The 57671-nt window shown below is 68.0% G+C and carries 50 protein-coding genes (2 of these 50 cut by a window edge); 28 read left to right on the forward strand and 22 right to left on the reverse strand.

The genetic code is table 11. The features are described from left to right. The 9 genes from ACQPYH_RS20875 to ACQPYH_RS20915 form a co-directional block, all read left to right on the forward strand. Positions 1-639 carry the 3' end of a glutamate--cysteine ligase gene (locus ACQPYH_RS20875; protein ID WP_432893794.1) on the forward strand. Its footprint begins 840 nt before the window's first position, so 639 of the gene's 1479 nt are visible here — the last part of the coding sequence; the start codon falls outside the window, past its left edge; it ends in the stop codon at positions 637-639. 345 nt (positions 640-984) lie between these two features. After that, positions 985-1398, forward strand: coding sequence for a universal stress protein (locus ACQPYH_RS20880; protein WP_131357832.1), 414 nt, complete (start codon positions 985-987; stop codon positions 1396-1398). A 1-nt stretch (position 1399) separates the two neighbouring features. Next, positions 1400-2020, forward strand: coding sequence for an HhH-GPD-type base excision DNA repair protein (locus ACQPYH_RS20885; RefSeq protein ID WP_130448107.1), 621 nt, complete (start codon positions 1400-1402; stop codon positions 2018-2020). Positions 2021-2305: 285 nt separating this feature from the next. Further along, complete coding sequence (locus ACQPYH_RS20890) at positions 2306-3622, forward strand: RNA polymerase sigma factor (protein WP_432893796.1); 1317 nt, start codon at positions 2306-2308, stop codon at positions 3620-3622. After that, complete coding sequence (locus tag ACQPYH_RS20895) at positions 3622-3900, forward strand: DUF6412 domain-containing protein (RefSeq protein ID WP_432893798.1); 279 nt, start codon at positions 3622-3624, stop codon at positions 3898-3900. The genes ACQPYH_RS20890 and ACQPYH_RS20895 overlap by 1 nt, the downstream gene beginning before the upstream one ends. A gap of 45 nt (positions 3901-3945) precedes the next feature. After that, positions 3946-4623 carry a YidC/Oxa1 family membrane protein insertase gene (locus ACQPYH_RS20900; RefSeq protein WP_432893800.1) on the forward strand — a complete coding sequence of 226 codons (678 nt, stop codon included), beginning with the start codon at positions 3946-3948 and terminating at the stop codon, positions 4621-4623. A gap of 73 nt (positions 4624-4696) precedes the next feature. Further along, positions 4697-5833 carry an ROK family transcriptional regulator gene (locus ACQPYH_RS20905; RefSeq protein ID WP_432893802.1) on the forward strand — a complete coding sequence of 379 codons (1137 nt, stop codon included), beginning with the start codon at positions 4697-4699 and terminating at the stop codon, positions 5831-5833. A 19-nt stretch (positions 5834-5852) separates the two neighbouring features. Further along, positions 5853-6695, forward strand: coding sequence for a sugar phosphate isomerase/epimerase family protein (locus ACQPYH_RS20910; protein WP_432893804.1), 843 nt, complete (start codon positions 5853-5855; stop codon positions 6693-6695). A gap of 1 nt (position 6696) precedes the next feature. Beyond that, positions 6697-7752, forward strand: coding sequence for a Gfo/Idh/MocA family protein (locus ACQPYH_RS20915; RefSeq protein ID WP_432893806.1), 1056 nt, complete (start codon positions 6697-6699; stop codon positions 7750-7752). A gap of 79 nt (positions 7753-7831) precedes the next feature. On the opposite strand, the gene ACQPYH_RS20920 is transcribed toward ACQPYH_RS20915, so the two are convergent. After that, positions 7832-8641, reverse strand: coding sequence for a hypothetical protein (locus tag ACQPYH_RS20920; protein WP_432893808.1), 810 nt, complete (start codon positions 8639-8641; stop codon positions 7832-7834). Positions 8642-8717: 76 nt separating this feature from the next. Between ACQPYH_RS20920 and ACQPYH_RS20925 the strand changes: the two genes are divergently transcribed. After that, positions 8718-9344 carry a class I SAM-dependent methyltransferase gene (locus tag ACQPYH_RS20925; protein ID WP_432893810.1) on the forward strand — a complete coding sequence of 209 codons (627 nt, stop codon included), beginning with the start codon at positions 8718-8720 and terminating at the stop codon, positions 9342-9344. A gap of 42 nt (positions 9345-9386) precedes the next feature. Next, on the forward strand, positions 9387-10295 hold the full coding sequence (ppk2, locus tag ACQPYH_RS20930) for a polyphosphate kinase 2 (RefSeq protein WP_432893812.1): 909 nt from the start codon (positions 9387-9389) through the stop codon (positions 10293-10295). Positions 10296-10302: 7 nt separating this feature from the next. On the opposite strand, the gene ACQPYH_RS20935 is transcribed toward ppk2, so the two are convergent. Next, on the reverse strand, positions 10303-11091 hold the full coding sequence (locus ACQPYH_RS20935) for a methyltransferase domain-containing protein (protein WP_432893814.1): 789 nt from the start codon (positions 11089-11091) through the stop codon (positions 10303-10305). Between the two features lie 65 nt (positions 11092-11156). Between ACQPYH_RS20935 and ACQPYH_RS20940 the strand changes: the two genes are divergently transcribed. Then, entirely contained in the window at positions 11157-12545 is a 1389-nt protein-coding gene (locus ACQPYH_RS20940) for an FAD-dependent monooxygenase (RefSeq protein ID WP_432894447.1), read from the forward strand. Here ACQPYH_RS20940 and ACQPYH_RS20945 read toward each other — a convergent pair. The 4 genes from ACQPYH_RS20945 to ACQPYH_RS20960 form a co-directional block, all read right to left on the reverse strand. Beyond that, positions 12535-14031: a sensor histidine kinase gene (locus ACQPYH_RS20945; protein WP_432893816.1), complete on the reverse strand. Its 1497-nt coding sequence runs from the start codon at positions 14029-14031 to the stop codon at positions 12535-12537. The genes ACQPYH_RS20940 and ACQPYH_RS20945 overlap by 11 nt on opposite strands. Then, entirely contained in the window at positions 14031-14732 is a 702-nt protein-coding gene (locus ACQPYH_RS20950) for a response regulator transcription factor (protein ID WP_355481297.1), read from the reverse strand. Before ACQPYH_RS20950 ends, ACQPYH_RS20945 begins: the two co-directional genes overlap by 1 nt. A gap of 75 nt (positions 14733-14807) precedes the next feature. Beyond that, positions 14808-15332 (reverse strand): DUF5666 domain-containing protein, encoded by a 525-nt coding sequence (locus ACQPYH_RS20955; RefSeq protein WP_432893818.1) that lies wholly within the window; start codon positions 15330-15332, stop codon positions 14808-14810. A gap of 112 nt (positions 15333-15444) precedes the next feature. Then, entirely contained in the window at positions 15445-15918 is a 474-nt protein-coding gene (locus ACQPYH_RS20960) for a DUF456 domain-containing protein (RefSeq protein WP_432893820.1), read from the reverse strand. A 54-nt stretch (positions 15919-15972) separates the two neighbouring features. Between ACQPYH_RS20960 and ACQPYH_RS20965 the strand changes: the two genes are divergently transcribed. After that, positions 15973-17985, forward strand: coding sequence for an amylo-alpha-1,6-glucosidase (locus ACQPYH_RS20965; RefSeq protein ID WP_432893822.1), 2013 nt, complete (start codon positions 15973-15975; stop codon positions 17983-17985). Here ACQPYH_RS20965 and ACQPYH_RS20970 read toward each other — a convergent pair. Then, on the reverse strand, positions 17943-18566 hold the full coding sequence (locus ACQPYH_RS20970; RefSeq protein WP_432893824.1) for a LysE family translocator: 624 nt from the start codon (positions 18564-18566) through the stop codon (positions 17943-17945). The two genes, ACQPYH_RS20965 and ACQPYH_RS20970, sit on opposite strands and share 43 nt — an antisense overlap. 54 nt (positions 18567-18620) lie before the next feature. On the opposite strand from ACQPYH_RS20970, the gene ACQPYH_RS20975 reads away from it, so the two are divergent. Beyond that, complete coding sequence (locus ACQPYH_RS20975) at positions 18621-20096, forward strand: PLP-dependent aminotransferase family protein (RefSeq protein WP_432893826.1); 1476 nt, start codon at positions 18621-18623, stop codon at positions 20094-20096. Between the two features lie 93 nt (positions 20097-20189). Here ACQPYH_RS20975 and ACQPYH_RS20980 read toward each other — a convergent pair whose 3' ends face one another. Then, positions 20190-20420: a DUF7455 domain-containing protein gene (locus tag ACQPYH_RS20980; RefSeq protein WP_396406245.1), complete on the reverse strand. Its 231-nt coding sequence runs from the start codon at positions 20418-20420 to the stop codon at positions 20190-20192. Positions 20421-20824: 404 nt separating this feature from the next. On the opposite strand from ACQPYH_RS20980, the gene ACQPYH_RS20985 reads away from it, so the two are divergent. Both ACQPYH_RS20985 and ACQPYH_RS20990 read left to right on the forward strand, forming a co-directional pair. Next, on the forward strand, positions 20825-22909 hold the full coding sequence (locus ACQPYH_RS20985) for a DNA gyrase/topoisomerase IV subunit B (protein WP_432893829.1): 2085 nt from the start codon (positions 20825-20827) through the stop codon (positions 22907-22909). Between the two features lie 19 nt (positions 22910-22928). After that, complete coding sequence (locus ACQPYH_RS20990) at positions 22929-23558, forward strand: HAD family hydrolase (protein ID WP_432893831.1); 630 nt, start codon at positions 22929-22931, stop codon at positions 23556-23558. Here ACQPYH_RS20990 and ACQPYH_RS20995 read toward each other — a convergent pair. After that, positions 23551-25662: a Xaa-Pro dipeptidyl-peptidase gene (locus tag ACQPYH_RS20995; protein ID WP_432893833.1), complete on the reverse strand. Its 2112-nt coding sequence runs from the start codon at positions 25660-25662 to the stop codon at positions 23551-23553. The genes ACQPYH_RS20990 and ACQPYH_RS20995 overlap by 8 nt on opposite strands. Positions 25663-25707: 45 nt before the next feature. Further along, positions 25708-27681, reverse strand: a complete 1974-nt coding sequence (locus ACQPYH_RS21000) for an MGH1-like glycoside hydrolase domain-containing protein (RefSeq protein ID WP_432893835.1) — start codon at positions 27679-27681, stop codon at positions 25708-25710. A 288-nt stretch (positions 27682-27969) separates the two neighbouring features. Here ACQPYH_RS21000 and ACQPYH_RS21005 point away from each other — a divergent pair, with 288 nt between their 5' ends. From ACQPYH_RS21005 to ACQPYH_RS21030, 6 genes are all read left to right on the forward strand, one after another. Beyond that, positions 27970-29073: a LacI family DNA-binding transcriptional regulator gene (locus ACQPYH_RS21005; protein WP_432893837.1), complete on the forward strand. Its 1104-nt coding sequence runs from the start codon at positions 27970-27972 to the stop codon at positions 29071-29073. Between the two features lie 108 nt (positions 29074-29181). Then, positions 29182-32271, forward strand: a complete 3090-nt coding sequence (locus ACQPYH_RS21010; RefSeq protein ID WP_432893839.1) for an endo-1,4-beta-xylanase — start codon at positions 29182-29184, stop codon at positions 32269-32271. Positions 32272-32289: 18 nt separating this feature from the next. Then, a complete protein-coding gene (locus tag ACQPYH_RS21015; protein WP_432893841.1) occupies positions 32290-33762 on the forward strand; it encodes an extracellular solute-binding protein in 1473 nt (490 codons plus the stop codon). Positions 33763-33767: 5 nt separating this feature from the next. Then, positions 33768-34745 carry a carbohydrate ABC transporter permease gene (locus tag ACQPYH_RS21020; protein ID WP_432893843.1) on the forward strand — a complete coding sequence of 326 codons (978 nt, stop codon included), beginning with the start codon at positions 33768-33770 and terminating at the stop codon, positions 34743-34745. Between the two features lie 115 nt (positions 34746-34860). Beyond that, positions 34861-35691: a carbohydrate ABC transporter permease gene (locus tag ACQPYH_RS21025; RefSeq protein ID WP_130448133.1), complete on the forward strand. Its 831-nt coding sequence runs from the start codon at positions 34861-34863 to the stop codon at positions 35689-35691. A 10-nt stretch (positions 35692-35701) separates the two neighbouring features. Continuing rightward, positions 35702-36997 carry a Gfo/Idh/MocA family oxidoreductase gene (locus tag ACQPYH_RS21030; RefSeq protein WP_432893845.1) on the forward strand — a complete coding sequence of 432 codons (1296 nt, stop codon included), beginning with the start codon at positions 35702-35704 and terminating at the stop codon, positions 36995-36997. A gap of 49 nt (positions 36998-37046) precedes the next feature. Here the strand turns inward: ACQPYH_RS21030 and ACQPYH_RS21035 are convergent, their stop codons facing one another. Continuing rightward, positions 37047-38339 (reverse strand): hypothetical protein, encoded by a 1293-nt coding sequence (locus ACQPYH_RS21035; RefSeq protein WP_432893847.1) that lies wholly within the window; start codon positions 38337-38339, stop codon positions 37047-37049. A gap of 207 nt (positions 38340-38546) precedes the next feature. Here ACQPYH_RS21035 and ACQPYH_RS21040 point away from each other — a divergent pair, with 207 nt between their 5' ends. After that, positions 38547-39281, forward strand: coding sequence for a carbonic anhydrase (locus tag ACQPYH_RS21040; protein ID WP_432893849.1), 735 nt, complete (start codon positions 38547-38549; stop codon positions 39279-39281). Positions 39282-39306: 25 nt separating this feature from the next. On the opposite strand, the gene ACQPYH_RS21045 is transcribed toward ACQPYH_RS21040, so the two are convergent. The 7 genes from ACQPYH_RS21045 to ACQPYH_RS21075 form a co-directional block, all read right to left on the reverse strand. Next, on the reverse strand, positions 39307-39804 hold the full coding sequence (locus tag ACQPYH_RS21045; protein ID WP_432893851.1) for a beta-class carbonic anhydrase: 498 nt from the start codon (positions 39802-39804) through the stop codon (positions 39307-39309). After that, entirely contained in the window at positions 39801-40751 is a 951-nt protein-coding gene (locus ACQPYH_RS21050; RefSeq protein WP_432893853.1) for a sucrase ferredoxin, read from the reverse strand. Before ACQPYH_RS21050 ends, ACQPYH_RS21045 begins: the two co-directional genes overlap by 4 nt. Positions 40752-40797: 46 nt before the next feature. Further along, positions 40798-42465: an MFS transporter gene (locus ACQPYH_RS21055; RefSeq protein WP_432893855.1), complete on the reverse strand. Its 1668-nt coding sequence runs from the start codon at positions 42463-42465 to the stop codon at positions 40798-40800. Then, complete coding sequence (locus ACQPYH_RS21060) at positions 42462-43166, reverse strand: LppX_LprAFG lipoprotein (RefSeq protein ID WP_432893857.1); 705 nt, start codon at positions 43164-43166, stop codon at positions 42462-42464. Before ACQPYH_RS21060 ends, ACQPYH_RS21055 begins: the two co-directional genes overlap by 4 nt. A gap of 5 nt (positions 43167-43171) precedes the next feature. Then, the gene (locus ACQPYH_RS21065; RefSeq protein ID WP_432893859.1) at positions 43172-45619 is read right to left on the reverse strand and encodes a DNA gyrase/topoisomerase IV subunit A; all 2448 of its coding nucleotides are present in this window, start codon (positions 45617-45619) and stop codon (positions 43172-43174) included. A 133-nt stretch (positions 45620-45752) separates the two neighbouring features. Next, positions 45753-47687, reverse strand: coding sequence for an FtsX-like permease family protein (locus ACQPYH_RS21070; RefSeq protein WP_432893861.1), 1935 nt, complete (start codon positions 47685-47687; stop codon positions 45753-45755). Further along, positions 47687-48454 (reverse strand): ABC transporter ATP-binding protein, encoded by a 768-nt coding sequence (locus ACQPYH_RS21075; protein WP_432893863.1) that lies wholly within the window; start codon positions 48452-48454, stop codon positions 47687-47689. Before ACQPYH_RS21075 ends, ACQPYH_RS21070 begins: the two co-directional genes overlap by 1 nt. A gap of 109 nt (positions 48455-48563) precedes the next feature. Between ACQPYH_RS21075 and ACQPYH_RS21080 the strand changes: the two genes are divergently transcribed. The 3 genes from ACQPYH_RS21080 to ACQPYH_RS21090 are packed head-to-tail and all read left to right on the forward strand — an operon-like array spanning position 48564 to position 50883. Then, a complete protein-coding gene (locus ACQPYH_RS21080) occupies positions 48564-49835 on the forward strand; it encodes a sensor histidine kinase (protein ID WP_432893865.1) in 1272 nt (423 codons plus the stop codon). Continuing rightward, positions 49817-50470 carry a LuxR C-terminal-related transcriptional regulator gene (locus ACQPYH_RS21085; protein WP_432893867.1) on the forward strand — a complete coding sequence of 218 codons (654 nt, stop codon included), beginning with the start codon at positions 49817-49819 and terminating at the stop codon, positions 50468-50470. Before ACQPYH_RS21080 ends, ACQPYH_RS21085 begins: the two co-directional genes overlap by 19 nt. Positions 50471-50472: 2 nt before the next feature. Next, positions 50473-50883, forward strand: coding sequence for a CoA-binding protein (locus ACQPYH_RS21090; protein WP_432893869.1), 411 nt, complete (start codon positions 50473-50475; stop codon positions 50881-50883). On the opposite strand, the gene ACQPYH_RS21095 is transcribed toward ACQPYH_RS21090, so the two are convergent. Genes ACQPYH_RS21095 through ACQPYH_RS21105 form a run of 3 tightly spaced genes read right to left on the reverse strand, consistent with a single transcriptional unit; the run spans position 50876 to position 53911 of the window. Then, positions 50876-51124 carry a DUF2630 family protein gene (locus ACQPYH_RS21095; protein ID WP_432893871.1) on the reverse strand — a complete coding sequence of 83 codons (249 nt, stop codon included), beginning with the start codon at positions 51122-51124 and terminating at the stop codon, positions 50876-50878. The two genes, ACQPYH_RS21090 and ACQPYH_RS21095, sit on opposite strands and share 8 nt — an antisense overlap. A gap of 20 nt (positions 51125-51144) precedes the next feature. Further along, positions 51145-52842 (reverse strand): AMP-binding protein, encoded by a 1698-nt coding sequence (locus tag ACQPYH_RS21100; RefSeq protein ID WP_432893873.1) that lies wholly within the window; start codon positions 52840-52842, stop codon positions 51145-51147. Positions 52843-52864: 22 nt separating this feature from the next. Next, a complete protein-coding gene (locus ACQPYH_RS21105; protein WP_432893875.1) occupies positions 52865-53911 on the reverse strand; it encodes an SLC13 family permease in 1047 nt (348 codons plus the stop codon). Positions 53912-53953: 42 nt separating this feature from the next. Between ACQPYH_RS21105 and ACQPYH_RS21110 the strand changes: the two genes are divergently transcribed. After that, on the forward strand, positions 53954-56650 hold the full coding sequence (locus ACQPYH_RS21110; protein WP_432893877.1) for a GNAT family N-acetyltransferase: 2697 nt from the start codon (positions 53954-53956) through the stop codon (positions 56648-56650). A 9-nt stretch (positions 56651-56659) separates the two neighbouring features. Here the strand turns inward: ACQPYH_RS21110 and ACQPYH_RS21115 are convergent, their stop codons facing one another. Then, complete coding sequence (locus ACQPYH_RS21115; RefSeq protein WP_432893879.1) at positions 56660-57172, reverse strand: DUF2087 domain-containing protein; 513 nt, start codon at positions 57170-57172, stop codon at positions 56660-56662. 45 nt (positions 57173-57217) lie between these two features. Here ACQPYH_RS21115 and ACQPYH_RS21120 point away from each other — a divergent pair, with 45 nt between their 5' ends. Beyond that, a protein-coding gene (locus tag ACQPYH_RS21120; protein ID WP_432893881.1) for a P1 family peptidase crosses the window boundary here: on the forward strand, positions 57218-57671 show its 5' portion. Its footprint extends 599 nt past the window's final position; 454 of the gene's 1053 nt are visible here — the first part of the coding sequence; its start codon is at positions 57218-57220; its stop codon lies off the right edge, out of view.

A 57671-nucleotide genomic window follows, 5' to 3' on the forward strand; every position in this document is an offset into this window, starting at 1 on the left:
CCGGCCTTACTGCCGGTGACGTCCGACGAGGATCCGATCGAAGTTCTCGACCGCGGCGACACCCCGGCGCTTTCGGAGTTGCGGTTGCACAACGGGACGATCTATCGCTGGAACCGCCCGGTGTACGACGTTGTCCGGGAGAAGCCGCATCTGCGGGTCGAGAATCGTGTCCTGCCGGCCGGCCCGACGGTCGTCGACACGATCGCCAACGGCGCGTTCTACTTCGGTCTGGTCCGCGCGCTCGCCGACGACGAACGGCCGATCTGGTCGCAGATGTCGTTCAGCGCGGCCGAGGAGAACTTCCACAACGCCGCCCGCAACGGGATCGACGCGGAGGTGTTCTGGCCGGGCGTCGGTACGGCGCGCGCGACCGAGCTCGTGCTCAGACGCCTTCTGCCGTTGGCGGTTCGCGGTCTGGACGCCTGGGGTGTCGACGTGGCGGTCAGGGATCGATTGCTCGGCATCATCGAGCAGCGGTGCCTCAGCGGCCGCAACGGAGCGTCATGGCAGGCCGATGAGTTCCATCGCCTGTATACAAAGGGTTCGCACGGTCGCAAGGACGCGTTGCGCGGGATGCTCCGCCGGTACCGCGACCATATGCACGAGAACACGCCGGTACACGAATGGCCGGTGGACTGAACCGGTTCGGACGCGCGATCGACCCAGGACAACGTAGGACAGGGATTGACGGAACCCCGGTCCTTCTGACGGAACCCGTTCGATCTTGCCCAGGGCAACGGGGTGGGCCGGTTGATGGACGAGTTCGATAACGACCCGGACTACAGGGGTGGCGCGTTGGGTGACAGCCCTGCAAAGGTGTGGCCACCGGAAGGTTAGGCGGGCCCGCCGCGGGTAGTACTCGGGCACCGGCAGCCCTCCGTCACCGCCGCGACACAACAGGTGCAAATGCAGCGGATGCCGACTGCGGTCGGGAGCAGTATCGTTCGAGACGGGTCGACACACACCCGGAGGTGAGGCAGGGCGATGACGACCATCGTCGTGGGTTATGTGCCGAAGGCGGAAGGCCGTGCGGCTCTTCGGCGAGCAGCGGAGGAAGCGACGCTGCGCGACGCGAAGTTGGTGGTGGTGAACTCGCACCGGGGCGGACGCAGCTTCGACAGCGACGAGGCTGCGGCGAGTGATGCCGCTTTGACGGAAGTACGGGAGCAGCTCGATTCCACTGGCGTGCCCTACGAGGTGCGGCAGCTGGTGCGTGGCCTGGACCCGGCGGAGGACCTGGTGGCCGTCGCCGAGCAGGTGCATGCGGAGTTCATCGTGATCGGGCTGCGGCGCCGCTCGCCGGTCGGCAAGCTCATTCTCGGCAGCAACGCGCAGCGGGTGCTGCTCGATGCGCCGTGTCCGGTGCTCGCCGTCAAGGCTGACGAAGGGGAGGACTGAGGTGACTTCGACACGCAGCAGGAAATTGTGCCTCGCACAGCAGCCCGACGCCGACGAGATGTTGAGCAGAGATCCGTTCGCCTTGCTGGTCGGCATGTTGCTGGACCAGCAGATCCCGATGGAGCGCGCGTTCGCGGGCCCGGTCGCGATCTCGAAGCGGATGTTGGGACCGTTCGATCCCGCCACGGTCGCGCATTACGACCCCGACGCGTTCGTCGAGGTGGTGGCCGGTCCGCCGGCGGTGCACCGGTTCCCGACCGCGATGGCGGCGCGGATCCAGACCTTGGCCAAACATCTGGACGAGCAGTACGGCGGTAACGCTTCGTCCCTGTGGTCCGATGTGAAGTCAGGGGACGACCTGCTGGCCAGGCTGTCGGCCCTGCCGGGCTTCGGCGCGCAGAAGGCGAAGATCTTCGTCGCGTTGCTCGGGAAGCAACTCAAGGTCCGCCCGCGCGGCTGGCGTGAGGCGTCCGAGCCGTACGGCGAGGACGGCGCGTTCAAGTCCGTCGCGGATGTGATCGACGTGGCATCGCTGGTGCGGGTGCGACAGTTCAAGCAGGAGCAGCAGGTGGTGCGGCAGCGGGTGGTCGCACGTCCGCTGCGGCAGACACGCAACGGGTGAACACAGACGTATAACGGTTCTGCAGAAGGATGATCGACGACGTACCCTTCGAGTACTGAGCAGATCAGGCCCTTGCCGGCGCGGGAATGCCCGCCCGGCAGGGGCCTGAGTGCACCGTTCCGGGGGGTCGTGCGACGCGTGGCCTTGGTTCGCGGATTACAATGGACTGTTGCCGCCGCCTGACCAGCGAGCAGCCACACAGAGCAGTGCTCACAGACTCAGCAACACCCCGAGCTTCAACAGTCGTACCGCCGTACAAACCCTGCGTCAGACGAGAGGTAATTCGTGTCGTCCAGCTCGTCCGAGAATCTTCCCGCCGAGCCGGCCCGGGCCGTGGCCGCCACCGCCCGCAGCACGGCTCCGAGGACCAGCGCCCGAGTGACCGATCCCGCTGCCAAGAAGGTAGCCGCTAAGAAGGCGGCGGTGAAGACCGCCAGTACCAAGGAGGACGGTATCCCCGCGAAGAAGGTCGCCGCCAAGAAGGCTCCGGCGAAGAAGGCAGTGTCCGAGGCGGGTCTGGCGATCGACCCGAAGACAGGCAAGCCGCGCGCGCTCGACGACGTGGACGAGTCCGACTTCAGTCCGGAAGCGGTGAAGCCGCTGGAGAAGGAGCTCACCGAGGACCAGGGCTTCATCGTCTCCGAGGCCGACGAGACCGACGAGCCCGAGCAGCAGGTGATGGTCGCCGGTGCAACCGCCGACCCGGTCAAGGACTACCTGAAGCAGATCGGCAAGGTCCCGCTGCTGAACGCCGAGCAGGAGGTCGAGCTCGCGAAGCGGATCGAGGCCGGCCTGTTCGCGGAGGAGCAGACCGCCGACGAGGCCGCCAAGCTCAAGGAGAAGGTCCGCGACGAGTACGAGTGGATCTCCGAGGACGGCCGCCGCGCCAAGAACCACCTGCTCGAGGCCAACCTGCGCCTGGTGGTGTCGTTGGCCAAGCGCTACACCGGCCGCGGCATGCTGTTCCTGGACCTGATCCAGGAGGGCAACCTCGGTCTGATCCGCGCGGTGGAGAAGTTCGACTACACCAAGGGCTACAAGTTCTCGACGTACGCCACCTGGTGGATCCGGCAGGCGATCACCCGCGCGATGGCCGACCAGGCCCGGACGATCCGTATCCCGGTGCACATGGTCGAGGTCATCAACAAGCTGGCCCGGGTCCAGCGGCAGATGCTGCAGGACCTCGGCCGGGAGCCCACTCCGGAGGAGCTCGCCAAGGAGCTCGACATGACCCCGGAGAAGGTCATCGAGGTGCAGAAGTACGGCCGCGAGCCGATCTCGCTGCACACTCCGCTCGGTGAGGACGGCGACTCCGAGTTCGGCGACCTGATCGAGGACTCCGAGGCGATCGTGCCGGCCGAGGCGGTCTCGTTCACGCTGCTCCAGGAGCAGCTGCACGCCGTCCTCGACACGCTGTCCGAGCGCGAGGCCGGTGTGGTCTCGATGCGGTTCGGCCTCACCGACGGCCAGCCGAAGACGCTCGACGAGATCGGCAAGGTGTACGGCGTGACCCGCGAGCGGATCCGCCAGATCGAGTCCAAGACCATGTCGAAGCTGCGGCACCCGTCGCGTTCGCAGGTCCTCCGGGACTACCTGGACTGATGACGATGGGGCAGGTGCTCGCCGGCGTGTGGACGCTGGCGATGCCTGCCCTCGGCCCGGACTCGGGCCTGCTGGCCGTCGCCGTGTTCACGGCGGCGGCCGTGCTGTTTCTTGCGGTCCAGGTCTCTGTCGCCCGGACCGCGGCCCAGCGCCCGCTCGCATCGCCGCTCCCGGCGCGTGTCAGCGCCGCCCGGGCCAACGCCCGCCGTACCGCGTATCTCTCCCTCCGGGATCCCGACCTGGCCGGCCGGCCCCGACCACGAGCACCGGGACAGTAGCGCTCTTCCTCGCTACCTGTTCCTTCTCACTCGTGGAGTTCTGCTGTGCCTTCTTTCCTGGAGGCACCGGTCGCCGGTGCCTATCACTTGCTCACGTCCCTCGTCTCGACCCTCCAACCGCTCACCGGCGCGTACGCCGCGGTGATCGCGATCGTGCTCTGCACCCTCGTCGTACGCCTGTGTCTTGTCCCGTTGAGCGTGCGCGCCCAGCGCGGGCTGAAGGCACGCGCGGCGATGATGCCGCAGTTGAAGCAGCTGACCGAACGCCATCGCGGCAACCCCGAACGTCTGCAGCGTGAGGTGGCGAAGCTTCAGTCGGAGTCCGGTACGACGCTGTTCGCCGGGTTCCTTCCGACGCTCGCGCAGCTGCCGTTCTTCTGGCTGATGTACACACTGTTCTCCCGCACGGTCGTGGCGGGGGAGTCGAACCAGTTGATCAGCGGCAGCCTGCTCGGTGCGCCGCTTGGTGTGCACTGGCCGATCTTCGCTGGTACGCCGGCATTCGTCGTCCTGGCTGTTCTACTCGCGGTCGTCGCATGGTTCTCGGCGCGACTGCAGGTGCGCCAACTCGACGCGTCGGCGACGACGTTGTCCCGGCGCCTTGCTCAGCTGTTGCCGTACGGCACGATCCTGACCGTCGCGTTCGTGCCGCTCGCGGCCGGCCTGTACCTGCTGACCACGACCACGTGGACGGTTGCCGAACGGACGATTCTCAACCGCTGACGTCCATTGCCACCCGTCAACCTATTCTGTTACCGTCTTTATTAAAGCCGGTTGCATAACAGGTTTGGGGCCGATGGACACTGTGCGAGGGGCGAATCAGGTCGCCTGTCTGCGCTTCCTGGCAGACGCCGATGATGCGCAGACGGTCGGCGTCATCAGCGCCGGCACCGGCCTGTCCCGCCCGACGGTGCACGCCGTACTCGACGATCTGGTCGAGGCCGGCCTCGTCGAACCGACCGAGCCGTCGACCGCGGGACCAGGCCGTCCGGCGCGAGCCTTCCGGTTCGCCCGGGAGGCCGGTCTCGTGGCCGGCGTCGACCTCGGCCCACGCGGCGTACGGGCGATCATCTGCGACCTGTCCGGCCGTCGCGTCGCCTACACCGAGCTCAGGCAGGAGCCGACGACCGAGCTCATCCGGGACGCCGTACACCTCGCGGCAGACGAGAGCGGGCTGGACCTCGAGCGCCTTCGGGCGGTCGGGGTCGCGCTGCCGGGTGTGATCGAACCCAACGGCTACCTTCGCGCCAGCCTCGCACTGCCAGGGCTGGTCGGCCTGCAGACCGCGGACGTCGTCGGTCAGGACCTGGGCAAACCCGTTGCCGTAGACAACGACATCAAGCTTGCGGCGCTCGCGGAGCAGCGCGTCGGCGCGGGGCGCGGGTACTCCGATGTCGTCTACCTCCAGATCGGTCAACGCCTGTCCGTGTCGATCGTCCTCAACGGGGTGATCCGGCAAGGACGTCACCGCCTGGCCGGCGAACTCGGCGCGCAGCGCGGGATGCGCTGGACGCGGAACGCCCGACGGGGACAGCTGATCTGGGCCTCGCACCCGACCGGCGAGGAAGTTCTGACGGCGGCAGCGCAGGGCGATGCCGACGCGCAGCAGGAGATCGAGGACTTCTGCGCGCAGATCGCCGGGCGCATCGCGACGGTGTTGCTGACCGTGGACCCCGAGGTCGTCGTCGTACGCGGCGGGCTCGCGCAGGACAGCGGCGTACTGCTGCGGCCGCTCGTCGCGGCGGTCGAGAACGAATTGGTTTTCCCCGAACGTCCACCGTTCGTCGCCTCGGCTCTGGGGCGCGAGGCGGTGGTGCTCGGGGCGGTCGGCAACGCGTTCGACCGGTTCGGCTCGGACATCTACGGCGTCAAGGACTATCCGAGTCCGTGGCACCGGATCAGCACTGAATCAGCACCGCTATCAATCCCCTGAACACCTGAGAGGACCACAAGTGAAGCTCGGAGTCAGCTCGTACTGTTTCCGCTCGCTGATGACCAGCGGCGAGATGGACCTGATCGCGGTCCTGGACTGGGTGGCGGCATCCCCGGCCGGGCACATCGAGGTCGCCGCCATGGACGGCGAGTACTACCTGGAGAACCCCGACGTCGTCAACGCGACCGCCAAGCACGCCGAGAACATCGGCGTACCGATCGTGAACTACCTGGTCAGCGGCGACCTGCGGTCGGCGGACGACAAGGAGATCGACCGGCTCCGTCGGCAACTGGATGTCGCGCACCGGTTCGGCGCCCGCATCTTCCGGCACGACGTCGCGCCGTGGTCGTGGCGTGAGCAGGACCCGGGGGAGTTCGAGACGACGTTCGCGCAGGTCGTGGAAGGCTGCCGTGCGGTCGCCGATCACGCCGCCGAGCTGGGGATCACGTCGACGATCGAGAACCACGGCTTCTTCATGAACGGGAGCGACCGGCTCGCGCGGCTCGTGCACGCCGTCGACCGCCCGAACTTCCGCGTCACGCTCGACCTGGGCAACGGGCTGTGCGTCGGCGAGGTGCCCGGCAAGACTGCGGCCGGCCTGATCGACCTCGCTGCCTCGATCGGCGTGAAGGACTTCCACATCCGCCGGTCGGCCGGCGACGGCTGGCTGAAGACGCTGGCCGGCGACTACCTGCTCGGCACGATCTCCGGGCACGGCGACGTGGACCTGCCCGGTCTGCTCGCTCTGGTCAACACCAAGCCCGACGTACCGGTGAGCCTCGAGTTCGAGGGTCTGGAGTCGACCCCGGACGCGATCTCGCGCTCGCTCAACAACATTCTTCGACTGGCAGGAGCTGCCTGACATGACGACCCGCATCGCAGTGATCGGGGTTGGCGCGATCGCGACCCAGCACCTGATCTCGTACCAGAAGAACCCGCAGGCCGAGCTGGTGGCCGTGTGCGATATCGACCAGACGCGGGCCAAGGCACGCGCCGACGAGTTCGGCGTACCGCGGGCCACGGATGTCGTCGACGAGATCCTCAACGATCCCGGCGTCGACGCGGTCAGCATCTGCGTGCCGAACCTGCTGCACGCGAAGATCGCCGAGGCGGCGCTGCGGGCCGGCAAGAACGTGCTGGTCGAGAAGCCGATGTCCGTCACGGTCGCCGAGGCCGAGGCGCTGGTCAAGGCGACCGAGGAGACCGGCAAGGCTCTGCAGATCGGCTACGTACGCCGATTCGCCCCGAATGCCCTGGTGACGAAGCGTTTCCTGGACGAGGGCGAGTTCGGTGACATCTACGCCGCGCGGGCCACGATCATCCGCGCAGCCGGCAACCCCGGTGGTTGGTTCGGCGACGTCAACGTCTCGGGTGGCGGCCCGCTGATCGACCTCGGCGTGCACATCATCGACCTGTGCTGGTACCTGATGGGCATGCCGAAGCCGGTCTCGGTGTCGGGCGCGACGTTCTCGCCGCTCGGTGCGCGCGACAACATCCAGCACCTGACCCGGTACCGCGCTGCGTCCGAGACCAAGGTGAACAACGTCGAGGACTACGCGACCGCGCAGATCCGGTTCGAGGGCGGGGCGGTCCTCGACGTGGACACGTCGTACTCGCTGCACGCACGGAACTCGACGAGCGTGAAGATCCACGGCGACAAGGGCGGCGCCGAGATCGAGCCCGAGCTGCTGATGATCACCGAGCGGCACGACACCCTGCTGCACGTCCAGCCGCAGATCGACTCGCTCGGCTTCGACTTCCAGGTCGGGTTCGCCAACCAGATCGACCACTTCCTGCAGATCTGCCGCGGCGAGATCCCCGCCGACGCGACGGCCGAGCAGGGCCTGGAGATGGCGCGGATGCTGTCGGCGATCTACGAATCCGCGAGGGTCGGCGCCGAGGTGGCGATCACCCGCTGAGCAGGCGCCGCGGCTGAGCCTGGTCAGGGGCGGTCAGGTTCAGCCGCGGTCAGCCTTCGTCTGCAGTTCAGTCGGCAGTTCAGGCGAGCAGTGCGGTTGTGATGGGTTCGGCGTTCTCGTCGAGCCAGGCTTGGCGGTGGCGGATCGTGTCGCCGACTCCTTCGCTCCACATCCGCTGCCAGCCGCCACCGAGGGTTTCGGCGCGGTACTTCATCGTGTGCCACGTGCGCGCGTCCCGGGCGATCGCGAGCTTCATCAGTCGCCTGCGGTCCGGCTCGGACAGGCCGTAAGCATCGGCGAGCAGGCGGCACCGCCTCAGCCGGTCGAGACCGCGCAGTTCGGGATCGAGGTCGGCGTCCTGGCCGAACGGCGCCCACCACAGCATCAGGTTCACGACCTCGCCGGCCCGACTCACCGGACGGACCAGGTCGAAGTCGATCAACGCGTACGCCCGTCCTTCGCGGAAGATGACGTTCTCCGGTGTGACGTCCTGGTGCCCGATCAGCTCCAGCGGGTCGTCGAGCTGAGGCAGACCCGGCGGTTCAATCGGCGCGGGCAGGTTCTGCGGGATCCCGAATCCTTCGATCGCGTCGTGGTACCTGCGCAGCAGCCGGGCGACCGACAGCGCCCGCTCCTCGTCGGCGATCCACGGCGGGCGCGGGCGTCCGGCGACCTCACCCTCGACGTACGTGAGAGCGTGGCGGCCGGCGGAGTCGACGCCGAGGTACCGCGGTGCTCCTTCGAAGCCGGCCTTCTCGAGGTACAGCAGCACGTCCCGGACCAGCTCGTCGCGCTCGCCCGGCGGCCGCCGTACCGTGTCGCCGACGCGGACCAGCCCCTCGGTCACGTCACCGCCGAGCAGTGGAATCTCTTCGCCGTCCTCGATCACCGCAGTGCTCCCTCGTGATTTGCCGATCTGGCAAAGATGTTTGCTTGTCGTCATCGGGTCAACGCAGCATCTTCACATGACGACCGAGGAGCTGTCCGAGAATTACTGGAATTCGTTCTACGCCGAGCGCGACCAGATCTGGAGCGGTCGGCCGAACGTGGTCCTGGTGGACGAGGTATCCGACCTCACGCCGGGGCGCGCGCTCGACCTCGGCTGCGGCGAGGGCGCGGATGCGATTTGGCTCGCGCAACAGGGCTGGACGGTGACCGGGGTCGACATCTCGTCGGTCGCGCTCGGACGGGCGGCGGAGCACGCGAAGGACGCCGGGGTCGAGGACCGGATCGACTGGCAGCAGCACGAGCTCGGGCAGTCGTTCCCGGAGGGCTCGTTCGATCTCGTGTCGGTGCAGTTCCTGCATTCCAAGACCGAGCTGCCACGGGACGCGATTCTGCGGAGCGCGGCCGGCGTGGTCGCGCCTCACGGCGTACTGCTGATCGAGGGGCACATGGGGTTCCCGCCGGGGGAGCACAACCCGCACCCGGACATCCACTTCCCGACGCCTGACGAGGTGATCGAGAGCCTCGACCTGGCGGACGGCGAGTGGGAGACTCAGGTCAGTCGCGTGCACGACCGGGCGCAGGTCATGCGGGATGGTGAGCTGATCAATCGCCGCGACTGCACGGTCAAACTCCGCCGCCGGTGAGGTGTTCACCTGACGGCCACCAAGGGAGCTGAGGCTGGAGGCATGAACACCCCTGACCTGGTCCAAGAGCTCGGCTTTCGCGTCCTCGATGAGGAGGATGACGACCCGGTGCTGCTGCGTGCCGACGGTACGCCGGTCGACACCTGGCGCGAGGGATATCCGTACGGCGAACGGCTGCCGCGGGAGATCTACGACCGGGACAAGCGGCTGCTGCAGATCGAGCTGCTGAAGCTCCAGTACTGGGTGAAGCGCTCGAAGCAGCGGCTGGTGATCGTGTTCGAGGGGCGCGACGCGGCGGGCAAGGGCGGCACGATCAAGCGGTTCATGGAGCACCTGAACCCGCGCGGCGCGAGCATCGTCGCACTCGAGAAGCCGACCGACCGTGAGCAGACCCAGTGGTACTTCCAGCGGTACGTCGCTCACCTGCCGGCCGCCGGTGAGATGACGATGTTCGACCGCTCCTGGTACAACCGCGCGTGCGTCGAGCACGTGATGGGGTACTGCGACCAGGAGCAGTACGAGGAGTTCATGCGCCAGGCACCCGAGTTCGAGCGGATGCTGGTCCGGTCGGGGATCCTGCTGGTCAAGCTGTGGTTCTCGGTGTCGCAGGCGGAACAGCAGACCCGCTTCACCATCCGCCAGATCGACCCGGTGCGGCAGTGGAAGCTTTCGCCGACCGACCTCGCGTCGCTGGACAAGTGGGCGGCGTACACCGAGGCGAAGGAGGCGATGTTCCACTACTCCGACACCGAGCACGCGCCGTGGACCGTTGTGAAGAGCAACGACAAGAAGCGCGCCCGGCTGGAGGCGATGCGCCACGTCCTCAGCCTCTACGACTACACCGACAAAGACGTAGAACTGGTAGGCCAACCCGACCCCAAGATCCTCGGCCCGGCCGCCCAAGTCCTGGAATACGGCGAAACCGCCAACCGCACGTTCCCGAAGCTCTAGAGCGCGGTCACGCCGGTTTGCGGCCCCAGGCGGTGATCATCGGGGCGAGCATGAGGTCCAGGTCGCCGCGTGCGAGGTTCGTGAGGTGGGTCTCGATCTCCTCGGGCGTTGCCAGTTCCGCGGCCAGGAGTTGGTCGCGGACGTGGTGGAGCGTGGCCGATTCCAGGACCGCGCACGCCGGCGACGCGATGGGGAAGTAGGCCTCGGCGCGGACGTCCTCCAGGTCTGACTCACGCAGCAGCCGGGGCAGCGTGCGACCGTATGCGAAGTCCGCGCCGCGCTCGGCCATCAGCGCCCGCATCTGGGCGCGCAGGCGGTTCGCCAGCGCTTCGGCGGGGCCGCGTTCGTCGGGGCAGGCCAGTGGCTGCAGAGCCGGGTCGCCGTCCTCGATGACCAGCCATCCGCCGGGCCGGAGCGCATCGATCATGGTTCGCATCGCGGCCGCGCGATCCTTCAGGTGGACCAGGACGAGCCGGGCGTGGACTAGGTCGAACTGCTCCGCGGGCGGCGGGTCCCGGAGTACGTCGTGCCGGCGTACCTCGAGCACGCCACCGGCCGCGGGCTCGGCCCAGGACACGTCGATGTCCGTGGCCAGCACCCGGCCGCTCGTCCCGACGCGCTTGGCCAGGCCGCGCGGCACGGAGACGCCGCCGGCACCGACCTCCCAGCATCGCCATCCTTCACCGAGTCCGAGGTCGTCGAGGTGACGGAAGGTCCACGGGTCGAAGAGTTCGGCGAGGGCCGCGAATCGTTCGCCGGCCTCGGGGCGACGGTTGTCGAGCAGATAGCGGTTCACTGCACCAGTATGGCGGGGTGAACACCTTCGACGTAGTCATCGCCGGGTGCGGGCCGACGGGCGCGATGCTCGCTGCCGAACTGCGGCTGCACGACGTACGCGTACTCGTTCTGGACAAGGAAACCGAGCCCGCGTCCATCGTCCGAATTGTCGGCCTGCATATTCGCAGTCTCGAAGTGATGGCAATGCGCGGCCTGCTGGATCGCATGCTCGAACGCGGCAGGAAACGTCCGGCCGGCGGTTTCTTCGCGGCCATCAACAAGCCCGCACCTGCGGACCTGGATTCCGCTCACGCCTATCTGCTGGGCATCCCGCAGCCAGTTGTTGTTCAACTTCTCGAGGAACATGCGATTCAACGTGGAGCGCAGATACGGCGTGGTTCCGCGGTGGTCGGCTTCGAACAGGACGACGAGGGTGTGACTGTCGAGCTGGCCGGCGGGGAGCAGTTGCGTTCGCGGTACCTCGTCGGCTGCGACGGCTCCCGCAGTACGGTCCGCAAGTTGCTCGGCGTCGGCTTCCCGGGTGAGCCCTCGCGGAACGAAACGCTGATGGGCGAGCTCGAACTGGATGTGCCACAGGACGAGCTCGCCGCCACGGTGACCGAAGTCCGCGAGACCTACAAGACCTTCAGCATCACGCCGTTCGCCGACGGGATCTATCGCGTCGTGATCCCCGTCGCGGGAGTCAGCGAGCGCGCCGAACCTACGCTCGACGATTTCAGACAACACCTGCGCGCGATCGCCGGGACCGACTTCGGAGTGCATTCCCCGCGCTGGTTGTCGCGTTTCGGGGATGCCACCCGGCTGGCTGAACATTATCGGATCGGGAGCGTATTGCTGGCCGGCGATGCAGCGCACATTCATCCGCCGACCGGGGGACAGGGCCTCAACCTAGGCATTCAGGACGCATTCAACCTCGGCTGGAAACTGGCCGCACAGATCCGCGGCTGGGCGCCGGAAACGCTGCTGGACACGTACGAGGCCGAACGCCACCCAGTGGCCGAGGACGTTCTGGACAACACCCGCGCCCAGCTGGAACTGCTCTCCACCGACCCAGGCCCACAGGCCGTACGCCGGCTCCTTGCCGAACTGATGGACCTCGACGAAGTGAACCGCCACCTGATCGAGAAGATCACCGCGATCGACATCCGCTACGACTTCGGCGATGGCCCCGACCTGCAAGGCCGCCGCCTACGCGACCTCAAGACCAAGCACGGCAACCTCTACGACCTCCTGCACCGCGGCCGCGGCCTGCTCCTGGACCGCACCGAACACCTCACCACCGACGGCTGGTCAGACCGAGTCGACCACCTAGCCGACCCCACCGCAGCAGTAGACGCCCCCGCCCTCCTCCTACGCCCCGACGGCCACACCGCCTGGCTAGGCACCAACCAACAAGCCCTAACTACCCACCTGACCCGCTGGTTCGGCGCAGGCGAGCAGGCTACTGGTTGAGGGGGAGGTGGATGGTGAAGGTGGCGCCGTGGGGTTGGGTGTCGGTGGTGGTGACGCGGCCGTTGTGGGCGGCTACCAGGGCGGCGACGATGGAGAGGCCGAGGCCGGAGCCGCCGGTGGTGCGGTTGCGGGCGGTGTCGGCTCGGTAGAAGCGTTCGAAGACGCGGGCCTTCTGTTCGTCGGAGAGGCCGGGGCCGGTGTCGCTGACTTCCATGACGGCTTCGTTGCCGCGCGTGCCTACCGAGACCGTGATCGGCGCATCGACGGGGGTGTAGTTCAACGCGTTACTGACGAGGTTGCCCAGCACCTGCCGTAGGCGGGCTTCGTCGCCCTCGACGACGGGAGCCTCCGAGTCGGGCAGGATCGTGAGCGAGAGAGTGCGGTCCGGCTGGATGGCTTGGGCGTTGTGGAGGGTGTCCGCGGCGATCGGGAGCAGGTCGACGGATTCCATCCGGAGCGGGCGCTGCTGGTCCAGGCGCGCCAGCAACAGCAGGTCGTCGACCAGGAGGCCCATCCGCTTCGCCTCGTCCTCGATTCGGCGCATGGTGTCCGAGTCCGTCGTGTCGCCACGCTGGCGCGACAGCTCCGCGAACCCGCGGATCGACGTCAACGGCGTACGCAGCTCGTGCGACGCGTCCGCCACGAACCGCCGCATCCGGTCCTCCGACTGCCGTGCAGCCTCCTCCGAACGCCGGGCCGTGTCCTCGGAACGCCGAGCCGCGAACTCCGAGGCCGTCCGCTGCGCGAAGGCGGTCTCGATCTGACCGAGCATCTGGTTCAGGGCGAGCGACAACCGCCCGACCTCGGTCCGCGGATCCCGTTGCGGAACCCGTCGCGAAAGATCCCCGCCGGCGATGGCCACCGCGGTGTGTTCGACGTCCTCGAGCCCGCGCAGACTTCGCCGTACGACGTAGGTCCCGACGCCGGCCAGCAGCACCAGGAGGATGACTCCGGCAGCGACCTGGATCCCGACCAGGCGCTGGATCGTGTGGTCCATCTCCTTCAGGCTCTGCGCGACCATGACGGACCCCTGCTCGTCGTCCGTCGGCACTGCCAGCACCCGCCAGGTTGCGCCGCCGGACTGGGCGTCGACGTTGAACGACTTCCCGTTGAGCGCGCGGACCTGGTTCAGGTTGAGCGTCGGCAACTTCGGCAGCGGCTCGGTCTCGTCCGGCCGCGCGTTGACCGGCCCGTTGTCGCTGTCGCCCTCCGAGTTGCTGAACTGGACCACGAACTGGCTTGGCAACTGCCGCCTCGCCGGACCGGCGCCTGGGGGCAGCGGACGGCGATCGGACGGCGCGTGGGACAGCGACACCGCGGTCTGCTGCAGTTGCTCGTCGACGCGGTCGATCAGGTACCCGCGCATGATCGTCGTCGCCAGTACGCCGGACGCGCCGAGCGCAACGACCACCAGCGCCAGCAGCACGACGACGATCGTGACGCGCAACGGGTACCGGTCGGCGAACCGCCGGTGGGTCTGTTGCATCAGTTGGGGCCTCGCGGGGTGCGCAGGACGTAGCCGACCCCGCGGACGGTGTGGAGCAGCTTCTGGTCGCCGGTGTCGACCTTGCGGCGCAGGTACGACATGTACGACTCGACCACGCCCGCGTCACCGGCAAAGTCATAGTTCCACACCGCGGAGAGGATCTGGCCCTTCGACATCACCCGCTCCGCGTTCTCCAGCAGGCACCGCAGCAGCTTGAACTCGGTCAGCGACAGCTGGACCGCCTGACCGCTCTTGAACACCTCGTAGCTGTCCTCGTTGAGCTCCAGGTCCGCATAACGCAGTACGGCGGCCTCGGTCGCGGTCTGCTCGCGGTGACCGGACCGGCGGAGCAGCGCACGCACCCGGGCGACCAGCTCGTCCAGGCTGAACGGCTTGGTGACGTAGTCGTCGCCGCCGGTCTGCAGGCCGAGCACCTTGTCCTCGACCGCGTCACGGGCGGTGAGGAACAGCACCGGCACATGCCGGTCCTCACCACGGAGCCGGCGAACCACCTCGAACCCGTCCAGGCCAGGCATCATCACGTCGAGCACCACCAGGTCGGGCTCCACGTCACGCGCCTTGCGCAGCGCCTCGGCGCCATGGGTCGCCGTGGTCACGTCGTACCCGGCGAAACGCAGACTTGCGGACAGGAGCTCGACGATGTTCGGCTCGTCGTCGACGACCAGTAGATGCGGACTCATGCTGACAGTCTGCCGTGAGTTCCCATGTGAACCCTGGAAGCTTCCTGGCAATCAGCTGTGAGTCGATCTGATCACTCAGCGTGGCCCATGCTTGAATCCCCACTTCTGACCGGCCGCGTCGCGGGCCGAGCCGTCGTTGATCATCGTCGCGGTCGCGGTGTTGTCCGCCACCACCGCACTCACGTTCACGGTGCTGCCGGTCTTGATCGACGCGATGCCGTCCCGGGCGGAGTTCACCAGCGTGGCGGCGTCCACCTTGTACGTGCGGCTGTACCCGTCGTCGCTCTTGACCGTGATCGAGTCCTTGCTGACCGCGGTCACGGACCCACGCTGCGTTGCGACGGTCTGGTACCCGCCGCCTTCCTTCTGTACGACGAACTCGCCGTGCAGCGCTCCGCCGATCCCGAACTCACCGCGCGGCCCGCCCTTACCCTGCCGGTCGGGCTTCTGCTGTTGCTGCCCGGGCGTGGACGGCGACGCCGAGGGCGACGGCGTCGGATCCGCGTTGGTCGCCGCCCAGGCGACACCGCCGGCAGTAGTCGTCACGGCAACCGCGGCGACGGTGCCGATGAGCCGCCATCGCTTCTGCGAAAGCTTCATCCTGCTGCGCCTTCCGTACTGCGTGCCGGGCCGTCACCTGGCACTGGGTCTTTCCACGCTGCACCACGGAACTGAGACGAAGCTCCGGTGCACCTAAGAATTAGCTGGCAGTTCAGACGATGAAGAGAACGGCGACCAGCCAGAGCGCGGCGGCCAGCGACGTACCGATGAGCTCGATGAGCATCGAGACGCCGGTTTCCTTGAGCGCGTGCTTGGTGGAGGTCCACGCGGCGGCGTGGGTGCGCAGCCGCTGCAGTTCGGAGATGTAGACGCCGACCGGGAAGCCGATGAACATGCCGACCACCGGGATGACGAAGAATCCGACGATGCCGAGCAGCACCCCGACGACCATCGAGCGACGCGGTACGCCGGCCTCGCGGAGCCGACGCTCCGGTACGACGTACTTGACCACCTGACTCGCACCGATCAGGACCACGGTGATCGCGAACACGATCCACCCGGTCGCACTGTGCTCGACGATCGCCCAGACCAGGATCGCCGCCAGGCTGAGGATCGCCCCGGGCAGGATCGGCACGACGATGCCCACGATCCCGACAAAGATCGCGATCCCGACAAGTACCGTCACGCCAGTCTCCACACACCACACTGTGCCGCAAACCGTCCCCTTTAGGGTGGAGACATGTCCCAGCTGCACGAATTGGTCACCGCTCTTGCCGCCCCGTGGGTGGTTCTCTCGCCGCGCTCCGGTCAGCTGACCGGCTCCGGCGCCGAGGGGGTGTACGCGCGGGACCGGCGGATCCTGTCCCGGCTGAGCGTCACCGTCGACGGCCGGGAACCGATCCCGGTCCACGTCGACGAGCGGGACGCGGCCACGCATCAGTACGTCGCGATGGTCGAGGGACTGGGCGACACCCGGCACGACCCGACCGTGATGCTGTACCGCACCCGGACGGTCGACGACGACGGCCTGACCGAGCAGATCACGCTGGTGAACCGTTCCCGCTCGGCGATCGAGGGCCGGCTGGATGTTGCCTTAGGCACCGATCTGGCCGGTACGGCGGCAGTCCGCAGCGGCGCCGCCGTGAACCTGCCGCAACTCGCTCCGCTCCCGGACGGTCCCGGCCGCACGCGCTGGGAGAGCGACGACACCCGCGTCGTCGTCACCGCCGACCCCGGCGCCACGGCGACGGCCCGACTCGAGCCGGGGGAGGAGTTCACGATCACGCTCCGCGTCACAGCCGAGTTCCCGAAGTCGACCACCGGCTTCTCGATCGAGCCGCCCGGCGAGCGCACGCCGTACGACGTCACTGTCCGCTGCGACGACAAGCGGGTCGAGCGTTGGATCGACCGCTCGCTCGAAGACATCAGCGCACTCCAGTTGTCCGCCGGCAACGATCGGTACCTCGGCGCCGGCCCGCCCTGGTACCTCACACTCTTCGGCCGCGACTCGCTGATCTCGTCCGGCATGCTCATCCCGGTCGACCCGGCCCTTGCAGCCGGCACCCTCCGCGCGCTGGCTGCCTGGCAAGGGACGAAGGTCGACGCCGAGTCGGCCGAGCAGCCCGGCAAGATCCCGCACGAGCTACGCGCCGAGGTCGCCGACCACGGCGGCGGCCTGGTCCTCCCCGCGGCGTACTACGGCACGCACGACGCGACCCAGCTGTGGATCATGACCCTGCACAAGGCCTGGCGCTGGGGCATGCCCGCCGACGAGGTCCGCGACCTGCTGCCGAACCTGCGGCGTGCGCTCAGCTGGATGAAGGAGTACGCCGACCCGGACGGCGACGGCTTCCTCGAGTACGTCGACGAGTCGGGCCACGGCTTGGCCAACCAGGGCTGGAAGGACTCCGTCGACGCAGTGCAGTGGCCCGACGGCACGCTGGCAACCGCACCGATCGCATTGTGCGAGGTGCAGGGCTACGCGTACGCCGCCGCGGTGCGAGGCGCCGAGCTGCTCGAGGCCCACGACGAGTCCGGCGACGAGTGGCGCGAATGGGCGGTCGCACTACAGGAGCGCTTCCGCAAGACGTTCTGGGTCGACGGCTACCCGGCGATCGCCCTCGACGGCGCGAAGAACCCGGTGGCCGGCCGAGCATCGAACATGGGCCACCTGCTCGGCACCGGCCTGCTTGACGCCGACGAGGAGCAGGTCGTCGCCGAGGTCCTGGCCGGCTCCGACCTCAACAGCGGCTTCGGGCTGCGAACGTTGTCCACGGCAATGACCCGCTTCAACCCGCTCGGCTACCACACCGGCAGCGTCTGGCCGCACGACACCGCGATGACGGTCCAAGGCCTGTTCGCGACCGGTCAGTCCGACGTGGCGACGTCGTACGTCGAGGGCCTGATCCGCGCGGCTGATGCGTTCGGCTACCGGCTTCCGGAGTTGTACGGCGGCCGCGGTACGAGCGAGGAGAGCACGCCGACGCCGTACCCGCTGTCGTGTCGTCCGCAGGCGTGGGCAGCCGCGTCCGCGGTCGCGGTGCTCGTGGCCGCGCTCGGCATCGAGCCGGACGTCCCGGGCGGCACCCTGGTCATCAATCCCGCAGAGTCGATGCCCTGGAATGCGCTTGAGGTAAGAGGTTTGCGCATCGGCGCGGACACGTTGTCCGTGCGCCTCGACGGCGACAAGCTCACTGTGCTCGAAGCGCCTCAGAGTGCGGTGATCAGCGCGAACGCCGACAGTCCGAGGTAGATCGTCGCGACGACGAGGTTCCGCGCGCGTCCCGTCGTACGGACCGATCGGAAGCGTCGGCCGAGCGCGTCGGCGCCGACGGCGTACGAGAGGTCGAGGGCCAGGCCGATCAGCATCGCACCGAGCCCGAGCAGCAGCATCTCGGTGCGGAGCTGATCCGGTGCGGCACCGCGGGTGGTGAACTGCGGGAGGAACGCGAGGAAGAACAGCGCGGCCTTCGGGTTCAACAGGTTGACCACGACGCCGTCGCGGAACACTCGCCCCAGCGACGCGGGCGCGATGCCGTTGAGCTCGGCCGCTGACGCCGTGAGCGTCTTGATGCCAAGGTAGGCGAGATACAGCGCGCCGGTGACAGTGATCGCGGTGAACAGCGCGGGTGAGGCCTGGACCAGCGCGGCCAGGCCGAGCGCGGTGACGACGATGTAGACGAGCGTGCCGGTCTCGACGGCGAGCGCCGACACCACTCCGGCGCGGCGTCCCTGCGTGAGGCTGCGGAGCGAGATGTACAGGTTGTTCGGCCCGGGCATCCCGACCAGCACGACTGTCGCGCTGGTGAACCCCAGCACCTGACCGATTCCCATGCGGACTAGCCTGGCGGCGCGAGAAGCAGTCCACCCGAGCCAATTGGGGGAGAAGTGGACCGTTCTGGAGACCCCTTGGCGCTGGCCGACCTGATCGGCCACCGACTGACCGGTCGCTCCGGCGGTCTGTACCGGCGGCTGGCCGACGAGATCGCCGCCCTGATCGGTTCGTCCGACCTTCCGGTCGGGGCGCGTCTGCCGGCCGAGCGCCGGCTGGCCGAGTCCCTCGCGATCAGCCGCTCGACAGTGGTCGCGGCGTACGACGAACTCCGCGCCCGCGGCCTGGTCGAGAGCCGCCGCGGCAGCGGTACGACGGTGGCACGCGCGGCCGGACGCGGTCGTTCACGAGCGGACAAGCACATGCCCACGGGGTACGGCGAGTCGCTCTTCCACCGGATCACCGTCGGGCCTGGCGAGGTCATCTCCCTCACGTACGCCGTCGACCCCGGCCTGCCCGAACTCTCGTCAGAGCTCATCGACCTTGCCTCCACCGAGCTGCCGGCACTGCTCGGCGACGTCGGCTACCACCCCCGCGGCCTTCCGGTACTGAGAGAACGCATCGCCGACCACTTCACCGACGGTGGACTGCCCACAGCGCCGGACGAGATCGTGGTGACGACCGGAGCCCATCAGGCGATCGCGTTGGTGACGCAGATGTACCTGCGCAACGGCGCCGCGGTCGCGATCGAGCAGCCCAGTTGGCCGGGCTGCTTCGACCTGTTCGGGGCGGCCGGCGGGCGAGTGGTCGGCGTACCGCTGGACGATGCCGGGATCCGGCCGGATCTGCTGGAGGCTGCGTTCGCGGAGGACCAGCCGGCGATGTTGTTCGTGATGCCGACGTTCCACAATCCGACCGGCCGGTTGATGTCGGCGAACCGGCGTCGGCAGGTCGCCCAGCTCGCCGCGCGGTACGGCGTCGTGGTGGTCGAGGACAACGCGTATTCGGCCTGGGATCCGTCCGGGCCGGCGATCCCTCCGCCGCTGGCGGCGTACGCGCCGGACGATGCGGAGGTACTCACGATCGGGTCGGTGTCGAAGGCCGTGTGGGGCGGTCTGCGGATCGGCTGGATCCGGGCGTCGCGACCGTTGGCTGAGCGACTGGCCCGCCACAAGGCGCTGGCCGACCTCGGGAGTCCGCTGATCGATCAGGCGCTGACCGCGCGGTTGCTGCCGCGACTTACCGAGCTCACGGCGACCAGGGCTCAGCTGGCGACGGCGCGGAAGAAGTTGATGGGGGAGTTGCTGACCGAACGACTGCCCGAATGGGAATGGAGCACGCCGGTCGGCGGGTCGGCGCTGTGGATCCGGCTGCCGGAGACGGACGCGCGAGTCTTCGCGCAGGTGGCGTTGCGGCACGGTGTCGAAGTGGTGGCGGGGCAGGCGATGGATCCGTCCGGCTCGCACGACGATTACCTACGGGTGCCGTTCGCTTACTCCGAACAAGTGCTTGATGATGCGGTGACCCGGTTGGCGCGGGCCTGGCAAGAATTGCGGCGGCACGGCCCGGGGCCCGGAGTACCTGTCGTGTAACGGAAGGATGGCGGTCACCCTTCCGGGTGAACCGCCATCGAAGCCTGTATGACTTTGGCGCCGCCGTTGGCGCGTTTGGAACAGCCTTGGGGCTTACCGCTCTTCTTCCGCGGCGACCGTCGGGGTGGCTTGGAGCCGCCCGGTCTCGTCGTGGATCGTGATCGCGATGTCGCGCAGCTTCTCCGAGTGCTCCCGACCGTGGTGGGCGCAGAAAAGTAGCTCCCCACCGCTGGTCAAAGTGACTCGGACGTAGGCCTGCGCACCGCAGCGGTCACAACGATCCGCGGCCGACAGGGCCGAACTCGGGGCGAGTGCTGTAGTCATTGAGGCCTCATCTCATCTAGTTCCGTACTCACCAGATAGCAACATCCTGACATGCGGATCGCTTCCCGGTGGGGACAACGTGTCCGTATGTGAGACGAACCACCTGTCTCCGTATGACGCTCGTTGACGCGGAATCGTTTCGTAGGTGGGGGATTTTCCGGTGAGTCACGGCGGCGGAGTGCTTCTTCTCTCACTGTGCGCCATGAAACCGTCACCGTGTGCTGAGAATCGGAGTGTCGTACGCCACTTCCAATCGAGTCCGGATCGATACCTGTCGCAACACGTATCTCCGGTTCCCATCGGCATGTCCGGCCGCATGCCGTCCCGGGCCCCGCCTGCCATGTTTTGGGGGTGCGGCCGCATAGGCTGTGGGTAGTAAGCGTGTGAACCAGTGAAGGAGCCCTGTGGCCGCCCCGACGCCTCGCAGTACCGAGATCGACCCGGCGTACAACGCCCGCCATCTGCTCGTCCTCGAGGGTCTCGAGGCGGTCCGGAAGCGGCCCGGTATGTACATCGGGTCCACCGACAGCCGCGGTCTGATGCACTGCCTGTGGGAGATCATCGACAACAGCGTCGACGAGGCCCTGGCCGGCTTCGGCGAGCAGATCGACGTCGTCCTGCACAAGGACGGCTCGGTCGAGGTGAAGGACCGCGCCCGCGGCATCCCGGTCGACATCGAGCCGAAGACCAAGCTCAGCGGTGTCGAGGTGGTGTTCACCAAGCTGCACGCCGGCGGCAAGTTCGGCGGCGGGTCGTACAACGCCTCCGGCGGTCTGCACGGTGTCGGCGCCTCGGTGGTGAACGCGCTGTCCGCGCGAATGGATGTCGAGGTCGACCGCGGTGGCACGGTCTGGACGACCTCGTTCCGTCGTGGCGTCGCCGGGGAGTTCGACGGTGATGGTGCGAACGCTTCGTTCACGCCGGCGAAGGGTCTGCGGAAGGCCGGCCGCGCGAGGAAGGGCGTGACTGGCACCCGGATCCGTTACTGGGCAGACCGGCAGATCTTTACCAAGGACGCGGCCTTCAACTACGACGAGGTGGTGACCCGGGCGCGGCAGACGTCGTTCCTGGTGCCGGGCCTGTCGCTGGTGATCCGCGACGAGCGCGGCGACGAGGTCACCGAGGAGCACTTCAAGCACGACGGCGGCATCAGCGAGTTCACCGAGTTCCTCGCGACCGACCAGAAGGTGACCGACGTCGTCCGCCTGACCGGGACGGGTCACTTCACCGAGACCGTGCCGATGCTCGACGACGCCGGCCACATGACACCGTCCGACGTCGAGCGTGATCTCGACGTCGACATCGCGGTGCGCTGGGGCGACGGGTACGAGACCGAGCTGCGGTCGTTCGTGAACATCGTGGCCACGCCGAAGGGCGGCACCCACGTCAACGGTTTCGAGCGCGCGCTGTCGAAGAGTTTCACGAATGCACTTGATGGCACCCGCCTGCTGAAGAACGGCGAGGAGATCATCAAGGACGACGTGCTCGAAGGCATGACCGCGGTCGTCACGGTGCGCCTGGCCGAGCCGCAGTTCGACGGCCAGACCAAGGAAGTTCTCGGTACGCCGGCGGCGTCGCGGATCGTGGCGAAGGTCGTGCAGACCGAGCTCGAGGCGTTCCTCACGTCCAGCAAGGCCGCGCAGAAGGCGCAGGCGCGGGCCGTGCTGGAGAAGGTCGTTGCCGCGTCGCGGACGCGGGTGGCGGCTCGTCAGCACCGTGAGCTGCAGCGGCGCAAGACCGCACTCGAGTCGTCGGCGCTGCCGGCGAAGCTGGCCGACTGCCGGAGCAACGACGTCGACCGGTCCGAGCTGTTCATCGTCGAGGGTGATTCGGCCCTCGGTACGGCGAAGCTCGCGCGCAGCTCGGAGTTCCAGGCGCTGCTGCCGATCCGGGGCAAGATCCTCAACGTGCAGAAGGCGTCCGTCGGCGACATGCTGAAGAACACCGAGTGCGCGTCGATCATCCAGGTCGTCGGCGCCGGCTCGGGCCGGACGTTCGACCTGGAGCAGGCGCGGTACGGGAAGATCATCTTCATGGCTGACGCCGACTCCGACGGCGCCCACATCCGCTGCCTGCTCGCGACGCTGTTCTTCCGGTACATGCGGCCGCTGGTCGAGGCGGGGCGCGTCTACACCGCCGTGCCGCCGCTGCACCGGTTCGAGCTGACGAACCCGAAGAAGGGTCAGGACAAGTACCTGTACACCTACAGCGACGCGGAGTACCAGCGGAAGACGGCCGAGCTGATGAAGAAGGGCGTCCGCTGGAAGGAGCCCCCGCAGCGCTACAAGGGTCTCGGTGAGATGGACGCCGACCAGCTGGCGGAGACCACCATGGACCCGCGGCACCGCACGCTCCGCCGGATCACGGTCGACCACGCGGAGGACGCGGCCAAGGTCTTCGACCTGCTGATGGGCAACGACGTTGCCCCACGCAAGGAGTTCCTGGTCCAGGGCGCCTACGAACTGGATGAGAACCGCATCGACGTCTGAGTCTTGTAAGGGTTGAGCCATGACGCCACGGCTGGTCTGTTTCGACCTCGACAACACGTTGATCGATCGGGACGCAGCGTTCGTGGCGTGGGCGCGTTGGTGGGTCGACCGCGCCGGACTCGGTCCGGACGCGCTCGACTGGTTGATTGCCCACGACAACGGCGGGTTCACGCCGCGCGACGAGTTGTTCCAACGCTTCGAGCAGCGCTTCGGCGTCGGGATCTCGGTCGACGACTACGACCGCGAGCACCCGCCCTTCACCTCGGTGGACGCCGAGGTGCTCGAAGGGCTGGCGGCTTTGCGTACGGCGGGTTGGCGGCTCGCTGTCGTGACGAACGGGAACGTCGTCCAGCAGTCCGCCAAGCTGGCGCACACCGGTATCGACCGTGCAGTCGACTTCTGCTGCATCTCTGGCGCGGTTGGTGTTCGGAAGCCGGATGCGCGCATCTTCGCTATCGCAGCGGAGGGTGCCGGCGCGGGGCTCGAGGGCGGATGGATGGTTGGCGATCATCCGGCGTACGACATCGCCGGAGGTATCAATGCCGGCCTTCGGACGATCCGCATCGGGAGCCACCATGCGGCGGACTCACCGATGGCGGATCATCACTTCGATTCTGTCCTCGAAGCCTTCGCTGTCCTGACTACTTGAGGGCGTCGGCCAGTGCTTTGCGGCCGCCGACCACCGGGATGTCGATGGAGCTGTGGGAGAGGTCGAGGGTCAGCTGGGTGCCGGGAGCGGGCCGGATGGTGAAGTCGCGGTCGCTCGAGACGATCATCAGAGCCAGCCTGTTTCCGGCTGGTACGACGGTGTCCTTGGGCTGCAGGTCGACGTCCATCCGGTACATCTTGCCCGGCTTGACCGGCGCGTCGAACCAGTCGGACACCCGGTTGGCCGGGTCCATCCAGCCGCGCGTGAGGATCGTGCCGTTGCCTGTCGGCGGGTAGCTGACCAGCGCTGCGGTCACATTCGCCTTGGATGCGCTGAAGGCGAGTTGCAGCGAGGCAGACGGCGTACCGCTGATGCGGACCGGCTTGGTCAGCGGTGGCGTCTCGTACACCAACCGGACTCCCGAGGACAGCGCGTTCGCGGAGGTGATCGCCGCGATCGATGAGTCGTCGGTCAGAGTCTCCGTGCCCGACTTGGTCGGTGCGAAGGTCAGGCCGCCGCGCGTCGGCGCTCCCGGACTCAGATGCAGGCCGGCCTGACCGGCGGCCGGGTCCGGCCACTCGGCGTACGGCGTCGGGTTGGCGTTGCTGCATTGCAGGCTGACGGTCGCACCGTCGGCGACCTTCTGGCCGGCGGCTGTTGCCACGGGGGAGGCCAGGACCAGATGGGTCGAGTCGGGGATCTTTGCGATCAGGCGGTTCGTGCTGGTGACTGTGCCGTCGGCGTTGGTCTGCGGCACCGTCAACGAGAACCCGATCCGGAACGGTTTCGTATCCGCGACCGCGAGCGTCGCCGTGTTGGACTGCTCCCCGGCCACCGTCGTCTGACGCGGCGGACACGACGCGGCCTCGCGGACGACCCACGATCGCGGCAACTGCTCGACCCCGTTCTGTACGCCGTACAAGTATCGGGTGAACCAGTAGTTGACGAGTACGTCGGGTGGCGCGCCGCCGTGGCCGCCCTGGTGGAAGTAGAACATGTGCGGCACGTGCTGCTTCTTCAACGCGGCGTAGAACTGGGCCGCGTTCTTCGTCATCACGTTGAAGTCGTTGTTGCCATGGGCAAGCAGGGTCGCGGCGCGGACGTTGCGCACGTCCTTCATGTAGTCGCGCTCCTGCCAGAACTTGTTGCGGTTGCCCGTGGCGCGGTCGATATTGCGCTCGATGTCGTCGATCACCGGCTGGCAGATCGTCCGCGCACCGGTCTCGTCGAGCCGTGAGTAGACGACGTCGGCCAGTACGTCGAGGTCCTCGCCCTGGAACGCGTTGTTGTTGCCGGACGGGTTCGACGACGAGTGCGGCGCCCGGACCATGCCGTTCGCGCGGTAGTAGTCGTACCAGTCGGAGATCGCCGAGATCGGCACGATCGCCTTCAGCCCGGCCACCCCGGTCGTCGCAACAGCCTCCGGCAGGGTCCCGTTGTACGACGTACCGATCATGCCGACGTTTCCGGTCGTCCAGCCGGCCACCGCCCGGGTCGAGCCGTCCTTGGTGGTGTAGGCGCGGGCCCGGCCGTTGAGCCAGTCGATCACCGCCTTCGCGGCCAAGGTCTCGTTCGTGCCGCCGGATGTCGGGCAGCCGTCCGAATGGCCGGTGCCCGGCGACTCCGCGTGGACGACAGCGAACCCGCGTGGCACCCAGGTCGATTCATAGACGGTGCTGATCACCGGGCTGGTGTCGAACGCCGCCCAGAACGGTGCGCGCGGACGCGTCGCCGGCGGGGAGCCCAGCTCGTGATCGACACCCCAGTTGCTGTATTCGTCCGCCGTACCCGCGTAGTAGGGGCTGTCCTCGAAGATGACCGGCACCTTCAGGCCCTGAGTGAGGACCTCCGAGGGCGCGGTGAAGTCGGCGTGGATCCGGTCGGGCGCGCCGTCGTGGTCGCTGTCGAACGGCGCCTGGACCCACACCTCACCGCTGTACCAATCGGCGGGATTCGTCGAGAAGACGGCCTGGGCGAGACCGTCGACGAAGGTCGGCACCGCCGGCGCGGCGATCGCCTTCTGTGACGCCTGAGCCGGACTTGCGACTGCTGCCGCGACGAGTGCGGTCGCTGCTGCAGCACTGACCAGAAGTCGAATCCTCATGCGTGGGCCCCTCCCAGCATTCGACGGGCGGATCGAACCTCTGAATCATCCGGCGCTGGTACCCGAACCGCAACCGCTCACCGCGGGGCGTACTGCGACGACCGTGCCGTTCGAGTCGGGCGACTGCGTCTCGCCGTCCACGGAGACCTCGAAGCCGTCGGGCCTGATGCTGATGTCGATCATGTGCCCGCGGTAACCAAGACCACTCAGCGTGATGTTGCCAGCGGCAACCAGGTTCGGCGTGATGTGCAGCGAGCCGTCGGGGTTGGGGTGGATGCCGGCCAGGCCGGTGAGGACGGCTTCGGCTCCGGTGAGGCCGGCGATGATGTTGATGCGGCGGCCGGAGGCGGGCGCGCCTGGTTTGTCGGAGTAGTGGTCCTGGGGGAAGTACGGGTAGTGCTCGCCCATCCAGAACAGCCGACGCAGTACGTCCCACGCGAGCTCGGGATGACCCTGCTGCCACAGTGTCAGCGCGAGTTGCGGCGCCTCGCCGGTGTACGCGCCGCCGCCTGACCAGTCGATGTCGGCGGTCTCGTAGTGCAGTTCGTCCTCGGCGCTGACGCTGCTGACGCCGTACTCGCCGAGGAACGCGCCGGGGCGGAGGTGGCTGATCAACGCGTTCGCGATCTCCGGCGGGCAGGATCGTAGTGCGTCGAACGCCTGGACGGAGTACGCGAGCTCGGTATGGCCGTCGGGATAGCGGCTGCGGAACCATCCTGCTCGGGGATCCCACAACTGCCGGATCACTTCGTCGCGGATCTGTCGCGCCGAGCGCCTGAGCTCGTCGGACGGGAGCGCGGCGCCGGTGAGATCGGACAGTTCGGCGAGGGTCTCGAGGATCCAGGCTCGTTCGGCGTTCGGGCTCGCGACGACATGCTCCCAGCCGGATCCGCGCATCTCGAGCAGATTGCTCTGGTCGCCGTAGTCCCGCAGTACGCCGGTCTGGTCGTCCGGCTGGAACCGCTTGTCGAGGGTGGTGAGTACGTCGTACAGCCGGGCGATCAGAGCTGGATCGAGCCGGCGTTCAGCAGCGGCTGCTCGGGTCAGGGCGACGAGTGACCAGCCGCTGTACGCGTACGCGACGCCGAGGCCGGTCCCGTCGGGCGCGATGGCGTACCGGTCGGTGAGGTCGGCGTCGAGGAAGGACTGGATGACGTCGAGGACGCTGTCGCCGAGCATCAGGCTCAGCAGAGTCGGCGCGTAGCCGCCGGTGTCCCACGCATAGGAGCAGAGGGCGCCGCCGTCGAGGCCGGACGTTGCGATGAACGGCTGGGTGACGAAGTCCGGGTGGTCCCACCAGCAGACGAGCCCGCTGGCGAGCGAGCGGCGGTAGTACTGCTCGAGCCCCGGGATGTCGGAGGTGAGTGTCGGAACCCGGCCGAGCGTCTGGGCGATGCGGGACTCCCAGGCGCGGGTGGTGTGGCCCGCGCCGGCTTGGATGGCGATGGTGAAGGTCGCCTCGCCGTGTCCTTCAAGGGTTGCCGTCAGACCGTCGTGCGACAGGGTGACCGGCTCGCCTCGGCCTGCGGCAGGCGGAACCCAGCCCCACTCGGAGAGTGGGACCTGGTGGGCTTGGGTTGGGGCCAGCTCCGGGCAGACGGCGATTTCGTGGGTGTTGCCGGAGCGGTTCCGGATCCGCAGGGTGAGGACATAGCCGGGGGAGCCGTGGCTGGGTGTGAGGGTGGACTCGACGGCCAGCGAGGTCAGGCCGTCGGCGTACTGGTGGTAGGTGCCCCGGCGGACGATCCGATCCGGTCGCCAGGTGCCGCCGGCCGGGAGAAGACCGCGATTGCCGGCGCCCGGGCGGGCCAGGTCCACGACCCGCTGCCCGTCGACCTCCAGCGAGATCGTCAACCGGCTGTCGGGCGCGGCCAGCGGGGGAGCGAACCAGCCGCCGACCCCGCACACGGTTCCGGTCAGTTGGCTGACCGTCCCGGTGCCGCTGCCGACCCAGATCTCGGCGGGTGGCACAGCGCGGCGGAGGTCGAAGGCGAAGTCGTCGAGGGCGTACGGCGGCATGGGCGGCCTTCCTGGCGGCTTGTCGGTTCTTGTCCCGGCCTTGTCCCGGCCTTGTCGGGCCTGGTTGAGCCTGCGGGCGTGCCGGACCGGTCCCGGCAGGTGATCCCGGCCTGCGTAGGACCGGTCCAACACGGTCCGACGATCGTGGCACGACAACCGCGACGGGCGCAATGCTTCGTACTGAAACCGATTGCAGGCAGGGTGTTGACGGCGTACCGGCGCACTGTTACGTTCCGGTGCAACCGTCCGTTGGACCAGTCCAACGGACCGAACCCGAAGGATGGCCGGATGGCGAAGCTGACGATCCGCGACATCGCGGCGCTGTCCGGGCTGTCGAAGTCCACCGTCTCGCTGGTGCTCAACAACAGCCCGAAGGTGGACCCGGCGACCAGGCGGCACGTCCTCGCGGTGATGCGCCGGCACCGGTACGTGCCGAGTTTCGCCGCGACCGCGCTGGCCAAGGGGAGCACCCGGCTGATCGGCATGGTCGTGCCCGGCCTGTCCTGGCACATGGTTGCCTCGATCAACATCGGGGTGGCCGCGGTGACCGAGCGGAGCGGGTTCGACATCATCCTCTACACGGCGACCAACGACCGCGACTACGGTTCGCTGATCGACCGGATCCTGACCTCGAGCATGGCGTCCGGCCTGCTGGTCGTCAGTCATGAACAACCGCTCGACCCGCTGGTCCAGCTGCACGAGGAAGGCCTGCCGGTCGTCCTGGTCAACACCATCGACGCCGACGTCGCACTGCCGTCGGTCACCGCCGACAACTACGACGGCGCGTTGACGGCGATGGATCACCTGCTGCAACTGGGGCACGAGCGGATCGCTTGTGTCCAAGGGCGGATGACGTACCGCTGCTGCCAGGACCGCTACCGCGGGTACCTGGACGCGCTCCGGACGGCCGGCATCCAGCCGGATCCCGAGCTCACCAAGCCAGGCGACTTCCTGCCCGAGCAGATCCGCGCCCGTTCACACGAACTGTTCGCGCTGCCTGCCGACGAGCGTCCGACGGCTGTGTTCGCGCACTCCGACGTGACGGCGTACGCCGTGATGACCGCGGCCGCCGAGGCCGGGCTGCGCGTTCCGGAGGACGTTTCCGTGATCGGCTTCGACGACATCGAATCGGCGGCACAGATCCGGCCGCCGTTGACCACCATCCAGCAACCGTTCATCGACATGGGTAAGCGGGCGGCGGAGCTGCTGCTGTCCGAGATCGGCCCCCGCGACCCCGATGACGAGGAGCCGGGGGAGGCGGTCGACGTCGAGCCGCCGTCCGCCGACCTGCCTCGACTTGTGATGCCGACCAGCCTGATCGTCCGGGCGAGTTGCGGGCCGGTGCCCGTGACCCGGTCCCCGCGCGGACGCTCGCAGACCACCAAGGCCTGATCCCCGGATCGAGGTCCCGCCCGACCGCTGACACCACACGTACGACAGCAGCCCCAGGCCTGACGCCGACGGGCGATGCTGTCGCGCGCTCTCTGGAAGGAATCCGGAGTGATCAGAAAACTGGCCACCGGTGTGACGCTTGCCCTCATCGCCTCGGTGGCGATCCAGACCACCGCCCGAGCCGACGCGACGCCGTACGAGGTCCTCCCGGCCGATGCCGTTGCCAACTTCACCGAGTTCAAAAGCCTCCCGACCGATGCGACCCAGCAGGTCGACATCACCGGCAACCCCGACTTCACCAAAGCCCTCGAGATCAACGTCCCGAACGGGCCGCAGAGTCCCGGTCTCGACGGCGAGTACGAGATCACCCTCGGCGTGCCTGCTGCCGCGACCGTCACCGAAGGCGACGCGCTGGTCGCGACCGTATGGGCCCGAGCGATCACGCCGACCAGTGGTAACGCCCACCTGGTCTTCGAGACGGACGGTTCGCCGTTCAAGAAGTCGCTCAACGCTGCCCTGCAGTACGGCACCGAGTGGAAGAAGTTCGAGTTCCCGTTCCGCGCCGCGACGACGTACACCGCGGGGACGAGCACGGCCGCGCACCTGAACCTGTGGCTCGGATACGGCGCACAGAAGTTCCAGATCGCCGGCGTCTCGGTGCAGGATCTCGGCCCGGGCAATCCGGCTGGCTACCCGCAAGTGACGTACGACGGCCGCGATCCGAACGCCGCCTGGCGTACTGCGGCCGACGCCCGCATCGACCAGTACCGCAAGGGGAACCTGTCGGTCTCGGTCGTCGACACTGCGGGGAATCCCGTCAGCGGCGCGACCGTGTCCGCAGTACAGCAGACGAGTGCGTTCAAGTTCGGCGCCGCGTCCGACGGTGCGCGGCTGGTCGGCGATCCGGCCGGTGGGATCAGCGGGACCGATCTGGCGCAGTACCAGTCGAAGTACTCGACGCTCTTCAACCAAGGGGCCCTGGGCAACAACCTGAAGTGGAACCACTGGGAGAACCCGACCGAGCGCGAGACGATCACACTGCCCGCTCTGCAATGGATGCGTGAGCACGGGCTGCGGATCCGCGGCCACAACCTGATCTGGCCGTCGTGGGGACTGATGCAGCCCGACGTCGTGAACCTGCAGAACGACCCGGCCGCGTTGCGCGCCCGGATCAACACCCACATCACCGACGAGGCGTCGACGCTGGCCGGGCTCGTCGACGAGTGGGACGTGGTCAACGAGCCGTACTCCGAACACAACGTCCAGGACATCCTCGGCCAGGACGAGATCGCGAACTGGTTCCGGCTCGCGCACGCAGCCGACCCGAACGCGAAGCTCGCGCTGAACGACTACGGCCTGGTGGAGAACAACGGCTGGGAGACGCGTCACCGCGATCACGTGTACGACCTGGTGCAGTCGTTGAAGTCGTCGGGTGCGCCGATCGACACGGTCGGATTCGAGAGCCACTTCAACGGGCTCCAGCTCACCTCGCCGGACGATCTGATGACGATCGTCGACCAGTTCGCCGGCCTCGGCGTGAAGGTCGCGGTCACCGAGTTCGACGTGGACACCGACGACCAGCAACTGCAGGCCGACTACACCCGCGACTTCATGACCGCGATGTTCTCGAACCCGAACGTCAACCAGATCAGCAACTTCGGGATCTGGTCGAAGAACATCTACAACCCGCGCGTCGCGCTCTACAACGACGACTGGTCACCCAAGCCGAACGCGCTGGTCTGGGAGGACTTGATCCAGCATCAGTGGCACACCAGCGTCTCGGGTCCGTCGAATGCTGCCGGGACCTTCGGTACGCGCGGCTTCCTCGGCGACTACCTGGTGACGGTCACCGTGAACGGCATCTCGAAGCAGGTGAAGGTCGCTATGCCGACCACCGCCGGCGCTTCGGTCAAGGTGATCACGGACGGCATCGCCACCACAGTCCGCACCAGCCAGCCGAATCCGATCGGTGACGGCGGCTTCGAGAGCGGTACTCGCCGCTGGACGTCACTCGGCACCGGTCCGGGCAGCGCTGCGAACGCCCACAGCGGCCACACCGCACTCTCGCTGAGCCCAGGCTCGGGCGTCACGCAGAACATCACTGGCCTGACCCCAGGCACGAGCTACCTCCTGTCCGGTTGGGGACGTCTGAACGGCGGCGGTACCCAGTGCTACGCCGGCGTCCGCGGTGGCGCCACAGCTGGTACGCCGACCTTCCAGTACGAGCTGTCGTACGCCGACGAACGCGCCTACACGCAGAAGCTGGCCGCCTTCACGCCACCGACCGGGACGAAGTGGGTCCAAGTCTTCGCCTGGTCGAACCCCAGTGCGAGCTCTCCCGAATGCACTCTGGACGACCTTGCCATCACACCGACGGATGGCACGCCTCCACCGGCACAGGGTCCGCCCGCAGTCTTGCCGTCTCTGCCGACACCGTCGGTGCTGGCGAACGGGTCACTCGAGAACCAGTCGAACACGACCGGCTGGTACTGCCTCGGGACCTGCACGCTGAAGAACGCGTCGACGACTCCGCATGCCGGGTCTGGTGACCTGTCGGCTGCTGGGCGGGAGGCCGCCTGGGCTGGTCCGGCGCAAGGGGTGTCCGTCGTGAACGGCGGCCTGTACGACTCCTCGGCCTGGGTGCGGCTGGCGTCCGGGTCGGACACAGCGATGGTCAGTCTGAAGCTGACGACGTCTACCGGCTCGACCACTCTGCGGCTCGGCTCGGCGCCGGTGAGCTCCACCGGGTGGACGCAGATCTCGGCGTTGAACACGACGGTCTCCTGGACCGGGACGCTCACGAAGGCCGAGTGGTGGGTCAGTACTTCGACGGGCGCCGGTGATCTGCTCGTCGACGATGCCTCGTTCGCACCACTCGCGAAGACACCTGTCCGGGGGACCGGGCCTGCTGAGACCGCGTTCAACCCGGTCCAGCCGACCGCGGCCTGCGTCGTACACAACGCCGACTCCTACACGGCGTACTTCGGTTACTCGAATGCCAACAACTACTACATCCCCGTCCCGGTCGGCAGCGACAACGCGTTCAGCCCGGGACCGTCCGATCGCGGCCAGACCGTCTCGTTCCTGCCCTTCCAACGTCCGCGTCGCGTGGCGGTGACCTGGGACGGCAGTCCGCTCACCTGGCGGCTCGGCTCCCTGTCCCAGACCGCGTCGTCGGCATCGCCGGCCTGCAGCTAAGTCACTGGAGGAATTCTCATGTCATCACCCATCTCACGGCGGTCGCTGCTGCGCGGTGCGGCAGCACTGGCCGGCGCGGGCGCACTCGCCGGCTGCTCCTCGGACAACTCGGGCAGCGGGGCCTCGGGATCGAAGGCCAAGACCACCATCACCTACTGGGACTGGTACGCCAGCCAGGCCGGCTGGGTCGACAACGAGATCAAGTTGTTCCAGCAGGCGCATCCGGACATCGCGGTCAAGAAGACCACGCAGGTCAGCGACAAGTACGCCGACCTCGTGTCACTCGCGTACCGGAGCAACAACCCGCCGGACATCCTGATGGTGCCCAAGAGCCCACAGCTCAGCCAGCAGGTGTCACAGGACTGGCTGATGCCCGTCGACAAGTGGGCGACGAAGTCCTGGCAGTCCGGCTTCCCGGAGAACAGCTTCGTCGAGGGAGTGGACGTCTTCGGCGGCAAGGTCTACACCGCGCCGTTCGCCGCCCCGGCGCCGTCGCTCCAGCTCTACATCCATCACGGTGTCTTCAAGGACGCCGGCCTGACCAACGACGACGGCAGTGTGAAGCTGCCGAAGACGTGGGACGACGTCACGCAGGCGGCCGAGGCCATCGCATCGAAGAGCGGCGGGAAGGTCGCGCCGTTCGGTTTCGGCAACTCGACGAACACGACCCTGGCCTGGTGGCTGGATCTGTTCGTGCGCGGCGCCGGCTCGCCGGGCGGCGCCGCGGTCGGCGGCATCGATGGGATGGACTACCGGGTCGGCCAGTGGAAATTCGGCAGCGATCGCAACTACCTCGACATGATCAACCTGCTGATGGAGTGGAAGAACAAGAACTGGTTCTACCCGAACTCGATGAGCATCTCCGACGAGCAGGCGCGGGCGTTCTTCGAGCGCGGGCGGTTCGGGATGACGGTCGGGGGAGTGTGGAACCAGCCGGAGTGGACGCAGCACAAGTTCACCGACTACAGCCTGGTCACCCTGCCGAGTCCCAGCGAGGCGCCGAAGGCGTTGTTCTACGGGCCTCCCGGCGGACGGTTCGTTGCGGTCTCGTCGAAGACGTCGCATGCCGATGAGGCGTGGGCCTGGTTCGACTGGCTGTACAGCCCGGACGCCGGGAAGCGTTGGGTCGAGCAGGGCCAGGGGTTGTCCGTGTACGCGAAGAACAACGACCCGAAGAGCGTGACGTTCGCGCCGTTCTCGCAGTACGTCGCGATGTCGGGTGCGGCCGTGGTCGGTCCACAGCCGGCGATCCGGAACCCGAAGGTGTCGGCGGTCCAGCTGCCTGCGGTGAAGCCGGACATCAACGATGTCTTGGCCGGCATCTACACGGGTCAGCTCAAGGATCGGCAGGCTGCGCTGACCGAGCTCGAGGGCAAGATGAACCAGGCGCTCGGCGACGCGATCAAGAAGGCGCCGGGGGTCAGCGCGAAAGACTTCGCCTTCGCGGACTGGGATCTCACCAAGGCCTACACCACGAAGCCGGGCGCCTGATGGTGATGACCGCCGTACGGCAGGACGTGACCGCTACCGGGCCGCCACCAGCGGCGGCCCGGCGGCGGGCGCGACGCCGTACCTATCTGTGGTCGTATGTGTATCTGGCGCCGATGATGGTGCTGCTGCTCGCGTTCGTGGTGTATCCGATCATCGCGTCGCTCGGCTACACGTTCTACAAATGGGACGGGATCGGCGACCCGTCGGAGTTCGTCGGGTTGGCCAACTTCCGGCAGATCGTCAACGACAGCATCTTCTGGCGCTCCCTCGGCCACACCTTCGTGTACGCCGCGTTCGTCGTGCCGGTCCAGCTTGTCCTGGCGTTGGCGCTCGCGCTCGTGCTGAACAACAAGCGGCTGCGGTTCGCGTCGTTCTACCGGACGCTGTTCTTCCTGCCGGTGGTGACCTCGGCGGCGGTGATCGGTGTCGTGATCCAGTTGCTCGTGTCGAACTTCGGTGACTCGATCAACACGCTGCTGCTGAACCTGCACCTGATCCATCAGCACATCGACTGGCTGGGGGATCCGCACTTCGCGATGGCGATCATCATCCTGGTCGGGATCTGGCACACGTTCGGCTACAACCTGGTGTACTTCCTGGCCGGGCTGCAGACGATTCCGGACGAGCTCTACGAGGCCGCACGGCTGGACGGCGCTGGTCGGATCGCGATGTTCCGGTACATCACGATCCCGATGCTGCGGGCGGTCGGTGTGGTGATCGTGATCCTGGCGGTGATCGGGACGTTCCAGATCTTCGACCTGGTGCAGGTGCTGACCAGCGGCGGCCCGTTCTTCGCCACCGAGGTCGTGAACACCTACATCTACCACCTGGCCTTCGGCGGCAGTAACGCCAACGCTGTCCAGCCGGACATCGGCCTGGCGTCGGCGGCCTCGTTCATCTACGGCCTGCTGCTGATCGGGTTCTCCGTCGTACAGGTCGTCGTACTGCGTTCCCTCGCTCGTCGGAGAGGTACCTCATCATGACTGTACTGATGCCGCGACTCCGTCGCGGCGGGTCATGGGGCTGTTGCTCCCGGTCTTCCCTCGTCGCTCCGGTCGCTTCGCTCCCTCCGCTCCTCAGTCCAGACCGGGAGGCCCCATGACCAGGCGTCGCGTGGTGACAGTGATGACGCATGTGGCGTTGCTGGTCAGCGGATTGGCGTGGCTGTATCCGCTGTTCTGGGCGCTCGGCTCGTCGCTGAAGAGTGATGACGACTTCTTCACCGACGGGCTGAATCCGATGCCGTCGCACTTCCTCTGGGCGAACTACCTGAACGCCTGGCAGGAGGCCTCGTTCGGCCGGTACTTCATGAACACAATTCTGATCACCGTTGGCACGGTCGTGATCACTTTAGTAGTCACTTCCTGCGCGGGATACGTACTTGCCCGTACACGGTTCCCGGGCCGTGGGTTCTGCCTCGGGCTGGTGTCGGCGACGCTGTTCCTGCCGCACGGGTACACGATCATCCCGGTCTTCGACTTGATGCAGCGGGTGCATCTGCTGAACAGCCTGTGGTCGGTGATCATCGTGCAGGCGTCCGGGGGAGTGGTGTTCGGGACGTTCCTGTTCATGGGCTACTTCATGGCGATCGACAAAGAGCTCGAGGACGCCGCAATGGTCGACGGGGCGAACTTCCACCAGACGTTCGCGCGCATCATGCTGCCGCTGTCCGGGCCGATGCTGGCCACGGTCGGCCTGTTCACCGCGATCACCGCCTGGAACAGCTTCTTCATCCCGCTGGTGTTCACGCTCGGCCGCCCCGAGCTGCGCACGCTCGCGATCGGGATGTACGCGTTCATCGGCGAGAACTCGACCGAGTGGACGCTGCTCTGCGCCGGCACGGTCATCACGCTCGCCCCGATCATCCTGCTCTTCGTTCTGCTGCAGCGCTTCTTCGTCAACGGTCTGGCCGGTGCGGTCAAGCAATAGGAGGTCCTCCATGCCTGTGCGGACGGCAATCGTCGGAACCGGGAACCGCGCTCAACTCTTCACCGAAGGCCTGGCCAAACGAGACGCGTACGACGTCGTCGCCTTGTGCGATCCGAATTCTGTCCGGATGGCCTTCCACAACCGCATGCTGCTCGCGGCCGGCCGTCGTACGGCGCATCAATGGCCGCCTGGGCGGTTCGAGGAGATGTTGCGGGTCGAGCGGATCGAGCTGTTGATCGTCACCAGCGTGGACGCGACCCACAACCTCTACATCGAGGCGGCGCTGCGGGCCGGCGTACGGGTGATCAGCGAGAAGCCGATGACGACCGATGCGGCGAAGGCGACGAGCATCCTGGCCGCGGTGCAGGAGACCGGCGGGTCGTTGTCGGTGGCGTACAACTACCGGTTCAACCCGGTGCATCGACGGGTGCGCTCGTTGCTGGCGGAGGGTGCGATCGGGGACATCCACTCTGTGCATTTCGAGTGGATGCTCGACGTATCGCACGGCGCGGACTACTTCCGCCGCTGGCATCGCGACAAGGCGAACTCCGGTGGATTGATGGTGCACAAGGCCAGTCACCACTTCGATCTCGTGAACTGGTGGCTGGGTGCGGAGCCCCGGATCGTCTATGCGCAAGGGCAATTGGCGTTCTACGGGCCTGGGCATTCCCACGGTTATGCGCGTCCCTACGACCGTGTCGACGGATCCGCTGCTGCGGCTGACGATCCGTTCGCTCTGCACCTCGCGGACAACGCGACGCTCCGCGAGCTGTACCTGGACGCCGAGGGGGAGGACGGCTACTACCGCGATCGCAACGTCTTCGCGCCGGGCGTGACGATCGAGGACGACATGGCGCTGCTCGTGTCCTACAACAGCGGCGCGACGATGACGTACCACCTGACGGCGTACTCACCCTCCGAGGGCTACCGCGTGATGTTCAACGGATCGCGCGGCCGGCTGGAACTCAATGTCGAAGAGTCGACATTTACCGCCCCAAATCAACGAGTCGAATCGGCAAAAGGCTGGGTCCACGGCGACCTGGCCGCACCGACCGCCGGACGCACGTCAATCACCCTGCGCCCCCTCTGGGAGCCACCGATCGACCACACCGTAGCCCACGACCACACCGGCCACGGCGGCGCCGACGCTCGCGTCCTCGCAGCCCTCCTGGACAACGACCCAACCGAAGCCGCCGACCTAGCCGATGCCCGCCAAGCCACCCTGGCCCTAGTCACCGGCCTAGCAGCCAACCACTCCTTCAACACAGGCCTACCCGTACAAACCGCCGACATACTGGCGATTTGATGGACAGAATAGTGATCAGGCCGAGCGTGGCGATGATCAGTTTTCTGTCCTAGCCCAGCGCTGCGCGGAGGATCGCGTGGGCGCCGTTGACGATGGACTCGCGGTTGGCTTCGTAGGTGGGGTCGGTGATTGCGGTTTTGTTGGCTGGGTCGAAGGACAGGACGGGGACGTGCAGGTGGCCGGCCGGCATTGAGGGGTCGAGGAGGTCGCGCTGGAGGGTGTTGCGGTAGGCGACCTCGTTGGAGAGGTAGCCGCCGCCGGTGCCCTCGGACGCGATCGAGCCGGGCGTGGGGCCGTCGGGGCGGCGTACAGGCTCGGTCTGGCCGGCTGGGATCTCTAGGACTGACGTGTTGACGCGGGTCCGGAACGGGATGACGTCGGCGTGGGACATGCGGGCGAGCGGGAGGCTAGAGGTGATGAACTCGGGGCCGGGCGGCATGCTGGGGGAGACGACCGGTGCGTTGATCGTGCCGCCGCCCCAGAGGTTGTTGTTGTCGCCGATCGAGCTGACCGAGCGGCGACGGCCGTTGAAGACCTCGAGGTCGAAGATGCCGACGCGGCCTTGGCTCGCGGTCATGACGAGGTCCGCGTGCTGCGGGCCCGGGCGGTAGTGCGGCGCGAGGGCGTTCTCGACCATGCTCGCGTCGAAGTCTGTGTAGCGGACCGGGAAGACGACAGTCTGGATCTCGTACGTCTTGCCGTTCACCGTCCAGCGCTGACCGTCGAGCGTGAGCGCGTTCGCGCCGGACGGATTGCCGATGCGGATGTCCGCGTCCAGGGTGAACGGGTCGAACCCGGTAACGAGGATCTTCCGCACGCCTGGGGTGAAGCGCGTGCTCGTGATGCCCCGCGAGGCGTACTCGAACGACTTGATCAGGTCGGCGCGTTCCGTCGTACCGAGGCCGAAGCGTGGTTGCCATTGGCGTAGGGCGAACGCCATCGAGATCCGCGCCCAGTAGAGGCCGCGGTCGTCGGTTGCCGGCAGCGCGTCGGCTCCGCGCACAGGATGCTGCGCGCGGTACGTCGCCGTACGCCAGAGAATCTCGCCCTGGGTGCGCACGAGTGCCGCTGCGGCCTGACGACTGGGGACGTGGCACAGGAGCCGGCTGAAGAGCTCAACCTGCTGGTCGAAGCCGGATCGCGTCAGGATCTCGGCCGGCACCGACGGACCACCGTCCACACCTCGGTCGAGTCGCTGCTCCTCGACAGACCCGGCGGTCGACTGATCCAGGCAGCCTGTGGTCGGCATGGCCTGGGCCACGGGCGCGCCGGAGAGAACGGCGGTCAACGCGAGGGCGCCGATGAGCAGGGAACGGTGGAATGAGCTGGGGCGGAGTCTCATACGGGGTGTCTATCAGATTTCCCGGCTGGAGCCGAGAGATTCGAAGACATTGTGGGTACTGCAGACTGTATGCAATCTGCTACCTTCGAAAGGACGGCACAACCCGCCCCTCGCTCCGCTCGGGGCGGGGGGAGATGCACCGCCCACCGCTCCGCTCGGGGCAGGGGGATGCACCGCCCACGCCGTCCGTGCGTGAGGAGCTCTCCGTTGACCAATCCGTCTCGTCGTCAGGCTCTGACTGCCGGCCTGGCTGCTCTCGGCGCCGGAGCCCTCGCCGGCTGCGCAGGAACCGCCGGAGGCGCCCCCGAACTCTCCACCGGTACGCAGGTCCCGAGTGCGACCCAGGCACCCGTTGCCGACGGCAAGCAAGCTCTCGAGCGGCTGATGGTGGGGAATGCGCGCTTCGTCGCGGCTCAGGAGCAGGACCTGGACGAAGGCATTGCGCGGCGCGTGGCGGTGAGCAAGGGCCAGCATCCGTTCGCCACGATCCTCGGCTGCGTGGACTCCCGCGTGCCGATAGAGCTCGTCTTCGACCAGGGTCTCGGCGATCTCGTCGTCGTACGAAGCGCCGGTGGAGCGCTCGACCAGTCCGTGACCGGCAGCATCGAGTTCGGCATCGCCGAGCTGCACACCCCACTCCTCGTGGTCCTGGGCCACCAGCGCTGCGGCGCCCTCGACGCCACCATCAAGGCTCTGGACGCCGACCAACGCACATCCCACACCAAAGGCCTCGACTACCTCGTAGACACCCTCGCTCCAGCAGTCCGCCAGGTAGCAGGCAAATCCGGCGACCGCCTCACCAACGCCGTACAAGCCAACGTCACCCTCACCCTCACCAAACTCCGCCAGTCACCCGTCATAGGTCCCCTGGAAAAGTCCGGCAAACTCCACCTGGCCCCCGCCTACTACGAACTCGACACCGGCAGAGTCGTCCTCCTCTAGCTAGGTGGCCCTCCGGCGCTGCGGGTCAGTCGATCTGGGTGAGGCGGCCGTTGTCTACGTCGTACATGAAGCCGCCGACGAGGATGTCGTCGCCGATGAGGGGGTGTTCGCGGACCGCGGCGACGTCGCGGCGGAGGGCCTCGAGCTGGTCGGGGATGACGGAGATCGGCAGGTAGCCGGCCGGCTTGCCCGCGGCCTGCTCGACCTTCGCGCGCAGGTCGTCCTCGGACATCGCGGCCATCGCGCAGCGGGTGTGCGGGATGATCATGATCCGGCGTACACCGAGCAGCTGGACGCCGAGCACCAGCCCGGTCATCGTGATCTCGGTGACCCGCCCGCCGGCGGAGCGCAGTACCTTCGCGTCACCCGGCTTGAGGCCGAGCATCTCCAACGGCGGGATCCGGGAGTCCATACAGGTGACCACGCCGATGCCGGCATGCGCGATCCCGTCGAAACCGCCGTAGTGGAAGTCAGCGACGTACTCCGCGTTGGCGGCGAGCAGATCGTCGAATCCGCCGCTCATCGGATCGCGCCTGACACTGGAGTTCCGGTTTGCAGGATCGACATCGCGAACGGTTCCTTTCCACACGAGTCCGGACGGGGAGGATCAGCGAGCGCGCTGGTGACCGGGACGCTCCACGACCGGCCGTCGAGGTGCTGGATGGTCACAGTCTCAGCGTCTTCGGCCACGACGCGCAACGCATCCAGGGAAAGCTCGCCGGTGAGCTCCCGTACGGCGACCTCGGCCGCCTGACCGCGCTTGCTCCAGGTGGACCGGCCGCGCAGCCCGGTCGTGATGGTCTCGCCGCGATCGGCCGCGGCCAGCGCCTCGGCCGCCGTCTCGACGGTCAGGTGCCCGTGCATCGTGCCGGCGGGCAGGTATGTCGCAGTCGGAGCGAAGCGGTGTCCGCCCAGATGGTTGGCTTCCCACACGCGTCCCGGTGCCCGTTCGGCGAGCCCTGACACCAGCGGCCGGCCGAGAACCGCGCAGCATCCGTCACGCTTGCCGTTCGTACACACGAGCACGACCGGCTCGTCGACGGGCAGGAGACCGGGCAATGAGGCGATCACCGCAGCGCGATCACCGCGCGCGACCGCATCGAGATCGAGGTCGCCCAGCTCGGAGGCGTCCGCGATCCGCCCGCCGAGCAGCCAGCTCAGGCCCGGCGTGGTCGAGGCGACGAACACCTGGTGCGACCGCTCAACCGTGTCGGCGTGCCGCCCCGGCATCCGGATCAGCCCGAACCGTACATCGGCCTTCTTGCACTGGTCGTCGAACGGCCCGCCGAACTCCGGATCGAGGTGACTCTGCGTCGGCGCCTTCGCACCCCACGGCCCCGGCTGCTCGACAACGACCCATCCCTTGGCCACGACCGCGGTGCCGGCGAGCGGCTCACGCAGTACCCGGCAGTACGTCGAACACAGGCCGGGCCGGGCCGTGGTCGACGGAGCGTCGGGCGCAGGGGTCACACCCTCACGGTACGCGAGGTGAGACAGCTGTCCCTCATGATGATCATCATGTGTGCGTTAGCCCACGTCGCCCGAGCAGCAGTACGGCGAGAGCCGCGGCCAGGAACGCGCACACGGCCGCACCGGCAAAGATCGCGTGAACTTGTGAAACAGCGGCGTCGCGGAGCGCGTCGACGAACGGGCGGCAGGTGCCGGGGGAGGACGGGCACAGCTCGTTCGGCGATTTGATGCCGTCGGCAATGGCGTAGTACCGGCGGAGCCCGATCGCTGTCAGCGCGGAGACGCCGACGAGCATGCCGACCATGCGTGCGACGACCACAAGCGCGCTCACCAGGCCGTGCGTGTCGGCGGGCGTCGCGCCGAGCATGGCTGTGTTCACAGGTGACAGTGCTAGACCGAACCCGAATCCGCAGACGAGCAGTACGACGGTCGCCGGCCAGTGATCGAGCGCCGTACGACTCCAGAAGGCCATGACAAGGAACATCGCACCCGACAACCCGAGCCCGGCCCCGGCGATCAGTCCGAGCCCGTAGCGCCGGGTGAGCCACCCACCGGCAACCGCTCCGACCGGTAGAGCGATCAGGAACCGCACCAGCACCAGCGCAGCCGCCAGCTGACCGCCGCCTTGGGTGGTGCGTGCAAACACCGGTACGTCGACCAGCGCCGCGATCAGTGCGCAGCCGATGAGGAAGCTGACCACCAGCGAGCCCCAGGCAGGACGTGCACGCAGCAGACCACGAGGGACAATGGCTGCCGCCGTACGACGCTGCCACAGCGCGAACGCCACCGCGAAGACAGCGGCCGCGACGAGGAGCCACGGACCGGCCGGCGACATCAGCTCACGCTCGGGGTCGGCAGTCGCGAACGCCAGCACCACCCCGGCCAGCGCGAGTGCGAGCAGTAGCGCGCCGACAAGGTCAACCTGCGACAAGACACTGGCGGTGTGGCCGCGCCCACCCCACAACACCAGGCCGAGCCAGATCAGCGCGAGAACCAGCGTGGCGACGCCGATCGGCGTGAGAAGCCTGGAGGTTCCGGTGAAGGGCACGAAAGGCAGGCCGAGCGTCACACCGGACGCGAGTCGCTCAGGTGCCGTCAGCGTCAGCCCGAGAGCGACACAGGCCAGTAAGCCGACAACACCGGAAAGCGGTGGCCATCGACGACCGCGGAGGAGCAGCGCGAGCACGACTGCGACGGTCAGATTGAGCCAGAAGATGTACCGCCAGTCGGCCACCGCGAGTACGGCGGCACCCAGCAGCGGACCAAGAACCGCCCCAAGCTCCTGCACCGCACCGACCACACCAAGCGGCAGACCGCGCCGATCGGCCGGCCATAGATCCGCAACAAGAGCGAGCGTCGCAGGAACGAGCCCACCGCCGCCCACCCCCTGAAGAAACCGACCGGTTACCACCAACGGCAGGTCGTAAGCACCCGCCGTGATCAGCGACCCGACCGCGAACAGCAGCAGCGCCCCGACGAGCACCGGCGTCCGCCCAACGACATCCGCGATCCGCCCGATCAACGGCAGTACGGCGATGTACCCGAGCAGGAAGCCCGAGATGATCGGCGCCGCCCGCTGCAATTCGTCCGCGGACAGCCCGACGCCGGCCATCATGTTCGGCAGCGCCAGCACGACGACGTACGTGTCCGCCGCCGCGAAGGCAACCGCGATGGACGCCAGCGTCAGTCGCGTCCTCGCCGAGCTGTCGCTCACGGCTTGGTGATCTCTACCTTCTCGCCGTACTTGTCGAGGGTGACGTCGTAGCTGCTGGTGGCGCCGGAGTAGAACGGGCCGGTGATGGTGGCCGAGACGAGTTGCTTGGCGTCCTGGTCGATCTTGAAGGTGCTCGGGAAGTCCTGGTCCGCGGGCGCCTTCGGGAAGATGCCTTGCAGGTCCTTGCCCTGGACCGAGCCGGTGACCTCGGTCAGCACCTTCGCGCCCTCGCGGGTGTCGCCCTTGATCTTCGGGTCCTTCAGCGTCGGCAGGACCGCGGTCAGGCCCTTCGCCGGGTCGAGCAGGATCGCCGGGTCAGGAGCGCCGAGCGAGGCCAGCTGGGACGGCGGAAGCTCGATGTAGCTGGGGGTGAACGACAGCTTGGCGTACACCTTGCTGCCGACCGCGACCACCTGAGCGTCGATCGGCGCACCGGCCGACCGCACAGTCAGCTTCCCCTTGAACGCGGGGGCGTGCGTCGCGACACCATCACCACTGGCGAGCGTCTGCGCGTTGTCGGGCAGATCGCGGCCGGTGAGCACGATGTGCACGCTGGCCGCGTCGTCGATCGTCTTCTTGACGTCGGTGAGCAGCGCGACCGCGTCCCCGCCGGACTGCCCACCCCCGCCGGTGTCCTTCTTGCCGCTGCATCCGGCCAGCGCAAGTATCACGACCGCGCCGAGCGCGAGCAGTCTCTTCACGAGGGTCAGCCTGCCAGATCAGCAGCGCACGCAGCGATCGGCTGCGCGACCGGTACGCCGGAACCGTCCCGGCGCGGGTCGATCGGCGGCAGGTCCACCGGTGCGCCACTGCTCGCGCTGGCCTTCACCGGCGCCACGCCGATGAAGCCGAGCAGCAGCCCGTCCTCACCCTTCAGCAACCGCTGGCAGCGAACACCGCCGGTCCCGCGGCCCTTGCCCGGGTATTCGCTGAACGGCGTCACCTTCACAGCGCCGACCTCTGTCCCCGGCAGGGCCGACGACGAGCCCGCGATCGTGACGACCTGCGCCTCCCGGCCTGCGTCCATCGCCCCGAAGAACACGACCTTCGCCTTCGCGGCCAGTCGGACACCGGCCATACCGCCCGCGGTCCGTCCCTGCGGCCGTACTGCGGACGCGGGGAAGTGCAGCAGTTGCGCGTCGGACGTGATGAAGCAGAGCTCCTCTTCGCCCGTGGTCAGCTCGACCGCGCCGATGACCTCGTCACCGTCCTTGAGCCCGACGATCTCCCACGAGTCGCGGTTGCTCAGGTGGTCCGGCACGACCCGCTTGACCACGCCGCCCGTCGTACCGAGAGCGACACCGACCGATTCCGGGTCCATCGTGGTCAGCGCGAGCGCCTTCTCACCCGGCTCCAGCGACACGAACTCCGCGATCGGCGCGCCGCCCTGCAGGTTCGGCGCTGCGGCGGTCGTCGGTACGGCGGGAAGGTCGAGCGACTCGAGCCGGATCAGCCGGCCGGCGCTGGTGATCAGGCCGTACTGCCCGCGGGCCGTGCTCTTGATCGCGGAGATGATCGCGTCGTGCTTCGCGCGAGCCTCGCCGCCGCCGAACGGCTCGACCCCGTTCGTCCGGGCCAGCAGCCCAGTCGAGCTCATCAGGATCCAGCACGGGTCGTCGCTGACCTCGAGCGGCACGGCGGCCGTCTTGGTCGCGCCGGACGACTCCAGCAGCACTGTCCGTCGCGGCGTGCCGTACGTCTTCGCGATCTCCGCGAGCTCGTCGGACACCGTCTTCTGCAGCAGCTTCGGGTCGTCGATGATCGCGGACAGCGCCTCGATCTCGCGCTCCAGCTCGCCCTTCTCGGTCTCCAGCTCGAGCTTGGAGAACTTCGTCAGCCGGCGCAGCGGCATGTCCAGGATGTAGTTCGCCTGGATCTCGGACAGGTCGTAGATCTCGATCAGCCGGGAGCGCGCCGCGGCCGAGTCGTCGCTGCTGCGGATGATCTGGATGACCTCGTCGATGTCGAGGATCGCGATCAGCATGCCCTCGACGATGTGCAGCCGGTCCTGTGCCTTCTTCCGGCGGAACTCGCTGCGCCGGCGGACCACGGAGTACCGGTGGTCGAGGTAGACCTCGAGGAGGGGCTTCAGGCCGAGTGTGCGCGGCTGGCCCTCGACCAGGCAGACGTTATTGACGTGGAACGCGTCCTCGAGCGGGGTCAGCTTGTACAGCTGCTCAAGCAGCGCCTCGGGGACGAACCCGTTCTTGACCTCGATCACCAGCTGGGTGCCGTGGGTCCGGTCGGTCAGGTCCTTGACGTCGGCGATGCCCTGCAGCTTCTTCGCCTGGACCAGCGTCTTGATCTTCTCGATCACCTTCTCCGGGCCGACGGCGTACGGCAGTTCGGTGACCACGATGCCCTTGCGGCGCGGGGTGACGTTCTCGATCCGGGCGGTGGCGCGCATCTTGAAGCTGCCGCGGCCGGTCGTGTACGCGTCCTTGATGCCGTCGAGGCCGACGATCTTGCCGCCGGTCGGCAGGTCCGGCCCGGGCACGAACCGCATCAGGTCGTCGATATCGGCGGTCGGCGTCTTGATCAGGTGCCGCAGCGCCTGGATCACCTCGACCAGGTTGTGCGGGGCCATGTTGGTGGCCATGCCGACCGCGATCCCGGTGGCGCCGTTGACCAGCAGGTTCGGGAAGGCGGCCGGCAGCACCCCCGGCTCTTCCTCCTGGCCGTCGTAGTTCGGCTTGAAGTCGACGACGTTCTCGTCCAGGCCGGCCGTCATCGCCATCGCCGGCGGCGCCATCCGGCACTCGGTGTACCGCATCGCGGCCGGGCCGTCGTCGAGCGAGCCGAAGTTGCCGTGCGGGTCGATCAGCGGCACCCGCATCGACCAGGACTGACCGGTCCGGACCAGGGCGTCGTAGATCGCGCCGTCGCCGTGCGGGTGGTACTTACCCATGACCTCACCGACGACGCGGGCGCACTTCACGTGCGAGCGGTCGGGGCGGATGTTGTTCTCCGCCATCGAGAACAGGATCCGCCGCTGCACCGGTTTCAGCCCGTCCCGCGCGTCGGGCAGCGCCCGGGCGTAAATGACCGAGTAGGCGTACTCCAGGTAGCTGGTACGCATCTCGTCGGAGACGTCGATGTCGAGGATGCGCTCCTCGAAGTCTTCGGGTTCGGCGGTGCTGGTACGGCGTGCCATGCGGGTCTACGAGCTCCTCGATCAAACCGGTACGACGCCGCGACGGTCCGGCGCCCTACCCCATTGTCCCTGGTCAACGGCTATTTGCCCGGCCACGACCCACCCTTGCGCCGATCATCTCCGCCGTACCGGTCTACTCCATTACCGCGGAGGGTTGTGACCGGCGCAGGATGTACGTGGTCGGGGCCAGAGCGGACCCTACCGCCAGGATCAGACAAAGTCCGCCGATGCCCAGCAGCACACCCCATGGAACTGTGAACGGTACGTCGGCCAGCCCCGCGTTCATCGCGTGCCGGATCAAGATCCCGACCGTCACCGTGATCGCCGTACCGAGACTCAGCGCGACCGCGCCGACCAGCGACGACTCCCACAGCACCATCCGCCGGATCTGGGCCGGCGTCGCGCCGAGCAGCCGTGAGGTGATGAACTCGTGCCTGCGCTGCAGACTGCCCATCAGCAGCGTGTTGGCGATCGCGATCGCGCTGTACAGGCCGGCCGGACCGAGCAGCAGGATCAGCCCGAGCTGGTTCCCCTTCCGTACGCCGGCCGCCTGGTCGGCCTCCCACTCCGCGGCCAGCTGCGCATGCGGCAACTGCTTCACGAGGCTCGCGGGATCGACGCCGTCGGCGGGCAGCACGAACTGCCGCTCGGGCTCCGCCGTCGGCGCATGCTTGCGCGCCAGGTCGAGCGGGACGAGCAACGACGGATTCACGCCGAAGGCGTCCTTCACGATCGCCACCACCCGCAGCTTCACCGGCGTCCGATCGACGAACACCAGCGGGATCTCGTCGCCGACCTCGTACCCCTCGAACCCAGACATTTCCTTGCTAATGGCAACCGTATTCCCGGACAGGTCGCGGACATCTCCGGCCAGCGCAGTGAGGTCCCGGGTCTGCGTGGCGACCGCCGGATCGATCCCCTCGACGTCCTCGAGCTCAGCATCATCCCGGTCGATCCGCACCATCTGCAGCGGAACGCCGGCATCGACCGCTTTCACTCCTGGGCCGGTCACCGGTGCTCCTCCGGTGACGACAATCGGTGCGCGGACAGCGTCACGGATCGTCGCCCCGGCACTGTCCGCGGCGAAGCTCAGGCTCAGGACCATCGAGCCGGCCACGGCCGAGATGGCGAGGATGGGTGCAGCCAGTGATGCGCTCCGGCGCGGCGCAGCCAGCACGTTGGAGCGGGCCAGGCGCCCGGACACGCGGGTCCACGCAACCAGCGGCAGGGCCCACAGCCGGCCGACAAGAGGTACGACGAGCGGCGCGAGCAGCGTCAGCGCGATCACCATCACCATCGGCGTGAACATCGCCAGCGGTACGGCGCCGTCGCCGCTCGACGGCCGGATCAGCGTCAGCATCGTGACCGCTCCGCCCATGAACAACAGGCCGAAGATGATCCTGACCGGCCCGATCCGCGGCGGCTCCAGCGCAGCTTCCCGCATGGCATCGATCGGCCCGACCCGACCGGCCCGCCGGGCGGCCGAGCGCGCCCCGAGCATCGCGACCAACAGCCCGGCCGCGACCGCGATCGCGAGCGGCACCCACGGCGACGCCGGCTCGAGCTTCACCGGCGCAAGCTCGGTGTACGACGCCTTGGCCAACAGCAGGGGAGTCGCGAGCTGAGCAGCGAGCGCACCGGTCAGTGAGGCGGCCAGCGCGACGACCAGCGCCTCGCCGAGCACCATCCGGCGGATCTGACGCGGAGTCGCACCGATCAGCCGAAGCAGTCCGATCTCCTGACGCCGCGAGGCCACCGCGAACGCGAACGTGCTGGCGATCACGAAGATCGTGATGAACCCGCTGATCGCGCCGACCATGTTGAGCACGACCTGAAGCCCCGAGACATCGGCGTCCGAGAACGGCACCCGGATCTGCCGAGGCGCAGCACCGTCACCGCCCAGAGTGGTCACGGTGATGGCGGACGCGGCCGGCCCGCGGTACGCGATGGTGGCTGCCGTCGCGGTCGCCGCCAGCCCGAGCAGGAACACCCCGACAGCGAGCGCGACGAACGAACCGGCGTACAACGACCGGTGGCGGCTGACGGTCTGCCGGCTCAGATAGAACATCACTGCTCCAGGTCGCTCATGGCGGCGGCGATCTGCGTCGGCGTGGCGCGGTCGAGGTGCCCGGCGAGCAGTCCGTCCGACAGGAACAGCACCCGCTCGGCGTACGCCGCGGCCACCGGGTCGTGGGTGACCATGACGACGGTCTGGCCGGCGCGGTCGGTCGCTTCTCGCAACAGGCCGAGGACCTGCCGGCTGGTGCCGCCGTCCAGCGCGCCGGTCGGTTCGTCCGCGAAGAACACCGACGGCTGGGTGATCAGCGCACGCGCGATCGCAACCCGCTGCTGCTGACCACCGGACAGCTCCGCGGGCCTCCGCTTCGCCTTGCCATCCAGTCCGACCTGGTCGAGCACCCGGTGTACGTCGGTCCGCGACGGCCGGCGTCCGGTCAACCGGAGCGGCAGTGCGACGTTGTCGTAGACGGTCAGCGACGGCAGCAGGTTGTACGCCTGGAACACGAAGCCCATCTCGGCCCGGCGCAGTTTGGTCAGCTCGACCTCGCTCAGGCCACTCAGCGTCACTCCGTTGAGTACGACGGTGCCTGTGGTCGGCTGGTCGAGTCCGGCGGCGCATTGCAGCAGCGTCGATTTGCCGGAACCGGACGGGCCCATCACGGCGGTGAACGAGCCGCGGGCGAAGTGGTACGTCACTCCGCGCAGCGCGTCGACCGCTCCGGCCTTGGAGCGGTACGTCTTGGTGATGCCGTCCAGCAGCAGCGCAGGCGGCTCGATCGGCGCGACGGTCGGGTACGAAGGCGCGGTAGCGGTCATAGAACCAGGCAACCGCGGAAGCAGTCGCGAAGCCCTGGCCCAGGATGGAGACCTGGAGTAGCGCGCACGCTACCGTCCTGCGGGCTGAGCCCCCTCTAGGGTTGAACGCGTGGAGAGTCCTAAGACGGCCTGGGCAGCGTTGGCGTCGCCGCGTTACCTGATCTCGTCGTGGCCGTGGCGTAGCTACGCCTACCTCTTCACGTCCGTGCCGGCCGGTGCGCTGGCGATCTGCGTACTGATCGGGCTGGCCGCGCTGAGCGCAGTACTCAGCCCGATCCTGATCGGCATCCTGATGCTGACCGCGTTCCCGCTCATCGGCGCCGCGATCGGCAGGCTCGAGCGCTGGCGGGCCGGGCTGATGCTGGTGGACGGCATCAGCACCCCGCACGCGCCGCTGCCGCTCGGATTGTCGGTCAAGCAGCGGCTGACCTTCCGCCGGCGCGAGCAGGCCTCGATGCGGGCTCTCGGGTACGGGTTCGTGCTCGGCGTCCTCATCTGGCCGCTGAGCGCCTTGTTCGCAGGTATCAGCGCGACCGTTCTGCTGACCACGCTCGCCGCTCCGGTCATTGCCGACACCGACGAGATGGGGATGGGGCCCTGGACGCTCGACTCGGCCAGGGAAGGCTTCATCTTCCTGATTCTGTTCGGGCCGGTGTTCTACGTGTTTAGCTCATACCTGCTCGGGGTCATCGCCGGCGCTGAGGCCTCGCTCGCGAAGGCCATGCTCGGACCGCGGCAGGAGGAGCTGCAGCGCAACCTCGCCGAGCTCCGGCGCTCGCGGCTCGATCTGGTCGACGCGTTCGAGACCGAGCGGGCGCGGATCGAGCGGCACCTGCACGACGGCGTACAACAGCGGCTGGTCGGGCTGACGATGACGCTCGGGCTGGCCGAGCTGGATCTGCCCGACGGCGAGGGACGGCGGCTGGTGGTGAAGGCGCATTCCGAGGCGGAGGCTGCGCTGGCCGACCTGCGTGCAGCAGTGCGGGGGATTCATCCGCGGGTGCTCGTCGATCACGGACTGGAGGCCGCGGTACGGGAGGTGGCCGACCGGATGCCGCTGCCGGTGACGGTGCAGCTGTCCACGACCCGCTTGCCGCCGCCGATCGAGGCCGCGGCGTACTTCGTTGTGTCCGAAGCGCTCGCCAACGTCGCGAAGCACGCACAGGCGACGAAGTGCGAGGTGTCCGGCTGGGTGGATCGTGAGCGGCTCGTCATCACGATCCAGGACGACGGAATCGGTGGCGCACGTCTCGGTGCGGGGACCGGACTCACCGGGCTGGTGACGCGATTGGACGCCTTGGGCGGCACACTCGACGTCGACAGCCCACCTGGTGGGCCGACCCGATTGAGGATGGAGTGTCCGTGCCGACTAGGCGATTGAGCATTGTGCTGGCCGAAGACTCGCTGCTGTTGCGGGAGGGCCTGGCCAGCATTCTGGATCGCGCCGGGCACGACGTACGGGACACGGTCGGAGACGCGGACACGCTGCTGGCCGTCGTACGCAAGGAGCCGCCGGACGTGGTGATCACCGACGTACGGATGCCGCCCGGGCACTCCGACGAGGGCCTGCGCGCGGCCGCGGCGATCCGGGCCGAGCTGCCGGCGATCGGGATCCTGGTGCTCTCGCAGTACGTCGCCGATGCGTACCTCTCGACGTTGCTGGAGACAACGACCGGCGGGATCGGGTACCTGCTGAAGGATCGCGTCGGGCACGTCACCGAATTCCTCGAGTCGCTGGACCGGGTCGCGAACGGCGGGACGGTCGTCGACCCGGAGGTCGTCCGTCAGCTGCTCGCGCGACGGCGCAACGACGGGCCGCTGGCCGCGCTGACGCCGCGTGAGCTGGAGGTGCTCGCGCTGATGGCCGAGGGCCGGGTGAACGCGTCGATCGCGGAGCAGCTCGTGGTCAGTGAGGCCGCGGTCCGCAAGCACGTGGGAAACATTTTCGCCAAGCTGCGGTTGGAAGATGGGTTGGACCGGCGCGTATCCGCGGTGCTGACCTACTTGAGAGGTTGAAGATGGACGAGGCGATCCGCAAGATCCTGGCCGACTGCGACACGTGGGCCGTGGTCGGGCTGTCGAACAACACGAGCCGGGCGGCGTACGGCGTGGCGCGGTTCCTGCAGAATCACGGGAAGCGGATCGTGCCCGTGCATCCGTCCGCGGAGACTGTGCACGGCGAGCAGGGGTACGCGACGCTCGCCGACATCCCGTTCCCGGTCGACTGCGTGGACGTGTTCGTCAACTCCGACCTGGCCGGCGACATCGCCGACCAGGCCGTGGGAATCAACGCCCGGGCGGTCTGGTTCCAGCTCGACGTGATCGACCAGGACGCCTACGCGCGGACGACGGCAGCGGGTCTCACGATGGTGATGAACCACTGCCCGGCCATCGAGTGGGGCCGTCTCGGACCGGACTCTTCTAGTTGAGGTAGCCCTCGACGGTGTCGGCCGAACGGGCCTGCGCGTCGTCGGGGTTCTCACCGAACTCACGCCGTGCACGCCGCTGCCGGAGCAGGTCCCAGCACTGGTCCAGCTCGACCTCGACGGCCTTCAGCCGGGCATGCTCGTCGGCGTCACTGATCGTGCCGGCGGCGTGCTTGGCCCGAAGGTCCTTCTCCTCCGCAACCAGATCGTCGATCCGCCCGATGATGCTCTTGTCGTCGCTCATGAGGAAACCGTACGCCCTGGCTACTTGAAGTCGGCCTCGTCGTAGGTGTTGCCGGTGCCGCCCTCGACCTTCGCGGCCTCGTCGGCGCGGAGCTCGACCCGGCGGATCTTGCCGGAGATCGTCTTCGGCAGGTCGGCGAACTCGAGCCGCCGGATCCGCTTGTACGGCGCCAGGTGCTCTCGGCAGAACGCCAGGATCTCCCCGGCCAGCTCCCGCGACGGCTCGTGTCCCGCGGCGAGGACGACGTACGCCTTCGGCACTGCCAGACGGACCGGATCGGGTGACGGTACGACGGCGGCCTCGGCGACCGCGGGGTGCTCGATCAGCACCGACTCCAGCTCGAACGGCGAGATCCGGTAGTCGCTGGCCTTGAAGACGTCGTCCGAGCGTCCGACGTACGTGATGTAGCCGTCCGCGTCCCGGCTCGCGACGTCGCCGGTGTGGTAGAACCCGTTGCGCATCACCTCGGCCGTCAGCTCGTCCGCGTCGCGGTAGCCGCGCATCAACGGGACCGGCGCAGGCGCCAGTTCGATGCAGATCTCGCCGTCGTCGCCGATCACGTCGGTGGCCGGATCGATCAGCGCGATGCTGTACCCGGGCAGCGGGCGGCCCATCGAGCCCAGCTTCACCGGCTGACCGGGGGTGTTGCCGATCTGTGCGGTGGTCTCGGTCTGGCCGTATCCGTCCCGGATGGTGATGTCCCAGGCGTTGCGGACCTGCTCGATCACCTCGGGGTTGAGCGGCTCACCGGCCGAGATGCATTCGCGGATCTGTACGTCGACCGCGGACAGGTCGGCCTGGATCAGCATCCGCCACACCGTCGGCGGCGCGCAGAACGTGGTCACGCCGTACTCCTGCAACACCTGGAGCATCCGCTCAGCGTTGAAGCGCGTGTAGTTGTAGAGGAAGACGGTCGCACCGGCGTTCCACGGCGCGAACACGTTGCTCCACGAGTGCTTTGCCCAACCGGGTGACGACACGTTGAGGTGTACGTCGCCGGGCTGCAGACCGATCCAGTACATCGTCGACAGGTGGCCCAGCGGGTAGCTGACCTGCGTGTGCTCGACCAGCTTCGGCTGACTCGTCGTACCGGAGGTGAAGTACAGCAGGAGCGGGTCGTCGGCCGCCGTGTCGACCTCAGGTACTGGTCCGTCGTAGCTCTCGGTGTCGGCGTACGACAGCCAGCCCTCGGCCTCAGCTCCGACGGCGACGCGGATGCAGTGGTCCGCGATCCCGGCGTACCGGCCGGCGTCGGCGCCGCTCGTGACCACGGCGCGGACGTTGCCGCGGGAGATGCGGTCGGCGAGGTCGGCGTCGGTGAGCAGGGTGGTCGCGGGGATCATCACCGCGCCGGCCCGGATGCAGCCGAGCATCGTTTCCCAGAGCTCGACCTGGTTGCCGAGGACGATCAGCACGCGATCGCCCGGCTCCAGGCCCGCCTCGGTGAGCCAGCCGGCGACCTGGCGGGACCGCTCGGCCATCTCGGCGTAGGTCCGCGAGCTGACCTGGCCGTCCTCCTCGACGATCGTCAGCGCAGCCACCTCAGGCTGCTCGACGGCGAGCGCGTCGAACCAGTCGTGCGCCCAGTTGAACCGCTCCAACGCCGGCCAACTGAAGTCCCGGTACGCCGTCTCGTAGTCGTCGCGATGCGCCACCAGGAAGTCCCGGGCCTCCCGGAACTCCCGGGTCACCGCCGAGGTGCTCTGCTCCGTCGCCATGTCGCGCACACTACCCATTCCGTCACGCGTTCAGTGCCAGAACAGCTCCCGCCACGACCAACGGCGTGAGGATGAGACCGCGCCACAGGAACGACCACCAGGAGATCTCGACGCGGGCGGCGTCGCAGCGGGCTCGCCAGAGGAGCGTCGCGAGCGAGCCCCACAGAGTGAGCATGCACCCGCAGTTGACGCCGATCAGCAGCGCCATCATCCGGTGCGGGCTGTTGGAGGCGACCGGCTCCATAGCGAGGTACGCCGGCAGGTTGTCGAACAGGTTCGCGCCGACGGCAGCAGTCGCGCTCAACCGCAGCTCGGACGTGGTCCCCGCGATCCGGCGGAGCAGATCCTCGAGCCCGTGATCGCTGAGGAACCCGACGACGGTGAACAGCACCACGACCGTGATGACGAGCTTGTACGGGACCAGCGACCACCGCAGCACGCTGCGCCGCCGGATGGCGAACAGAACGACCAGCACCAGAGCCCCGATGCTCGCCGGCCACGCCACCTCGACACCGGACACGAACGCGGGCCCCATCAGCACACACACGCCCGCCGCGCCCCAGAACAGCACCTTGTCCTCGACCGGCGGAGTCGGCGGTACGGCGTACGTCCGGCGCAGGTCGGGGTGGAACAGAACCGCGAGTACGACGACCGTGATCAGGATCGACGCGATCGCCGGACGCCAGCTCACCGAGATGAAGGACGTGTCCAACTGGCGGAACTGATGGAGGGCGAGCAGGTTCGTGAGATTGGACACGGGCAGCAGCAAAGACGCCGTACCGGCCAGCCAGACCGTGGTGAACGCGAACAGCTTCGGCGGGATGTCGAGCTGGCGGGCCATCGACAGCACGACCGGCGTCAGCAGCACCGCACAGGTGTCCAACGACAGCACGATTGTGAGCCCGGTGGCGAGCGCGACGACCAGCAACCAGAGCCGCCAGACCCGGCCGCGGGCGAGGTGCGCGGCCTCCCGCGCCGCGACGTCGAACACCTTGGCCTGGTCGGCCAGCTCGGCGATGACGGTCACGGCGATCAGGAACACCAGCACCGGCGCGATCCGCTCGACCAATATTCACGACCTCCGAGGTGACTGTTTGAGTACGCTTGCCAGGTGCCGGACCAGTATGACCACGAGCTGCCGGACGGCTATCCGGCGGAGTACGAGGCGGACGTCGTCCTGCGGGACGGCGCCACCGCGCATCTGCGCCCGATCACGCCCTCCGACGCCGAGCTGCTGGTGGCGTTCTACGCCCGGGTGTCCGAGCAGTCGAAGTACTACCGCTTCTTCGCCCCGTACCCACAGCTATCCGAACGGGACGTCGCGCGATTCACCACGGTCGACTACCACGACCGGCTCGCGCTGATCGTCACGGTCGGTGACGAGATGATCGGCGTCGGCCGGTACGAGCGGACCGGACGGAGTACGGCGGAGGTCGCGTTCCTGATCGAGGACGCGCACCAGGGCCGCGGCCTCGGGCAGCTCTTCCTCGAGCATCTCGCCCAGGCCGCCCGCGAGAACGGCATCCACCGGTTCATCGCGGAGGTGCTGCCGGACAACCGGAAGATGATCACGGTCTTCGCCGAGGCCGGTTACAAGGTCGCCCGGGAGTTCGAGGACGGCGTGATCATGGTCGAGTTCGACATCGCGCCGACCGACACGTCGTTCGGCGTGATGCAGGCCCGTGAGCAGCGGTCCGAGGCTTTGTCGATCGCGCGGCTGCTGACCCCGTCGTCGGTCGCTGTGATCGGCGCGAGCCGGCGTGAGGGCACGATCGGCAACGCGCTGCTCCGGAACCTCCGCGACGGCGGCTTCCCGGGCCGGTTGTACGCCGTCAACACCGATACCAAAGCCGACGAGATCGAGGGCGTCCCGGCGTACCCGACGATCCGCGAGGTCGAGGACACCGTCGATCTGGCCGTCGTCGCGGTGAAGGCGGAGATGGTCGCGGACGTCGTCCTGGACTGCGCGGCCAAGGGCGTGCGCGGGCTGGTCGTGGTGTCGAGCGGTTTCGCCGAGATCGGTGACGAAGGGCGGAAGCGGCAGCGGCATCTGGTCGGTCTGGCGCGCTCGTACGGCATGCGCGTGATCGGCCCGAACGCGCTCGGCCTGATCAACACCGCGGCCGGCGTCTCGCTGAACGCGACGCTCTCGCCGTTGATGCCGAGCAAGGGCCGGGTCGCGTTCTTCTGCCAGTCCGGCGCGCTCGGCGTACCGATCCTGGCCGATATGGTCGGTCGCGGCCTGGGCCTGTCGAGCTTCGTCTCGGCCGGAAACCGCGCCGATGTCTCGGGCAACGACCTGATGCAGTTCTGGTACTCCGACGAGGCCACCGAGGTTGTCCTGCTGTACCTCGAATCGCTCGGCAACCCGCGCAAGTTCAGCCGGGTCGCTCGCCGGCTCGCCGGCCGGAAGCCAGTGATCGCGCTCAAATCCGGCCGCGCCACCCAGGGCGTCCCGGTCGGGCAGATGATCCGCCGCAGCAAGTTGCCGCCAGCAACCATCGAGTCGATGTTCCGGCAGAGCGGGCTGATCGGGGTGGACACCACGGGCGAGCTGTTCGACGTCGCCCAGCTGCTCGCGCACCAGCCGCTGCCGAAGGGCCGCCGTGTCGGGATCGTCTCGAACTCCGACGCGCTCACGCTGCTCGCGCTCGACACGATGGCGAGCTGTGGCCTGGAAGTAGCCGGCGACCCGCACAACCTGAGCGCAGACGCGACCGCCTCGGACTTCGGCGTCGCCCTGTCTGAGGTCTTCGCCGACGACAAGGTGCACTCGATCGTGGTGATCTACACGCCGCCGGTCCAGTCCAACGGCGCCGAGGTCGCGCAGGTGCTGGCCGCGGCTGCCGCCGGGTCCGACAAGCCGGTGGTGTCGACGTTCCTCGCCTCCCGCAGCGTGCCTGCCGAGCTACGCGTGCCCGATGAGGACGGCGGTGCCGCGCGCGGATCGATCCCGTCGTTCCTCAACCCGCAGTACGCCGTGGGTGCGCTGGCGAAGGCAACGCAGTACGGCGAGTGGCGCAGGCGATCGGACAGCCGGATCCCGGATCTGCCGGAGGTGGACACCGCCGGGGGAGAGGACTTCGTCGCGGAGTTCCTGCAGCGGCATCCCGGTGGCGCTGACCTCGACGAGGCGGACCGCCAGCGGCTGTTGAGCTTCTACGGCATCACGGTGCTGCCGGCGTTCCCGGTGCTGAGCGCGGACGAGGCAGTCGACCGCGCCGCGGACCTCGGGTTCGAGGTGATCCTCAAGGCGACCGCGGAGCAGTGGCGGATGCGGCCCGACCTGGCCGACATCTGGCGGCACATCCACGACGAAGAGGACATGCGGGCGGCCTGGGCGGAGATGACCCAGACGTTCGGCGTCGCGTCGGATCCGGGGCGGGCGCAGTTCGTCGTACAGAAGATGGCGCCGCCGGGGGTGCCGGTGGTGATCTCGACGATCGAGGACGTGTCGTTCGGGCCCGTCGTCACGTTCGGGCTGTCCGGGGTGGCGACGGACCTGCTCGGCGACAGGTCGTACCGGATGCCGCCGCTGACCACGCGGGACGCGGCCGAGATGGTGCGCGAGGTGAAGGCGTCGCCGCTGCTGTACGGGTACCGCGGCTCGGACCCGGTCGACATCTCCGCGATCGAGGACCTGCTGCACCGGGTCTCGCGCCTCACGCTGGACCTCGAGGAGGTCGTCCGCCTCGACCTGCGCTCGGTCCTGGTGTCCGCCGACGGCGCCTGCGTCCTCGACACCCGCGTCCGCATCGCTCCGAACGAGAAGCCGCGACAGGACACCCCGGCCCGTCGCCTGACCTGAGACCGGCGCTCAGCCCTGGCGCGTGTAGATGCTGTTCTCCCGGCGCAGCAACTGCGCGTCGACCAGGCCTCGCCGAAGGGCGGCGTGGTCCGGGTGCCAGCGGTTCAGCAGTTCGTTGACCTCGGCCTCGGGGTAGGCCCGCCCGACCTCGAACGCCTGGACCAGATGCTCGAGAACGACCTGATACTTGTCCGGGTACGTCGGGAAGTGCGTGAGCCGCCCGTCGCGGATGAACGACCTCAGCACGTTGTCCCGGTCCGGATCCGGGTCGAGCGGCACGCGCTCGGGGCGGCTCTCACGGACGGCGTCCTTGAACACGGCGTCGTCCGCCGTGAACCCGTCGCGGGTGGCTTCGATCAGCCCGCCCTTGGTCAGCCGCTGCAGTGCCTTCACCACAACGGGTGCTGCGAGTCCGGTGCTCCCGGCAACCTGCTCGGGAGTGGAGGCGCCGAGGACGATCGCGGAGTACGTCCGCAACCTCGACGGTTCGGCCAGCAGACCACAGAGCTGATCGGTGTTCATGCATTTCACGCTAACGATTACCGCAACAGGATTATGATCCGCAGCATGCAGCCTGGCCCGCACAATGCGATCACCGATGTCCCCGGAGTGCTTGTCGGTCAGGTGGAGCGCGTCGATGCGCCGTACCTGACCGGTACGACGGTCATCCACGTGCCGACGACCGCCGTCGCCGGCGTCGACGTCCGCGGCGGAGCGCCCGGCACCCGTGAGACCGACCTGCTCTCGCCGGTGAACTCGAACGGCGGCGTGAACGCGATCGTGCTGACCGGCGGGAGCGCGTTCGGTCTCGATACCGCGGGCAGTGTGATGCGCTGGCTGGAGGAGCGCGGTGAGGGCGTCCGCGTCGGCCAGGGGGAGTACGACGTGGTGCCGATCGTGCCGACCGCGGTGATCTTCGACCTCGCCCGCGGCGGGGACTTCAAGGCGCGGCCCGAGCCGTCCTGGGGAGCGGACGCGATCGCCGCCGCCACCGACGGACCTGTTGCCCTAGGCAACCATG

It is taken from the genome of Kribbella sp. CA-245084 (genome assembly GCF_050942355.1).
Lineage (GTDB): Bacteria > Actinomycetota > Actinomycetes > Propionibacteriales > Kribbellaceae > Kribbella.

Bases quoted from the DNA above. Each gene is read 5' to 3' on its own strand.
- ACQPYH_RS20950 (WP_355481297.1), bottom strand. From the start codon at position 14,732: ATGAGTCCGCATCTACTGGTCGTCGACGACGAGCCGAACATCGTCGAG.
- ACQPYH_RS21020 (WP_432893843.1), top strand. From the start codon at position 33,768: ATGACCGCCGTACGGCAGGACGTGACCGCTACCGGGCCGCCACCAGCG.
- ACQPYH_RS20955 (WP_432893818.1), bottom strand. From the start codon at position 15,332: ATGAAGCTTTCGCAGAAGCGATGGCGGCTCATCGGCACCGTCGCCGCG.
- ACQPYH_RS20925 (WP_432893810.1), top strand. From the start codon at position 8,718: ATGACGACCGAGGAGCTGTCCGAGAATTACTGGAATTCGTTCTACGCC.
- ACQPYH_RS20880 (WP_131357832.1), top strand. From the start codon at position 985: ATGACGACCATCGTCGTGGGTTATGTGCCGAAGGCGGAAGGCCGTGCG.
- ACQPYH_RS21115 (WP_432893879.1), bottom strand. From the start codon at position 57,172: ATGAACACCGATCAGCTCTGTGGTCTGCTGGCCGAACCGTCGAGGTTG.
- ACQPYH_RS20980 (WP_396406245.1), bottom strand. From the start codon at position 20,420: ATGACTACAGCACTCGCCCCGAGTTCGGCCCTGTCGGCCGCGGATCGT.
- ACQPYH_RS21015 (WP_432893841.1), top strand. From the start codon at position 32,290: ATGTCATCACCCATCTCACGGCGGTCGCTGCTGCGCGGTGCGGCAGCA.
- ACQPYH_RS21005 (WP_432893837.1), top strand. From the start codon at position 27,970: ATGGCGAAGCTGACGATCCGCGACATCGCGGCGCTGTCCGGGCTGTCG.
- ACQPYH_RS20895 (WP_432893798.1), top strand. From the start codon at position 3,622: ATGACGATGGGGCAGGTGCTCGCCGGCGTGTGGACGCTGGCGATGCCT.
- ACQPYH_RS21070 (WP_432893861.1), bottom strand. From the start codon at position 47,687: ATGTTCTATCTGAGCCGGCAGACCGTCAGCCGCCACCGGTCGTTGTAC.
- ACQPYH_RS20990 (WP_432893831.1), top strand. From the start codon at position 22,929: ATGACGCCACGGCTGGTCTGTTTCGACCTCGACAACACGTTGATCGAT.
- ACQPYH_RS21095 (WP_432893871.1), bottom strand. From the start codon at position 51,124: ATGAGCGACGACAAGAGCATCATCGGGCGGATCGACGATCTGGTTGCG.
- ACQPYH_RS20940 (WP_432894447.1), top strand. From the start codon at position 11,157: ATGCTCGCTGCCGAACTGCGGCTGCACGACGTACGCGTACTCGTTCTG.
- ppk2 (WP_432893812.1), top strand. From the start codon at position 9,387: ATGAACACCCCTGACCTGGTCCAAGAGCTCGGCTTTCGCGTCCTCGAT.
- ACQPYH_RS20905 (WP_432893802.1), top strand. From the start codon at position 4,697: ATGGACACTGTGCGAGGGGCGAATCAGGTCGCCTGTCTGCGCTTCCTG.
- ACQPYH_RS21030 (WP_432893845.1), top strand. From the start codon at position 35,702: ATGCCTGTGCGGACGGCAATCGTCGGAACCGGGAACCGCGCTCAACTC.
- ACQPYH_RS21075 (WP_432893863.1), bottom strand. From the start codon at position 48,454: ATGACCGCTACCGCGCCTTCGTACCCGACCGTCGCGCCGATCGAGCCG.
- ACQPYH_RS20945 (WP_432893816.1), bottom strand. From the start codon at position 14,031: ATGCAACAGACCCACCGGCGGTTCGCCGACCGGTACCCGTTGCGCGTC.
- ACQPYH_RS20970 (WP_432893824.1), bottom strand. From the start codon at position 18,566: ATGGGAATCGGTCAGGTGCTGGGGTTCACCAGCGCGACAGTCGTGCTG.
- ACQPYH_RS21100 (WP_432893873.1), bottom strand. From the start codon at position 52,842: ATGGCGACGGAGCAGAGCACCTCGGCGGTGACCCGGGAGTTCCGGGAG.
- ACQPYH_RS21025 (WP_130448133.1), top strand. From the start codon at position 34,861: ATGACCAGGCGTCGCGTGGTGACAGTGATGACGCATGTGGCGTTGCTG.
- ACQPYH_RS21000 (WP_432893835.1), bottom strand. From the start codon at position 27,681: ATGCCGCCGTACGCCCTCGACGACTTCGCCTTCGACCTCCGCCGCGCT.
- ACQPYH_RS20965 (WP_432893822.1), top strand. From the start codon at position 15,973: ATGTCCCAGCTGCACGAATTGGTCACCGCTCTTGCCGCCCCGTGGGTG.
- ACQPYH_RS21035 (WP_432893847.1), bottom strand. From the start codon at position 38,339: ATGAGACTCCGCCCCAGCTCATTCCACCGTTCCCTGCTCATCGGCGCC.
- ACQPYH_RS20995 (WP_432893833.1), bottom strand. From the start codon at position 25,662: ATGAGGATTCGACTTCTGGTCAGTGCTGCAGCAGCGACCGCACTCGTC.
- ACQPYH_RS21045 (WP_432893851.1), bottom strand. From the start codon at position 39,804: ATGAGCGGCGGATTCGACGATCTGCTCGCCGCCAACGCGGAGTACGTC.
- ACQPYH_RS21065 (WP_432893859.1), bottom strand. From the start codon at position 45,619: ATGGCACGCCGTACCAGCACCGCCGAACCCGAAGACTTCGAGGAGCGC.
- ACQPYH_RS21090 (WP_432893869.1), top strand. From the start codon at position 50,473: ATGGACGAGGCGATCCGCAAGATCCTGGCCGACTGCGACACGTGGGCC.
- ACQPYH_RS20915 (WP_432893806.1), top strand. From the start codon at position 6,697: ATGACGACCCGCATCGCAGTGATCGGGGTTGGCGCGATCGCGACCCAG.